This window comes from Frigidibacter oleivorans (assembly GCF_003993775.1).
GTDB lineage: Bacteria > Pseudomonadota > Alphaproteobacteria > Rhodobacterales > Rhodobacteraceae > Frigidibacter > Frigidibacter oleivorans.
The window spans coordinates 1-42,137 of the sequence record NZ_RJRZ01000025.1; the positions used below are offsets into that span (position 1 = coordinate 1).

The window sequence follows — 42,137 nt, forward strand, 5'->3', positions numbered from 1 at the left end:
CCAGAAGGCTAGTGAGCCGATATGCAAGAGCTTCGTCCGTCGAAACAGACCAAACCGCCCGCATATCTCTTCAGTATACCAAATTGTCAAAGAGCCAGACAAAATCAAAACAGGTGCGCCGTAACTTCCTGGCGCAACCGCTCGGACTTGCCTCGATTTCCGTACCGTCGCCGTCCGTTTCCGTCCGTCTTCGGACCGTCGCGCCGGCGTTTCGTTGTCGCCGCCGCTTCGGTGAGGGGGTTTCTACGGAGAGTGAGGGGGCAGCGCAAGCGCTTTTTTCGGCCCGCGTCACAAATTCTTCGCAGAGCCTTGTTTTGTTGGGGCTGTGCCGTTTCGGCAGGCACCTTGCGGTACCCCGGCAGGGGCAAGGCGGGGATGAATCGGCCTGCCCTGCCGCTGGGTCACCCGCCGCGCCCGACTCGCAGCGCGTCCGACGGCGAGTCGCCTCCCCCGCAACCGCCCCCGGAACACCCCTCGACGCAGCCCTGACCCGGAATCGATCGGGCCGCCCCGAAGGACGGCCCGACATCGGTCTGACGCCAAGGTCTGACGCCCAAAGTCTGACGCCAGCGCGGGATCGTCAGTGCCGCGCGGCGAGATCCCAGGGTCCCGCGAACTCGCCGAGGCAGGCGCGCAGTTTTGTCATGTCGACATCGCCGTCGCAGGCGATCCGGGCCACGAGGCCCCGGCTGCGATCCTCGACCACCTCCTCGACATGGGCGGCAAGCCCCGCGCCCGCCAGCGCGGCGTCATAGACGCGGCGGATTGCCATCCTCCGCAGGTCGGGCTTGAAGATCTTGCCCACCGCCGTCTTCGGCAGCTGCGGCAGGATCTCGACATGCTTGGGCACCGCCGCGCGTTCGTTGATGCGGGCGCGGGCATGGTCCAGCAGCTCGCTCTCGCTGGCCCGGGCGCCCTCCACCAGCTCGACATAGACGCAGGGCAGTTCGCCGGCAAAGGCATCGGGCTGGCCGATGGCGCCGGCGAAGGCGACGGCGGGATGGCTGAGCATCGCCGCCTCGATCTCGGCCGGGTCGATGTTGTGGCCGCCGCGGATGATCAGGTCCTTGGCCCGCCCGGTGATCCACAGATAGCCGTCGGCGTCGATCTTCCCCAGATCGCCCGTCCGCAGATAGCGCCCTTCGGCGAAGAGGCCGCGGTTCTTGTCGACCTCGGTATAGGTAGAGCCCTCGAACACGCCGGGATTGGCCACGCAAATCTCGCCGACCTCGTCGGTCGCGCATTCGCGGATGACGTCGCCCTCGGGCGTGTTCATCAGGATGCGGACATGGGTATAGGGCAGGACCAGCCCGACCGAGCCCACCTTCTTCGCGCCATCGGGCGGGTTGCAGGAGACGAGGCAGGTCGCCTCGGTCAGGCCATAGCCCTCGGCGATCTCGACCCCGGTCGCGGCCCGGAACCGGTTGTACAGCTCGACCGGCAGCGGGGCGGAGCCGGAAATGGCGGTCTTCAGGCTCGACACATCCGCATCCACCTTGCGCTGCATCAGCGCAGAGATGGCCGTGGGCACGGTGATCAGGAAGGTCACGCCCCAGCGCTCGATCAGCTTCCAGAAGTTGTCGAAGACGCCGTCGCCGCGATAGCCGGCGGGCGTCGGCAGCACCATATGCGCGCCGCTGTCGATGCAGCTCATGAACACCGGATAGGCCGCGAAGACGTGGAACAGCGGCAGCGGGCAGAACAGCACATCCCTGCTGTCGAACAGCAGCCGTCCCCCCAGCCAGCCGTTGTAGATCATGCCCGAATATTTGTGCTGGGCGATCTTCGGCATGCCGGTGGTGCCGCCGGTGTGGAAATAGGCGGCGACGCGGTCGCCCGTGCTGTCGGCGAAGGTCAGGCGGTCGCCGGGTTCGGCCGCCGCGGCGCGGTTCATGTCCATCACCCGCGCCTTGTGCCGCACCTCGACCTTCGGGCGGATCATCGGCACGATCCAGCGCTTGGGCGGAGTCAGATAGCGGTTGAGGTCGACCTCCAGCACCGTGGTGACCCCGGGCGCGCCCGCCACCGCCTGCGCCACCTTCTGCGCAATGTCGGTCTTCGGAAAGACCTTGAGCGTGATCACGACCTTCGCCTTCGTCTCGCGCAGGATGCCGGCGATATGTTCGGGCTCCAGCAGCGGGTTGATCGGGTTCACGATCCCCGCCGTCGCCCCGGCCAGCAGCGCGACCGCCGTCTCGATGCAGTTGGGCATCACATAGGCGACGGTATCGTCCTCGCCCACACCCAGCCGGCGCAGCAGGTTGGCCAGCTGCGTGACCTGCCGGTGCAACTCGCGCCATGTCAGCGTTTCGGACGGGTCCTTCGGGCCGGCGAGCAGCTGGAACGATACCGCCGGGCGGTCGCCATGCGCATCGCGGGTGCGCGTCAGGAACTGGTAGATCGTGGGCGCCACCTCGCGGCTGGCCCAAGGCATCTCGCGTTCGACCGCATCGCGGTCCGCAACCGAGGCGAATGTCGGCATCTTGTCCTCCCTCGGCCCCTTGCGGGGGCTTCTCCATTGTCGAGGATGGGATTTCGGTCCGCGCCCCGCAAGAGTGACGCTGCGGCCCCGGGGCGCGTGGCTGCCGCTACTCGGCCGCAGCCCCCGCGAATTGCAGCCGCGCCAGCCGGGCATAAAGCCCGCCCTCGGCCACCAGCGCGTCATGCGTGCCCTGCGCCACGATCCGCCCCCGGTCGAAGACGACGATGCGGTCGGCCTTCTTCACCGTGGCCAGCCGGTGCGCCACCACCACGGTCGTCCGCCCCTCGGCCAGCCGGTCGACCGCCTGCTGCACCGCGCGCTCGCTCTCGGCGTCGAGCGCGCTCGTCGCCTCGTCCAGCAGCAGAACCGGCGCGTCGCGCAGGATGGCGCGGGCGATGGCGATGCGCTGCTTCTGCCCGCCGGACAGCATCACCCCGCGCTCGCCCACCCAGCTGTCATAGCCCTGCGGCAGCGCCGTCAGGAAATCATGCGCATCGGCGGCGCGGGCGGCGGCCTCCACCTCGGCATCCGTGGCGCCCGGCCGGCCGAAGCGGATGTTGTCCCGCGCGCTGGCGGCGAAGATCGCCGGGTCCTGCGGCACCAGCGCCATCGCCTGCCGGAAATCGGCGCGGGCCATGTCGCGCAGGTCGATGCCGTCCAGCGTCACCCGCCCCGCCTGCGGATCGTAGAAGCGCTGGATCAGCTGGATCACCGTGGTCTTGCCCGCGCCCGAGGGCCCGACCAGCGCCACCGTCTCGCCCGCGCGGATCTGCAGGTCCACGCCGTCCAGGGCCGAAACATCGGCCCGCGTCGGATAGCGGAAGACCACATTCTCGAACCGGACCTCGCCGCGCGCGGGCCGGGGCAGCGGCCGCGGCGCGGGCGGGTCCTGCACCGGATCCTCGGCCGCCAGCAGTTCCGACAGCCGCTCTGTCGCCCCCGCCGCCCGCTGCAACTCGCCCCAGATCTCGGACAGCGCGCCGACCGATCCCGCCACCATCACCGCATAGATGACGAACTGCACCAGCTCGCCCACGCTCATCGCGCCGGAGCGGACATCGCGCGCGCCCACCCACAGCACGCCCACCACACCGGCGAAGACGAGGAAGATCACGATCACCGTCATCATCGCGCGGGTGCCGATCCGGCGGCGCGCCGAGTCGAAGGCGGTCTCGGTGATGCGGGCAAAGTCGGCGCGGCTGCGGTCCTCATGCGTGAAGGCCTGCACCGTCTGCGCAGACAGCAGCACCTCGGATGCCGCACCCGAGGATTGCGCGATCCAGTCCTGGTTCTCGCGTCCCAGGGTCCGCAGCCGCCGCCCCAGCACCACGATCGGCACGATCACCGCCGGCACGATCAGCAGAACCAGCCCCGTCAGCTTGGCCGAGGTCAGCAGCAACAGCACCATCCCGCCCGCAAGGATCAGCAGGTTGCGCAGCGCGATAGAAACGGAGGAGCCGATCACCGACAGGATCAGCGTGGTGTCGGTGGTGATGCGGCTGATGATCTCGCCGGTCATCACCCGTTCGAAGAAGCCGGGGCTCATGCCCACCACCCGGGCGAAGACGGCGGTGCGGATATCGGCCACCACCCGTTCGCCCAGCCGGGTCACGAGGTAGTAGCGCAGCCCCGTCCCCACCGCCAGCAGCGCGGCGATGCCGAGCGCGGCGAGGAAATACTGGTCCAGCAACCGCCCGCCCGCATTGAAGCTGTCCACCACACGCCGCACCGCGATGGGCAGGATCAGGCTGACCGAGGCCGTCAGCGTCAACGCGGCCAGCGCGCCCGCCACCAGCCGCCGATAGGGCCGCACGAAGGGCGCCAGCGCCCGCAGCGCGCCGACGCGCCTCGACGCTGCCCTGTCTCCGGTGGCTGTGCTGGGTCGTCTGGCCAATGCAACCTCCCTCGCGGCTGTGCGCCGTTTAGGGGCTGGCGGGTCGTGGGGCAAGGCAAAGCAGGATCGGGCGGGGTGGCGATGCGACGCAGCGAGGCCACCTGCGACGCGGGGAACGCAGTGCCGAGCGGCGATCCGGCCATGGCAAAGTCGGGCGGGATGGAGCGGGCGGCGGGAATCGAACCCGCGTCTCCTGCTTGGAAGGCAGGGGTCTTACCATTACACAACGCCCGCGTGGCGCTCTCATTATCGCTACCGGCGGGCAAGCGCAAGCCGGCGCCGACCGCCCCCGGGACGACGCCCGCCCCCGCCGGATCCCGACTCGCTTTGCCGGCCGCACAACCTGTGGTAGGCTCCGACCATTCAACGCAGCGACTTTTCAGACACGGGGTGATCCATGAGCACTCTTTCCGGCGTCTCTTATCTTGCACTTGTCACGGCGCTTCTCATCTCGCTCGGCGGGGTCTGGGCCCTGCTGCGACAGCAGGTCGTGGTCGACGCGAATGGCCAGCCCACGGAAATCGAACTGCCCTTCTTCGGCAAGATGAAGACGAACTACCCGTCGCTGGTCGCGGTGCTGATCGGCGCGGCCCTCACCTCCTGGGTCGTGAACCGCATCCCGGTGGAATTCGACAAGATCCCGCTGAACGTCGATCTGGCGGTCAGCGATGCCTTCCGCAACAACGGTCTGGTGGTGGGGGCGATCCCGCTGCGCTACATGCGTGCCGGCACGCAGCTGGCCTCCGAAGGCGGCAGCCTGACGCTGAACGTCGACCGCCCGGATACCTATAATGTGGTGGCTTTCGTCGTGTCGGGCGTGTCGCCGGACGGACGGCTGACGTACGAACTGACGCATGGCCCCACCGAGGTCGTCGCGGAACCCGCCAGCTTTCACTTCAAGGGGAGACTTGGGCAATGACACGCAGGGCCGCGATCCTCGCCACCCTTCTTGCCGCGGGCCCGTCCGGTCCGTCGGCCGCCGAAACGATGCTGGGCGGCGTGGCGGGGCAGGTCCTGACCCCGAACGGCAGCGCCGTCGCAGGCTACCCCGTCATCATCGCCGGACAAAGCCAGGAGCTGGTGGCGATCACCGATACGGAAGGCCGGTTCAAGCTGATGGGGCTGGAACCCGGCGACTACAGCGCGATGCTGACGACCGAACTCGACAAGGCCGCGCCCTTCACCGTGACCGTGCCCGAACAGGAGGCGGGCTGGAACCTGTTCCGCTGGACCGCGCCCCCGATGGAAGAGGCGGCCAGCCTGACGGAAATCGCCCCGCTCACCGTGACGCCGTTCCAGAACCCGCCGATGAACTGAGACCCGGCCCCTTCGGCGCTCCCGTCCTCAGCTGTCCATCTTCAGGGCGTTGATGAAGGCTTCCTGCGGAATCTCGACCTTGCCGAACTGGCGCATCTTCTTCTTGCCGGCCTTCTGCTTGTCCAGCAGCTTGCGTTTTCGCGTGGCGTCGCCGCCATAGCATTTGGCGGTCACGTCCTTGCGCATCGCCGACAGCGTCTCGCGCGCGATCACCCGGCCGCCGATGGCGGCCTGGATCGGGATCTTGAACATGTGGCGGGGGATCAGCTCCTTCAGCTTTTCCACCATCGCCCGGCCGCGGCTTTCGGCGCGGTCGCGATGCACCATCATCGACAGCGCGTCCACCGGTTCGTCATTCACCAGGATCGACATCTTCACCAGATAATCCTCGCGATATTCCGAGATCTGGTAGTCGAAGCTCGCATAGCCCTTGGTCACCGATTTCAGCCGGTCGTAGAAGTCGAACACCACCTCGGCCAGCGGCAGGTCATAGACCGCCATCGCCCGGTTGCCGGCATAGGTCAGGTCCATCTGGATCCCGCGCCGGTCCTGGCACAGCTTCAGCACGTCGCCGAGAAATTCGTCGGGCACCATGATCGTGGCGCGGATCCGCGGTTCCTCGATATGGTCGACATAGGTCAGGTCGGGCATGTCCGCCGGGTTGTGCAGCTCGCGCACCTCGCCGTCGCGCATGTGCAGCTTGAACACGACCGAAGGCGCGGTGGTGATCAGGTCGAGGTCGTATTCCCGTTCCAGCCGGTCGCGGATCACCTCCAGATGCAGCAGCCCGAGAAAGCCGCAGCGGAACCCGAACCCGAGCGCCGCCGATGTCTCCATCTCGGAACTGAAGGAGGCATCGTTCAGCGCCAGCTTCTCGATCGCGTCGCGCAGCGCCTCGAAATCATTGGCGTCGACCGGGAACAGGCCGCAGAACACCACCGGCTGCGCGGGCTTGAACCCCGGCAGCGGCGCCTCGCAGCCCTTCTTCTCATGCGTGATGGTGTCGCCGACGCGGGTGTCGCGCACCTGCTTGATGCTGGCGGTCAGCACCCCGATCTCGCCGGGGCCAAGCTCGGGGATGTCCACCATCTGCGGTTTCAGCACCGCCAGCTTGTCGATGCCGTAGAGCGCGCCGGTCTGCATCATGCGGATGCGGTCGCCCTTGCGGATGACGCCGTCCATCACCCGGATCATGACCACGACGCCCAGGTAAGGGTCGTACCAGCTGTCCACCAGCATCGCCTTCAGGGCCGCGTCGCGGTCGCCCTTCGGCGCCGGCAGCCGCTGCACGATCGCCTCCAGCACATCGGGAATGCCGAGGCCCGACTTGGCCGAGATCGGGATCGCGTCCTGCGCGTCAATGCCGATCACATCCTCGATCTGCTCCTTCACGCGCTCCGGTTCCGCGGCAGGCAGGTCGATCTTGTTCAGCACCGGCACGATTTCATGCCCAGCGTCGATGGCCTGATAGACATTGGCCAGCGTCTGCGCCTCGACACCCTGAGAGGCATCGACGACCAGCAGCGAGCCTTCGACGGCGCGCATCGACCGGCTGACCTCATAGGCGAAGTCGACATGGCCGGGCGTGTCGATCAGGTTCAGCACATAGGTCTTGCCGTCTTTGGCCGGATACTCGATCCGCACGGTGTTGGCCTTGATGGTGATGCCCCGCTCGCGCTCGATATCCATCGAGTCGAGCAGCTGCGCCTTCATGTCCCGTTCCGCCACGGTGCCGGTCATCTGGATCAGGCGATCCGCCAGCGTGGATTTGCCGTGGTCGATATGCGCCACGATGGAAAAGTTGCGGATCTGGGAAAGCTCGGTCATGGCGGGCGATATAGCCTGCCTTGCAAGGGCCGGGAAGGGGGATCGCGCGCACCCCGCGCGGGTGGCCCGGGACCGGTCCCCCCCTGCTCGCTTGGCTTGATCGGGCCGGCCTGAACGGGCATGGTCGCGCCTGTCCCGCTCCGGCATTCCCCGCGCAAGGCCCCGATGACGCTCCCGCCCCGTTCCATGCCCCGCCCGCTGCTGCTGATCGCCACCGCCGCGCTGGCGGCCGGCATCGCGGCGCCGGCCCCGGCGGGTCCGGTTGAAAGCGCGTGCAAGCGGTCGGACCGTCCGGCGGCGACCCCCGCGACATGCGCCTGCATCGGCACGCTCGCCGAACGGATGCTGACGCGGGGCGACCAGCGGCTGGCGGCCCGGCTGTTCCGCGACCCCGACCAAGCACAGAAGATCCGCCAGTCCGACCGGCGCGACCACGAGGAATTCTGGCAACGCTACGCGGCCTTCGGGCGGCAGGCCGAGGCAAGCTGCGGATGACCCGGCCGTTGAACATCGTGGTGCTGACCGGCGCGGGCATTTCCGCCGAAAGCGGCATCGCCACCTTCCGCGCCGCCGACGGCCTGTGGGAAGCGCACCGGATCGAGGAAGTGGCGACGCCCGAAGGCTTTGCCCGCGACCCCGTGCTGGTCCACCGCTTCTACAACGCCCGGCGGGCGGCGGCGATGGCGGCCCAGCCCAATGCCGCCCATGTCGCGCTGGCCCGGCTCGAGGCGGGCGGCCCGCACCGGCTGCTGATCGTGACGCAAAACGTGGACGACCTGCACGAACGCGCCGGCTCGCGGAACGTCATCCATATGCACGGGGCGCTGAACGGCGCGCTCTGCCATGCCTGTGGCGAACGCTGGCCCGCGCCACCCGTGATGCGCCACGACGCCCCCTGCCCCGCCTGCGGCCGGCCGGCGACCCGGCCCGATATCGTCTGGTTCGGCGAAATCCCCTATCGCATGGACGAGATCTGGGATGCGCTGGCCGAGGCCGACCTGTTCGTGTCGATCGGCACCTCGGGTCAGGTCTACCCGGCGGCGGCCTTCGCGCAGACGGCCGCCCGGGCCGGGGCGCGGACGCTGGAGCTGAACCTCGACCCCTCGGCGCTCAGCCACGAATTCGACGAGGCCCGCCACGGCCCGGCGACGCAACTGGTGCCGGACTGGGTGGCGGGCCTGATGGGCTGATCCGGCTCAGTTCGACGGGGCGGCGTGGCCCTCGTGGCCACCATGACCCGCACCGTGATCCATGGCGCCCATCGCGGGGGCATCGGCACGGTTCAGATCGACGGGAAGTTCGACCGTGACCTCCCCCGCGCGCTCGAAGCTCAGCGTGACCTCGACCATGTCGCCCTGCGCCAGCGGCCGCGTCAGGCCGAGGAACATCACATGGTCCCCGCCCCGCGCCAGCGCATGTTCGCCATGCGGCGCGATGGCGATGCCATCCTCGATCTTCAGCATCTGCATGACGCCATCGGCGCTGGCCTTGTGCGTGTGCAGTTCCACCCGCTCCGCCACGTCCGACGTGGCAGAGATCAGCCGGTCGGGCTGGTCGGAATGGTTCTCGATCACCATGAAGGCGGCGGCGGTCTTGGCCATGGCACCGCTGCTGCGGGCATAGGCGTCGCGGACCGCGACCCCGTCATGGGCGGCAGCGGGCAGGGCGGCGGCGACCGCGGCGGCGGTCAGAAGGGCGAAAAGTTTCATGTCTGGTTCCTTGTCCGGTCAATGCTGGGATGCGGATCAAGCGAACAGCGGCGGCCCCCGCGCCTGTGCGGCGACCGCACGGCCGGCGGCGGCGCGGGCGATGTCGCGCGGCTCTACCCGCCGGATGCCACCTTCGGGGCGCAACAGGACCGGCGGCGCGACCTCGGGCGCGGCCAGCAGCGACAGCGCCATGTCCGGGCAGATATGCGGTGCGCCGACGGGGTTGCCCTCGGCATCGACCTGGATCGAGACGATCCCGTAGCCGGAACAGATCACCACCGTATCGGCGATGCGCGTCTGTCCCCGGGCGATGGCCATCGACTGGCTGGTGACCCCGACGATCAGGATCAGCAGCGTCGTGGCAAGGGATCGCAGGGTCGCGCGCATGGGCGGGTCATAGCCCGGCCGGGCCCGGCAGGGAAAGCGTCAAAACGCAGCAGCCCCGCCGGTCGGGGCGGGGCTCGGTCGGTGCACCGGCGCGGCAGGCCCAGGCCTGCCTGCGGAAGTTCAGGCTGCGCTGGCCTGCGCCTTGGCGATGTCTTTCTTGATCTTCAGCGCCTTGTCCGACAGTTCGTCGTCCTTCGCCTTGGCGAGGAAGGCGTCGAGCCCGCCGCGATGGTCGACCGAGCGCAGCCCGGCGGCCGAGACGCGCAGCTTGAACGACTGGCCCAGCACGTCCGAGATCAGCGTGACGTCGTTCAGGTTCGGCAGGAAGCGGCGACGCGTCTTGTTGTTCGCGTGGCTGATGTTGTTGCCCGACATCGGGCCCTTGCCGGTCAGTTCGCAGACGCGCGACATCGTTTCGTTCCTTCGTTTTCCCGGGCCGATTACCCGCAGGCGGCAGAGCGGCCATTCATGACAGAAGGGGCGTCGTTCCGGACGCCCCGAATTCGGTCCGCGCCTGATAGGGTCAAAGAGCGGGGACGTCAAGCGATTCATCGGGGGCGGCGCGGGCCGGATCGCTGGCCGGATCGCGGGCGGGCGCAGGAAATGCCGCGGCGAAGGCGCGGGCGCCGGGCGGGGTGAAGCGGATCGCGCGGCTGCCCTCGACCCGCCGCAGCCAGCCCTGCGCCTCCATCCGCGACAGGAAAGCCCGGCCGAGCCGCCCGCCCAGATGGCTGCGCCGCGCGCTCCAGTCAAGACAGTCGCGGCACAAAGGCGGCCGCCCCGCCATCAGCCCCGGCAGGTCCAGCCCGAAGCCCGCCACGAATGCCCGCCCCGCGTCGGTCAGGTCAGGCCCCTCTGCCGACAGCGTCAGAAAGCCGCGCGACAGCAGGCTGTCGTACAGCTGCACGCCCGCCGTACCGGCCAGGTGGTTGTAGCAGACCCGCGCCTGCCGCAGCGCCGGATCGCGCGGCCCGGGCAGGCGGGTGGGGCGCGCGGGGCCGGCGACAGCGCCCGCCCCCGCAAAGCGCATCAGCGCCTCGATCAGTGCCGCCACCTCCTCCGAGGCCAGGCTGAAATAGCGGTGACGCCCCTGCCGGCGCGGCTGAACCATGCCGCCCGCCTCCAGCCGGGCCAGATGCGCCGAGGCGGTGGAGGCCGTCACCCCCGCCTCTGCCGCCAGTTCGCTGGCGGTCAGCGCCGGCCCGCGCATCAGCGCGGCCAGCATCGCGGCCCGGGCCGGATCGCCCAGCAGTGCGGCAGCGCGGGAAATGTCGGGGCCTTCGGTCATGCTTCGACGCTAGACGAAGCATCCGCGCCGCGCAATCGGGCAGGGTGGCGGGGCACGACGCCCGGCATGACACGCAAACCGCCGGGCAAAACACGGAGACACCATGCTGACCTGCATCATCCGCTATGACATCGACCCCACCGCGCACGAGGCCTTCGCCACCTATGCCCGCACCTGGGGGCAGGCGATCCCGCGCTGCGGCGCCGACCTGATCGGCTATTTCGGCCCGGCCGAAGGCTCGGCCACGCTGGCCTATGGCATCTACCGCGTGCCCAGCCTCGCCGCCTACGAGGCCTATCGCGCCCGCCTCGCCGCCGACCCGCTGGGGCGCGAAAACTATGCCTTCGCGCAGCGGGAACGCTTCATCCGGCGCGAGGACCGCACCTTCCTGCGGCTGGTGTCCGGCCCCCACGCGCCGCTGACGGATCACCCCCTGTGATCGCGGTGATCTTCGAGGTGGAGCCCGCGCCGGGGCGCGGCGAGGACTATCTCGCCGAGGCCGCCGCGCTGAAACCCCTGCTGGAACGCCTGCCCGGCTTCATCTCGGTCGAACGCTTCGAGAGCCTTGCAACCCCGGGCAAGCTGCTGTCGCTGTCCTTCTTCCGGGACGAGGCGGCGGTGGCCGCATGGCGCGACCTGCCCGAACACCGCGCGGCGCAGGCCGCCGGGCGCGCGGGCCTCTTCGCCGGCTACCGGCTGCGGGTGGCAGCGGTGCTGCGCGACTATGGCCTGACCGACCGCGACGGCGCGCCGGCGGATTCGCGCGGCCGTCACGGCTGATGCGGGTGGCGCGCCATTCCCCCCGGCGCGATCCCCCGCTAAGGTCCGGGCTTCGTGACAGTCCCGTGACAGACCGGAAGCCCATGATGGAAGACCCCGCCCGCCGAATCCCCCTGACCATCGCCGCCGAGATCGGGGCCCGCCCGGATCAGGTGGGCGCCGCGATCGCGCTGCTCGACGGGGGGGCCACCGTGCCCTTCGTCGCGCGCTACCGGAAAGAGGCGACGGGCGGGCTCGACGACACGCAGTTGCGGACGCTGGCCGAGCGCCTGACCTATCTGCGCGAGATGGAGGCGCGGCGGGCGGCGATCCTCGGCTCGATCCGCGACCAAGGCAAGCTGACGGCAGAGCTGGAGACCGATATCGGCCGGGCCGCGACCAAGGCAGAGCTGGAAGACCTCTACCTGCCCTACAAGCCCAAGCGCCGGACCCGGGCGATGATCGCGCGGGAAAACGGGCTCGGGCCGCTGGCCGAGGCGATCCTTGCCGACCGCAGCCGTGACCCGGCGGTGCTGGCGACGGGCTACCTGAGCGAGGCAGTCCCCGATGCCAAGGCCGCGCTGGAGGGCGCGCGCGACATCGTGGCGGAGGGGCTTGCAGAGGATGCCGACCTTCTGGGCCGGCTCAGGACGCATATGAAGGACGTGGCCGTCCTCTCGGCCCGGGTCGTGCCGGGGAAAGAGGCCGAGGGCGCGAAGTTCTCCGATTATTTCGCCCATGCCGAACCGTGGTCCCGGGCGCCCAGCCACCGGGTGCTGGCGATGCTGCGCGGCCGGAACGAGGGCGTTCTGTCCCTGGATCTGGAGATCGACGCCGATGCCGCGCCCGGCCAGTCGCCGGCGGAAGGCATGGTGCGCGCCACCCTGAAGGCCGTCACGAAACAGCCCGGCGACCTGTGGCTGGCGCAGGCGGCGGGGTGGGCCTGGCGCGTGAAGCTGCGCACCGCGCTGACCATCGACCTGATGGCCGACCTGCGCGACCGGGCAGAGGAGGAGGCGATCCGCGTCTTCGCCCGCAACCTCAAGGACCTGCTGCTGGCCGCCCCGGCCGGGGGCCGGGTGACGATGGGCGTGGATCCGGGCATCCGCACCGGCTGCAAGGTGGCGGTGGTGGATGCGACGGGCAAGCTGCTGGAGACGGCGACCGTCTATCCCTTCCAGCCGAAGAACGACCTGCGCGGTGCGCAGGCGACGCTCGCGGCACTGATCCGCCGCCACGGCGTCGGGCTGATCGCGCTCGGCAACGGCACCGCCAGCCGCGAGACCGAGCGGCTGGTGGCGGATCTGCTGGCCGCGCTGCCGCCGGACCCGAAGGGCGCGCCGAAGCCGGTGAAGGTGATCGTCAGCGAGGCCGGCGCCTCGGTCTATTCCGCCTCGCCGCTGGCTGCCGCTGAATTTCCCGATCTGGATGTCAGCCTGCGCGGCGCCGTCTCGATCGCCCGCCGCCTGCAGGACCCGCTGGCCGAACTGGTGAAGATCGAGCCGAAATCCATCGGCGTCGGCCAGTATCAGCATGACGTGGACCAGCACCGTCTCGGCCGGTCGCTGGAAGGCGTGGTCGAGGATGCGGTGAACGCGGTCGGCGTCGACCTGAACACCGCCTCGGCCCCGCTGCTGTCGCGGGTGTCGGGGCTCGGCCCGTCGCTGGCCGAGGCCATCGTGCTGCACCGCGACCAGAACGGCGCCTTCGCCACCCGCAAGGATCTGTTGAAGGTGGCGCGGCTTGGTCCCAAGGCCTTCGAGCAGGCGGCGGGCTTCCTGCGCATTCCCGACGGGCGCGAACCGCTGGACGCATCGGCCGTCCACCCCGAGGCCTATGACCTCGCCCGCCGCATCGTGAAGGCCTGCGGGCGCGACCTGCGGGCGGTCATGGCCGATCCGGCGGTGCTGAAACGGCTGGAGCCAACAGAATTCGCCGACGACCGCTTCGGCCTGCCCACCGTGAAGGACATCCTCGCGGAACTGGAAAAGCCCGGCCGCGACCCGCGCCCGAGCTTCCGCACCGCGAGCTTCGCCGAGGGGGTGGACGACATCAAGGACCTGCGCCCGGGGATGCTGCTGGAAGGCACCGTCACCAATGTCGCGGCGTTCGGCGCCTTCGTCGATATCGGCGTGCATCAGGACGGGCTGGTTCATGTCAGCCAGTTGGCCGACCGCTTCGTGAAGGACCCGCATGAGGTGGTGAAGGCGGGCGATGTGGTGAAGGTCCGCGTGACCGAGGTGGACGTGGCGCGCAAGCGGATCGGCCTGACCATGCGGAAGGATGGCGGCGGCGAGCGCGACGACAGGCGCGGCCCGGCGGCGGCCGCCGGCCCGGGCGGCAAACCCGCGGGCAAGGGTCCGGCCCCGCGCGGCCCGCGCGGCAGCGCCCCCTCTGCCACCGGCGGCAGCGACATGGGCGGGCTCGGCGCCGCGCTGCTCGACGCGATGCGGCGCAAGTGATTTTGCCCGGCGGCCGGCGCTAGCCGCTTGCATTCCGTCGCATGCAAAGGCATGGCCCGGATGTAGGAGAGCCCATGCCTTTCAGCTTTCGTCTTGGTCGCAACGAGGTGCACCTGCCCGGCGTGGCGCTGACCCTCGGCCTGGCCGCCGCGGGCGGTTTCGCAGCGCAGGCCCTGGGCCTGCCCCTGCCCTTCATGCTCGGGTCTCTGCTGGCCGTGGCCGGCGCCGCACTGGCGGGGCTGCGGCTGGCCGGGCGCCCGCCGCATGTGCCCCTACAACTGCGCGCCATCGCCATCCCGGTGATCGGCGTCTCGATCGGCGGCGCCTTCCGGCCCGAGATCTTTGCCGAGGCGCGGCACTGGTGGCCCTCGCTGGTCTGCCTCGTGATCTTCATCCCGGTCGCCCACCAGATCGGCTATCGCGCGCTGAAGGCCAGCGGCCGGGTCGATGCCCCCACCGCCTATTTCGGCAGCGCCCCCGGCGGCCTGCTGGAGACCATCCAGATGGGCGAGGAGATGGGCGCCGATATCCCGATGCTGACCATGCTGCAATTCCTGCGGCTGATCCTGACCGTGGTGCTGGTGCCGATCGGCTTCGCCATCCTGACCGGGCATGCCGTCGGGTCCGCGGGCGGCGCCACGCTGGGCGGCGGCACCCTGCCGCTGGGGCTGCAGGACGTGGCGATCCTCTTCGCGGCGGGGGCGATCGGGTGCTGGGCCGGGATGCGGATCGGCATGCCGGCGGGGCTGGTTACCGGGCCTTTGGTCCTGTCGGCGGCGGCGCATCTGGCGGGACTGACCCAGACCGTCCCGCCGCAATGGATGATCGCGGCCACCCAGACGGTGATCGGCACCACGCTGGGCATGCGCTTTGCCGGGGTGCGGATGCAGTCGCTGCTGCTGGCGCTGCGGCTGGCGCTGGTCAATTTCGGGGTGATGATGGCCATGGCGCTGGTCATCGGCATCACCTTCGCGCCGCTGGTGCAGGAACCGGCGACGGCGGTGATGCTGGCCTTCGCCCCCGGCGGTCTGGCGGAAATGTCGCTGGTGGCGGTGTCGCTGCAGATCAGCGTGATCTACGTCACCCTGCACCATGTGCTGCGGATCGTGCTGGCAGTGCTGTTCGCCAAGCTCTTCGCCCGGCACCTGCGCGGCTGATCAGATCTCCTCGACCATCACCACCCCGCCGATGGCCTTCAGCGCGCCCTTGATCTGCGGGCTGACCGGCATGGGCGCGGGCAGCGCGATCTCGATCTCGGCGCCAGTCTCGGGGTCGGTGACGCAGAGGCTGACCGGGCCGCGCCCGGCCCGCGCCTTCGCCTCGGCCTGCACTCGCTGGAACAGCGCCGCGACCGAGGCGACGGCCGTCTCGGCCGCCACATGGATGCGCAGGCCGCTGCTGCCCGCCTCGGCCGCGACCGCGTCGATGGGCTGGGCCTTGCGGCACAACAGCTTCAGCGTCTCGCCTTCCAGATTGGCCTCGACCGTCAGCACCACGGCACTGCCCGGTTCCAAATACTGGCGGTTCGCCTCCAGCGTCTCGGAAAACACCGTCACCTCGTAGAGCCCGGTCGGATCGGACAGCTGCACGAAGGCGAAGCGGTTGCCCTTGGCCGACTTCCGTTCCTGCCGCGAGGACACGGTGCCCGCCAGCTTGGCCACGCGGGGTCCGGCCTGCGCCGCCTCGGTCAGTTCGGCCAGCGTCTGCACCTTCTGCCGCTTCAGCACCGGCATGTAGTCGTCCAGCGGATGCCCGGTCAGGTAGAAGCCCACCGCGCCGTGTTCCTGCGCCAGCCGTTCGGCGGGCAGCCAGTCGTCGCCCGCCGCCAGCCGCGGTTCGGGCAGGTCGTCGCCCCCCGCGCCGAACAGCGACACCTGCGCCGAAGAGGCGGCATCGTGCACCGCTGCCGACCAGGCGACCAGCGCGTCGAGACTGTCGAAGACCCGGCGGCGGTTCGGGTCCAGCCGGTCGAAGGCGCCAGCGCGGGCCAGCATCTCCAGCGGGCGCTTGCCCACCCGTTTCAGGTCCACCCGCCGGGCGAAGTCGAACAGGCTGGCGAAGGGCCGGTCGCCCCGCGCCTGGACGATCAGGTTCATCGCCTCGACCCCGACGTTCTTCAGCGCGCCGAGCGCGTAGAGCACCCGTCCCCCCGAGACGCTGAAACTCGCCAGCGAGCGGTTGACGCAGGGCGGCTCGGTCACGATCCCCATGCGGTCGACCTCGCGCTTGTAGACGGCGAGCTTGTCGGTCAGGTGGATATCGCAGTTCATCACCCCGGCCATGAACTCGACCGGGTGGTTCGCCTTCAGCCATGCGGTCTGGTAGCTGACCACCGCATAGGCCGCGGCATGCGACTTGTTGAAGCCGTAATTGGCGAACTTCTCCAGCAGGTCGAAGACCTCGCCCGCCTTCTTCGCGTCGATGCCATGGGTGGCCTTGCAGCCCTCGATGAACTTCGGACGCTCCTTCGCCATCTCCTCGGCGATCTTCTTGCCCATCGCCCGGCGCAAGAGGTCGGCGCCCCCCAGCGAATAGCCCCCCATCACCTGCGCGATCTGCATCACCTGTTCCTGATAGACGATGATGCCCTGGGTTTCCTTCAGGATGTGGTCGATGGTGGGATGGATCGATTCCAGCGGCCGCAGCCCGTGCTTGACCTCGCAGTAGACGGGGATGTTTTCCATCGGGCCAGGACGATACAGCGCCACCAGCGCGACGATATCCTCGATGCAGGTGGGCTTCATCCGCCGCAGCGCATCCATCATGCCCGAGCTTTCCACCTGGAACACTGCGACAGTGCGGGCATTGGCGTAGAGTTCGTAGCTGGCGGCATCGTCCAGCGGGATATGGCCGATGTCGTTCTCGGTGCCGGGCGCGGGGTCATAAAGCCGCCGGCCGTCCGCCGCCTCGTGCAGCTGCCGGCCCGAAGCGCGGATCAGGTCGATGGCGTTCTGGATCACGGTCAGCGTCTTCAGGCCGAGGAAGTCGAACTTCACGAGCCCCGCCTGTTCCACCCATTTCATGTTGAACTGGGTGGCCGGCATGTCCGACCGCGGATCCTGATAAAGCGGCACCAGCGCGTCGAGCGGACGGTCGCCGATCACCACCCCCGCCGCATGGGTCGAGGCATTGCGCAGCAGCCCCTCGATCTGTTCGGCATAGGCGAGAAGCCGTCCCACCACCTCTTCCCGCGCCGCCTCGCGCAGGCGCGGCTCGTCGGCCAGCGCCTTGGTGATCGAGACCGGCTTCACCCCCTCGACCGGGATCATCTTCGACAGCCGGTCCACCTGCCCGTAGGACAGTTGCAGCACCCGGCCCACGTCGCGCACGGCGGCCTTGGACAGCAGCGCGCCGAAGGTGATGATCTGGCCCACCTTCTCGCGCCCGTATTTCTCCTGCACGTAGCGGATCACCTCTTCGCGGCGGTCCATGCAGAAGTCGATGTCGAAGTCGGGCATCGACACCCGTTCCGGGTTCAGGAAGCGTTCGAAGAGCAGCGCATAGCGCAGCGGATCGAGGTCGGTGATCGTCAGCGCATAGGCCACGAGGCTGCCCGCGCCCGACCCCCGCCCCGGCCCGACCGGAATGCCTTTCGTCTTGGCCCATTTGATGAAGTCGGCCACGATCAGGAAATAGCCGGGAAAACCCATCTTCTCGATGATGTCGATCTCGAAGCGCAGCCGCTCTTCGTACACCTCGACCGGCGCGGCATGGGGGATCACCGCCAGCCTTGCGCGCAGCCCCTCCCAGGCCTGGCGGCGCAGTTCCTCGACCTCGTCATCGGCGAATCGCGGCAGGATCGGCTTGTGCTTGGCCGCGGCAAAGGCGCAGCGGCGGGCGATCTCGACGCTGTTCTCCAGCGCCTCGGGCAGATCCGCGAACAGCGCGCACATCTCCGCCTCAGTCTTCAGATAGTGCTGCGGCGTCAGGCGGCGGCGCGGCTCCTGCTGGTCGACATAGGCGCCCTCGGCGATGCAGATCAGCGCGTCATGCGCCTCGTACATCTCGGCCTTCGGGAAATAGACGTCATTAGTGGCGACCAGCGGCAGGTCCATCGCATAGGCCATGTCGACGAAGGGCCGCTCCGTCGCCCGCTCCGCCTCGGGCGGCTGGCCGCCCTCGCCCGGATGGCGCTGCAGTTCCACATAGAGCCGCCCCGGATAGATCGCCGCCAGACGGGTCATCAGCGCCTGCGCCTTGGCCGGCTGCCCCGCCTGCAGCAGACGGCCCACCGCGCCCTCCGGCCCGCCGGTCAGGCAGATCAGCCCCTCGGCATGGGCGGCGAGTTCCTCCACCGTCACCTGCGGTAGCTCGCCCCCGGCGTCGAGGTAGAGGCAGGAATTCAGCTTCATCAGGTTGGCATAGCCCGCCGCATCCTGCGCCAGCAGGACCACCGGCGCAGGCAGCCGCGGGCGTTCGCCCGGCTGGGCCGGATCGTGGGTCACATCGACCTGGCAGCCGACGATCGGCTGCACCCCCGCCCCCTTGGCCGTCACCGAAAATTCCAGCGCCGCGAACAGGTTGTTGGTATCGGTCACCGCGACGGCGGGCATGCCCATCTCTGCCACGGTCTTAACCAGCTTCTTCACCGGCACGGCGCCTTCCAGCAGCGAATATTCGGTATGGACGCGCAGATGGATGAATCGGGGATCTGACATGGCGCGAAGATAGGCCCCCCGACCGGGCGGCGGAAGGGCGCAACGGTTAGCCGCGATGCTAACCGTCCTTGCCCGACGCGCCGGATCGTGATACCTAGCTGCATGGCTAACCATCTCGACCGCTTCTTCGCCGCCATCGCCGACCCCACGCGCCGGGCGGTGATCGAGCGGCTGGCGCAGGGCCCCGCCTCGGTGGGGGAACTGCATGCGCCGCATGACATCGCCCTGCCCACCTTCCTGCGCCATCTGAAGGTGCTGGAAGGCTCGGGGCTCGTCCGGTCGCACAAGGCCGGGCGGGTGCGGGTGGTGCAGGTCGAGGCGGCGCCGCTGGCTGCGGCCGAGGACTGGCTGGCCCGCCAGCGCCACCTGTGGGAGGCGCGGACCGACCGCCTGCAGGCGCTGGCCGAAGCGCTCGAACGACAGGACCCTACAGGAGACGACGATGGACATGACGCAAAGCCCCGCCCCGACCCATGATCCCGGCCCGAACGACCTGCTGCTGGTGCGCCGCATGGCCGCGAGCCCGATGAATATCTGGCGCTGCTGGACGGAACCGGAACTGCTGAAGCAGTTCTTCGCGCCCGCCCCCGGCAAGACGACCGAGGCGGTGATCGAGCCGGTGCCGGGCGGACGCTTCTACACCAAGATGGTCTTCGAGGAATTCGGCGAGATCGGCGGCGAGGGCTGCGTCCTGCTGGCCGAACCGGGGCGGCGGCTGGTGTTCACCGATGCGCTGTCGCAGGGGTTCCGGCCCAAGGACGAGGCCTTCTTCACCGCCGACATCCTGCTGACCCCGGTCGAGGGCGGCTGCGAATACCGGGTGATCGCCCGCCATGCCAATGCCGAGGCGGCACAGAAGCACCGCGAGATGGGCTTCGACTCCGGCTGGGGCCAGGTGGCGGGCCAGCTCGAGGCGGTGGCGGCGAGCCTCGGCTGAGGCCGCTGCCCGCTTTCCGGTCAATTGCATGATGCGCGGGCGCCGCTCCGGTGGCGCCCCCGCGGCGCCCCTTGCCAAGACCGGCGCGCTCGGCTTTGCTGAAAACAGCGACACGGGCGCGCCGCCGCTTTCCGCCGCATCGGGCGGCTGCGCATCGCCCAAGCCAGGAGACAGCGGCAGGCTACCCCATGAACGAGATCGCGTTTCTGCTGAACGGAACGCCGGTCCGCGCCCCGGCGACGGACCCAACCCGCACCCTGCTGGACTGGCTGCGCGAGGAGCGCGGGCTGAAGGGCACCAAGGAGGGCTGCAACGAGGGCGATTGCGGCGCCTGCACGGTGATGGTCACCGATGGGCAGGGCATCCGCGCGCTGAACGCCTGCATCCTGCTCCTGCCGCAACTGCATGGCCGCGCGGTGCGGACCGTCGAGGGCATCGCCGGGCCGGACGGTGCGCTGCACCCCGTCCAGCAGGCGATGATCGACCGGCATGGCAGCCAGTGCGGCTTCTGCACGCCCGGCTTCATTGCGGCGATGGCCGTCGGCCACGCCACCGGACGCCGCGACCATGACGACATGCTGGCCGGCAACCTGTGCCGCTGCACCGGCTACGGCCCCATCGTGCGCGCGGCCGAGGATGCCGCAGAGGCGCCGGTGCCCGAATGGATGGCAACCGACGGCGCCGCGCTGGCGGCGCAGACGGGCGACCCCGCCCCCTTCGCGCCGGCCGGCGGCGACGCGTTGGCGGGCTGGTGCCTCGAACATCCGAAAGGCGTGCTGGTCGCCGGCGCCACCGATGTCGGCCTATGGGTGACGAAGGACCTGCGCAACCTCGGGCCCGTCGCCTTCCTGCACGGCTGCGCCGACCTGCAAAAGGTCGAGCCGGTGGCGGGCGGCATCCGCATCGGCGCGGGGGTGACGATCGCTAGCCTGCGCGCGGCAATGGAGGAACCGCATCCGGCGCTGGCGGAATTGCTGCGTCGCTTTGCCAGCGAACAGATCCGCGCCGCCGCCACCATCGGCGGCAACATCGCCAACGGTTCGCCCATCGGCGACGGGCCGCCCGCGCTGATCGCCCTGGGCGCGGTGCTGCATCTGCGCCGCGGCGAGGAGCGGCGGTCGATACCGCTGGAGGCGTTCTTCCTCGACTACCGCCGCCAGGACCGGCGCCCCGGCGAGTTCGTCGAGGCAGTGACGATCCCCGCCACGGCCCCGGCGCTGCGCTGCTACAAGATCTCGAAAAGGTTCGATCAAGATATCTCGGCGGTCTGCGGCTGCTTCAACGTGACTGTGGAAGATAGAAAAGTGACAGACGCCCGCATCGCCTTCGGCGGCATGGCCGGGGTGCCGAAGCGCGCGGCGGCGGTCGAGGCGGCATTGCTGGGCCGGGACTGGACGGAGGCCAGGGTCGAGGCGGCGCTGCCCGCCTTTGCCGAGGACTTCGCGCCGCTCAGCGACATGCGCGCCAGCGCCGGCTATCGGTTGCAGGTCGCGCAGAACCTGCTGCGCCGCTATCGTCACGACCTCTCCGGCGCGCCGGTCTCGGTCCTGCCGCTGTCGGCGCTGGAGCCGGTGACATGAGCGTGGCCCAACCCCTGCCCCATGATTCCGCCGCGCTGCATGTCACCGGACAGGCGCGCTATGTCGATGACATTCCGGTGCCGGCGGATTGCCTGCATCTGGCCTTCGGCCTGTCGCCCGTCGCGCATGGGCGGATCACGGCGATGGACCTTGCTCCCGTGCGCGCCGCACCGGGGGTGGTCGCGGTGCTGACGGCGGCGGATTTCGACCATGTGCCGGACTGTTCGCCCTCGCTGCATGACGAACCGCTGCTGGCGACGGGCGAGGTCCATTTCCTCGGCCAGCCGGTCTTCCTCGTCATCGCCGACAGCCATCTGGCGGCGCGGCGGGCGGCCCGGCTGGGGCGGGTGGAGTGCGAGGAACTGCCCGCGATCCGGACCGTCGATCAGGCGCTGGCCGCCGACAGCCGGTTCGAGGGCGGGCCGGTCATCTGGGCGCGGGGCGATGCCGCCGCCGCCATCGCCGCCGCGCCGCAGGTGATCGCGGGGCAGATCGAGATCGGCGGGCAGGAGCATTTCTACCTCGAAGGTCAGGCGGCGCTGGCCCTGCCGCAGGAAGACGGGATGCTGGTCCATTCCTCGACCCAGCACCCGACCGAGGTGCAGCACAAGGTGGCCGAGGCGCTGCACCTGCCGATGCACGCGGTCCGGGTCGAGATGCGGCGGATGGGCGGCGGTTTCGGCGGCAAGGAAAGCCAGGGCAACTGGCTGGCGGTGGCCTGCGCGGTGGCGGCCGCGCGCACCGGGCGGCCCTGCAAGATGCGCTATGACCGCGATGACGACATGGTCATCACCGGCAAGCGCCATGATTTCCGCATCGACTATCGGGCAGGGGTAACCGAAGACGGGCGCCTGCTGGGCCTGGAATTCCGCCATCTGGTCCGCTGCGGCTGGTCGATGGACCTGTCGCTGCCGGTGGCGGACCGGGCGATGCTGCATGCCGACAATGCCTATCGCCTGCCCGCGGTACGGATCGAAAGCCACCGCTTGCGCACCCATACCCAAAGCGCCACGGCCTATCGGGGCTTCGGCGGGCCGCAGGGGATGCTCGGGGTGGAACGGGTGATGGATCACATCGCCCATGCGCTGTCGCTCGACCCGCTGGCGGTGCGGCGGGCGAATTTCTACGCCGAGGCGCAACCGGGCCTCGCGCCCGAAGGGCCGGTGGAGCCGGAACCCACGCTCATCGCCGGCGATCCGGTGGACCTGACCTCGCGTGGGGCCGAGGCCGTGGCGGCGGGTGCGCAGCCGCATCCTGCCATGCCCGGCAACGGCGGCAGCACCACGCCCTACGGGATGGAGGTGGAGGATTTTATCCTCGGCCAGCTGACCGGCGACTTGTCGAAACGCTGCCAGCTGGATGTACGGCGCGCCGCTGTCGCCGCCTGGAATAGCGAAAACCCGATCATCAAGCGCGGCATCGCCCTGTCGCCGGTGAAGTTCGGCATCAGCTTCACCCTGACCCACCTCAATCAGGCGGGCGCGCTGGTGCATATTTATCAGGACGGCTCCGTCGCCCTGAACCATGGCGGCACCGAGATGGGCCAGGGCCTGCACCGCAAGGTAACGCAGGTCGCGGCCCAAGCCTTCGGCCTGCCCATCGACCGCATCCGCATCACCGCCACCGACACGGGCAAGGTGCCCAACACCTCGGCCACTGCCGCCTCCTCCGGCGCGGACCTGAACGGCATGGCGGTGAAGGCCGCCTGCGACACACTGCGCGGCCGGATCGCGGCGCTGGTGGCGGCGCGGGCGGGCATGGCGCCGGACGACGTGCGCTTCGAGGCCGGCGCGGTCGGCGCCGGCGACCTGAGCCTGCCCTGGGACGAGGCCGTTTCCGCCGCCTATCAGGCGCGGATCAGCCTGTCCGCCACCGGCTTCTATGCCACACCGAAAATCCGCTGGGACCGGGTGAAGGGCGAGGGCCGCCCCTTCCTCTACTTCGCCTATGGCGCGGCGGTATCGGAAGTGGCGGTGGACACGCTGACCGGCGAATACCGCATCCTGCGCGCCGACATCCTGCACGATTGCGGCGCCAGCCTGAACCCGGCGCTGGACATCGGCCAGATCGAGGGCGGCTATGTGCAGGGCGCGGGCTGGCTGACGACCGAGGAGCTGGTCTGGGACGACAAGGGCCGGCTGCGCACCCATGCGCCCTCGACCTACAAGATCCCCGCCTGTTCCGACCGGCCGCGCCTGTTCAACGTCGCGCTGTGGGAGGGGCCGAACCGCGAGGCGACGATCCACCGGTCGAAGGCGGTGGGCGAGCCGCCGTTCATGCTGGGTATCTCGGCCTTCCTGGCGCTGTCGGATGCCTGCGCCGCCTGCGGTCCGGGCTATCCCGCGCTCGATGCGCCGGCGACGCCGGAACGGGTGCTGGCGGCGATCGCCCGGGCCCGCGAGGGCCGGACATGAGCTTTGACCGCAGCGCGCTGGCGGCCGGGCTGGATCGTCTGGGTCCGGCGGTGCGGGTGCTGGTGGCCGGCATTCGCGGGTCGACCCCGCGCGAGGCCGGCGCGGCGATGCTGGTCGGCGCCACGGCCTGCGAGGGCACAATCGGCGGCGGCGCGCTGGAATGGCAGGCCATCGCCACCGCCCGGCAGGTGCTGGCGCGCGGCGAGGGGCTGGCGCAGGCACTGCCGCTCGGTCCCGCGCTCGGGCAATGCTGCGGCGGCGCGGTGACGCTGGCCTTCGAGGTGCTGCGGCCCGGGGCGCTTCCCGCCGCCCGGTCCGGCTTGGTCGCGCGCCCGCTGGCGGCGGCTGCGGGCGACCCGCCGCTGGCTGTCGCGCGGATGCTGTCGCGGGCGCGGGCGCAGGGCTGGCGGCCCGAGGCGCCGGTGCTGGCCGACGGCTGGCTGGTCGAGGCCGAACTGCCGCCGCCCCGCCCGGTCTGGATCTGGGGCGCGGGCCATGTCGGGCGTGCGCTTGTGGCGGTGCTGGCCCCGCTGCCGGGTCTGGCGATCACCTGGGTCGATACCGCGCCCGACCGCTTTCCGCAGGCGGTGCCCCCGGGCGTGACGCCGCTGGTCGCCGCCGATCCGGGGCGGGTGGCGATGCTCGCGCCCGCCGATGCCGCGCATCTGATCCTGACCTATTCCCACGCCCTCGACCTGGACCTCTGCCACCGGCTGCTCGGTCACGGCTTCGCAAGCTGCGGGCTGATCGGCTCGGCCAGCAAATGGGCGCGGTTCCGGGGGCGGCTCCGCGCGCTTGGCCATGCGGATGCCCAAATCTTGCGCATTGCCTGCCCCATAGGCGAACCCGAACTTGGCAAACATCCTCAAGCCATTGCGGTGGGCGTCGCCGCCGCGCTACTCAGGGGACCGAGCGCCAATCGAGCCACGAGGGACTGCGCCGGGTGACAGGGGTGGAACAATTGGGGGATCGTCCCGAACTGCTGGCGGTGGAGGGGCTGACCAAGGCCTATCCGGGCGTGGTGGCCAACAGCGACGTGTCCTTCACCGTGGCCGAGGGCGAGATCCACGCGCTGCTGGGGGAAAACGGCGCGGGAAAATCCACGCTGGTCAAGACGATCTACGGGCTGGTGCGCCCCGACAGCGGCCAGATGCGGATGTCGGGCGCCCCCTTCGCCCCGGCCGAGCCGCGTGCCGCCCGGGCGGCGGGCGTGGCGATGGTCTTCCAGCATTTCAGCCTGTTCGAGGCGCTGACCGTGGCCGAAAACGTGGCGCTCGGGATGGAACGGCCGCCGCCGCAGCGCGCCCTGTCGGCCCGCATCCGCGACGTGTCCGAGGCCTATGGCCTGCCGCTCGACCCCGCCCGGCTGGTGGGCGACCTGTCGGCGGGCGAACGCCAGAGGGTGGAAATCATCCGCTGCCTGCTGCAGGAGCCGCGGCTGTTGATCATGGACGAGCCGACCTCGGTCCTGACCCCGCAGGAAGTGGGCATCCTCTTCGCGACGCTGCGCAAGCTGTCGGCGGAGGGCACGGCCATCCTCTATATCAGCCACAAGCTGGAAGAGATCCGCGCGCTGTGCGACAGCGCCACGATCCTGCGCCGCGGCAAGGTGGTGGCGACCTGCACCCCGCGCGAGAAGACGGCGCGCGACCTGGCGGAACTGATGGTGGGCGAGACGCTGACCCCGCCCGCCCGTCCGGCCCCGGCCGAATGGGAAGGCCCGCCCGCGCTGGAGGTGTCGGGGCTGACCGTCGCCTCGCCGATGCCCTTCGGCACTTCGCTGAAGGGAATCGGCTTCACCGTGAAGCGCGGCGAGGTGCTGGGCATCGCGGGGGTCGCGGGCAACGGCCAGGATGAACTGCTGCTGGCGCTGTCCGGGGAATTGCGCAGCGCGCCCGAGATGGTCCGCGCCGCCGGCCATCCGGTCGGGCAGGAAGGGCCGAACGAACGACGCCGCCGCGGCTTCGTCTCGGCCCCCGAGGAACGGCTGGGCCATGCCGCGGCCCCGGCGATGAGCCTTGTCGAAAACGCGCTTCTGTCCGGGGCGATCCGGCGGGGGCTGGTGCGGCGCGGCTTCGTCGACTGGCGGCGCACCCGCGCCTTCGCCGCCGAGGTGGTGCAGGACTATGACGTGCGCACCCCCGGCACCCATGTCGCGGCCCGCGCGCTGTCGGGCGGCAACCTGCAGAAATTCGTCATCGGTCGCGAGCTGAGCCAGCAGCCGGCGGTGATCGTGGTGAACCAGCCGACCTGGGGCGTCGACGCGGCGGCGGCGGCGGCGATCCGGCAGGTCCTGCTCGACCGCGCGGCAGAGGGGGCGGCCGTCGTGGTCATCAGCCAGGACCTCGACGAGTTGCTGGAAATCGCCGACCGCTTCGCCGCGCTGAACGAAGGGCGGCTGTCGGCCCCCCGCCCGGTGCAGGGGCTGACGGTGGAGGAGATCGGGCTGATGATGGGCGGCGCGCATGGCATGCACGCCGCGGCCGGCGACGCGGGGGAGCATCTGCATGCTCAGGCTTGAACGCCGGCCCACCCCGTCGCGGCTGTGGACGGCGGCGACCCCGGTTCTGGCGGTGATCGCCACGATGATCGCGGGCGGGCTGCTTTTCGCCCTGCTCGGCAAGCCGCCGGTCGAGGCGATCCGCACCATCTTCTGGGATCCGCTCTTCGGCCAGTATGCCAGCTATTCCCGCCCGCAGCTGCTGGTGAAGGCGGGGCCGCTGATCCTGATCGCGATCGGGCTCAGCCTCGGCTTCCGGGCGCAGGTCTGGAATATCGGCGCCGAGGGGCAATACATCATGGGCGCACTGTTCGGCGCGGCGGTGGGGCTGGCGGCCTACCCTGCCGACAGCGTGCTGCTGCTGCCCGCGATGGCGGTGGCGGGGGCCTGCGGCGGGTTCCTCTGGGCGATGATCCCGGCAATCCTGAAGACCCGGTTCAACACCAACGAGATCCTCGTGTCGCTGATGCTGGTCTATGTGGCGCAGCACATGATGTCGGCGGCCTCGTTCGGGCTGCTGCGCAACCCCGAGGGCATGGGCTTTCCCGGCAGCCGCAACTTCCAGCAATACCCCGCCGCCTTCAACGGCGAGCTGATCCCCGGCACCGGCATGCATTGGGGCGTGGTCGCGGCCTTCTGCGCGGTGATCGGGGCCTATGTGCTGCTCAGCCGCCATATCCTCGGCTTCCAGATCCGGGTCGCGGGCGAGGCGCCGCGCGCCGCGCGCTTCGCGGGCGTCAGTCCGGCGCTGCTGACCTCGGTCTGCCTCGGCATTTCGGGCGCGCTGGCGGGGCTGGCGGGCCTGTTCGAGGTGACGGGCCCGGCCGGGCAGATCACCACCGATTTCGCCAGCGGTTACGGCTTCACCGCGATCATCGTGGCCTTCCTCGGGCGGCTCAATCCCTTCGGCATCCTGCTGGCGGGGCTGCTGATGGCGCTGACCTATATCGGCGGCGAACTGGCGCAGCTGATGCTGAACCTGCCCGCCGCGGCGATCCAGGCCTTCCAGGGGATGCTGCTGTTCTTCCTGCTGGCCTTCGACGTGCTGGCGAATTTCCGGCTGCGGCTGGCGAAGGGGGCACGGGCATGATCGGCTCCATCGATCCCATCCTGCTGATCGCCTCGCTGATGGTGGCTTCGACCCCGATCCTGCTGGCCGCCCTGGGCGAGCTGGTGGTGGAAAAGGCCGGCGTGCTGAACCTCGGCGTCGAGGGGATGATGATCACCGGCGCCATCGCGGGCTTCATCGCGGCGGTCGAGACCGGATCGCCCTTCGCGGGCTTCGTCGCGGCGGCGGCGGCGGGCGCGGCTCTGAGCCTGATCTTCGCGCTGCTGACGCAGTTCCTGCTGTCGAACCAGGTGGCGACGGGGCTGGCGCTGACGCTGTTCGGCATCGGCTTTTCCGCGCTGATCGGACAGGGCTATACCGGCATCCGCCCGCCCGCGACGCCGCGGCTGGACCTCGGTCCGCTGTCGGACCTGCCGGTGATCGGGCCGATCCTCTTCCGCCACGATCCGATGGTCTATGTGTCGCTGGCGCTGGTGGTGGCGGTGGGGCTGTTCCTGCGCCGCAGCCGGGCGGGGCTGATCCTGCGTGCCGTGGGCGAAAGCCACGATGCCGCCCATGCGCTCGGCTACAAGGTGGTGCGGATCCGCATCCTCGCCATCCTGTTCGGCGGCGCCTGCGCGGGGCTCGGCGGCGCCTATCTGAGCCTGGTGCGCGTGCCGCAATGGACCGAGGGCATGACCGCGGGCGCCGGCTGGATCGCGCTGGCCATCGTCGTCTTCGCCAGCTGGAGGCCGGGACGGGTGCTGGCGGGGGCGTATCTGTTCGGCGGCGTCACCGTGCTGCAGCTGAACCTGCAGGCCGCCGGCGTGGCGATCCCGGTGCAATACCTGTCGATGGCGCCCTACCTGATCACCATCCTCGTCCTCGTCGTCATTTCCGCCGACCGGTCGCGTGCCGCGCTGAACGCGCCTGCCGCGCTCGGCAAGTCCTTCCACGCCTCGAGCTGACCCATCCCGGCCGCCCGGCAAGGCGGCCCCCATTCCGCAGCAGGAGTTGCTTTGATGAACCGCAGAACCCTACTGAAAGGCTCCGCCGCCGCGCTGGCCGCCGTCGGGCTCGCCCGCCCGGCCCTCGCGCAGGAACCGCTGAAGATCGGCTTCATCTATGTCGGCCCGATCGGCGATCTCGGCTGGTCGTTCCAGCACGATCAGGGCCGTCTGGCCGTCGAGGAGGAGTTCGGCGACCGGGTCGAGACGGTCTATCTGGAAAGCGTGCCCGAGGGCGCGGATGCCGAACGCGCGATGACGCAGATGGCGCTGCAGGGCTGCAAGCTGATCTTCGCCACCTCCTTCGGCTACATGGACCCGGTGATCAACGTCGCCGCCAAGTTCCCCGACGTGATGTTCGAACATGCCACCGGCTACAAGCGCGCCGACAACGTGGCCACCTATGACGCCCGCTTCTACGAAGGCCGCGCGGTGATGGGCACGATCGCCGGCCGGATGACGAAGTCGAACAAGATCGGCTATATCGGATCGTTCCCGATCCCCGAGGTGATCCAGGGCATCAACTCGACCTTCATCCACGCCCGCAAGGTCAACCCCGAGGTCGAGATCAGCGTGGTCTGGGCCTATACCTGGTTCGACCCGGCGAAAGAGGCCGATGCCGCCAAGGCGCTGATCGAACAGGGCGTGGACGTGATCCTGGCCCATACCGATTCCACCGCGCCGCTGGCCGAGGCGGCCAAGACCGAAGGCGTGATCGGCTTCGGCCAGGCGTCGGACATGCTGGACTTCGCGCCCTCGCCGCGCGTGTCGGCCATCGTCGACAACTGGGCCCCCTATTACATCGACCGGGTGCAGAAGATGCTGGACGGCGCCTGGACCTCGACCGCCACCTGGGGCGGCATCGGCGAGGGCGAGGTGCAGATCGGCGAGATCACCTCGGCCGTGCCCGAAGAGGTGAAGGCCGAGGCGCTGGCGCTGGCCGACGCCATCGCCAAGAAGGAATACCACCCCTTCACCGGCCCGCTGAACAAGCAGGACGGCTCCGCCTGGCTGGCCGAGGGCGAGACGGCGGATGACGCCACGCTGGCGGGGATGAACTTCTTCGTCGAAGGCATCTCCGGCGACATCCCCAGCTGATCCGCGCCGGGCTGCGGCGCCTGCCGCAGCGCTTCACGACCGATCGCAGGGGGGGGGGCGCCGCCCCCCTCTGCCCATTCGCAGGGACAGGGGCAGGGACACCGGGGATGCATGACTTCCTGATCGTCGGCGGCGGCATCGCCGGGCTCTCGGCCGCCGCGCGGCTGTCGGAACTGGGCCGCGTCCTGCTGCTCGAGGCGGAACCGGCGTTCGGTTATCACGCCTCGGGCCGGTCCGCCGCGCTTTACGAACCGCGCTATGGCCTGCCGCCGGTGGTGGAGCTGAGCCTCGCGGGCGAGGCGCATTTCCGCGACACCGGTGTGCTCAGCCCCCGCGGGATGATGATCGTCGCGGGCGCGGACGAGGCCGACCTGTTCCGGCGCGAGGCGGCGCTGATGCGTCTGGACGACATCGGTGCCGAGGCGGCCCGGCAAATGGTGCCGGTGCTGAACGATCGCGTCGCCTTCGCCGCCCACGCGACCCATGCCTGGGACATCGACACCGACCGGCTGATGCAGGATTTCCGCCGCGCGGCCCAGTCCCGCGGCGCCGAGTTCCACACCGGTGCCCCGGTCACCGCCATCGCCCGCGACGCGCAGGGCTGGCAGGTGACGACGGCGACCGGCCGTTTCGCCGCGCGGATGCTGGTCAATGCCGCCGGGGCCTGGGCGGACCGGGTGGCGGCGCTGGCCGGGGTGCGGCCCGTCGGGCTGCAGCCGCTGCGCCGGTCGATGGCGCGGATCGCGGCGCCAGGCGGGCATGACGTGTCGCGCTGGCCCATGCTCTTCGGCGCGGGCGAGACCTGGTATGCCAAGCCCGATGCCGGGGCGCTGATCGTCTCGCCGGCCGAGGAACACCCGCTCGACCCGCAGGATGCCTGGGCCGATGACATGGTGCTGGCCGAGGGACTCGCCCGGTACGAGGCGATGGTGACCGAACCCGTCACCCGACCGCTCGCCACCTGGGCGGGGCTGCGCACCTTCGCGCCCGACCGGGTGCTGGTGATCGGACCCGACCCGCAAGAGCCGTCCTTCGTCTGGCTGGCGGGACAGGGCGGCTATGGCTTCCAGACCAGCGACGGGGCCAGCCGCCTGCTGGCCGACCTGATCGCCGGCCGGAGCCCGCAATTCGACCCCGCGGTGGTGGCGGCGCTGGCCCCTGCCCGTTTCGGCTGATCGCCCCCCGGCGTTGGCGGAAAGTTGAACGCGAACCCGCTCACGCCGGCGTGACAGCCGCGCGCCGCTTTGGCACAACTGCCCCCAATGAACGGCGCCGGGGCAACGGGGCCGGGTGCGAGGTGGGACGGGCAGATGCGGCGAACGATCCGGGCAGCAGGCTGCCTTCTTCTTCTGGCGGTGCTCGCGGCCTGCGGTGGCGGCGGGCCGAAGGGCATTCCCCCGCAATTCGGCGACAGCGCCCCCCATCCCTGGACCGGGCGCGCACCCGACGACTATGACGTGCACGGCATCGACGTGTCGCGCTGGCAGGGCCGCATCGACTGGAATGCGGTGCGGCGCGGCGGCGTCGACTTCGCCTTCATCAAGGCAACCGAGGGCGGCGACATCGCCGACCCGATGTTCCAGGAAAACTGGGCGCGGGCGCGCGAGGCCGGCCTGCCGCGCGGCGCCTATCATTTCTACTATTTCTGCCGGACCGCGCAGGAACAGGCGGCGTGGTTCATCAGCCATGCCCCCCGCGAACGCGGCGCCCTGCCGCCGGTGCTCGACATCGAATGGACGCGGTCGCGCAATTGCCCGCGCCGCCCCTCGCCGGAATGGATCCGGCAGGAATCGGCAATCTTCCTGTCGATCCTCACCAGCTATTACGGGCAGCGGCCGGTGATCTACACCACGGTGGATTTCTTCCGCGACAACGAGATGTGGCGCATCCAGGGCCATGACTTCTGGCTGCGGTCGGTCGCGGGCCACCCGAGCCAGGTCTATCCGGGCCATGACTGGACCTTCTGGCAGTACAGCGGCACCGGCCAGGCGCAGGGCGTGGCGGGGGACGTGGACCTGAACGCCTTCGGCGGCTCGCGCGGGCAGTGGCAAAGCTGGCTCGCGCGGCGCAGCCAGTAGCGTCAGCACTTCCTCAACGCTTTCGCGCCAGTCTGGCCGCAGCCCGCGCGACGGGCGATGTGGCGGAGGCGGCATGGCGATCTGGCATGGTATCCTTGGCGTGGCGGCGCTGCTCTTGCCGCCCGGCGTATCGGCAGCGACGCTCGATCCGGCGCCGGTCGACCTGACCGGCTGGCAGGTGGACGATGCCGTGCCCAATTCCGGGCGCTGGCTGCTGCAACCCGGCACGGGCAACGTGATCCAGACCCGCAACGGCGCGCCCAGCATCCTCTGGGGCGACGACACCGGGCAGGACATGGTGCTGGACGGCAGCGTCAGCGTCACCACCGCGGCGGATGACGATTTCTGGGGCTTCGTGCTGGGCTATGACAGCGGCGAGATCACCAGCGCCGAGGCCGACTACTGGCTGATCGACTGGAAGCAGGCCGATGGCGGCGGGGCCGAGGCCGGGCTCGCGCTCAGCCATGTCAGCGGCCCCCTGGTCTCGGGCGGCGATGCCTGGGACCATGGCGGAACCGAGGTGACGGAGGTCGCGCGGGCCACCGGGCTGGGGGACAGCGGCTGGCAGGACGGGGCGAGCTATGACTTCCGGCTGTCCTGGTCGGCCGAACTGATCGAGTTGCAGGTGAACGGCCAGACGGAACTGCACTACAGCAGCGCCGACTGGGGACAGGAATTCGGGGATGGCGGGATCGGCCTTTATGTCCATTCGCAGCAGAACGTCCCCTACAGCGCGCTGACGCTGACGCCGCGGTCCCCCGTGCCCGTCCCCCTGCCCGCCGCCATCGGCCCGATGGCGATGGCGCTGCTGCTGCTCGCCGCCGCGGGGCTCCGCCGGCACGGCCGCCGGCGGGCTCATGCGGACCGGCCGGATCAGCCGTCGATCCGGATGCGGGCGTTCGCCGGGTCGTAGGGGCTGTCCTCGACGACCTCGGCCGGCCACTCCTGCCGCAGCATCCGCACCGTCAGCTTCGTGCCGACCTGCGCCAGATCGGGGCGGACATAACCCATGCCGATCTGCTTGCCGAAGGCCACCGACCAGCCCCCCGAGGTCAGGCGGCCCACCTTCTGCCCGCCCGACAGCAGCGCCTCCTTGCCCCAGGGGTCGGTATCGGCGGGACCGTCGATCAGCAGCGTCACGCATTTCGCCCGGATGCCCGTATCCAGCATCGCCTGCTTGCCGGTGAAGTCCTTCGACAGGTCGACGAAGCGGTCGAGCCCGGCTTCCAGCGGCGTCGCGTCCCGGCCCAGTTCGGTGCCGAAGGCGCGATAGCTCTTCTCCTGCCGCAGCCAGTTCTGCGCCCGCGCCCCCACCAGCTTCAGCCCGTGCCTGCCGCCCGCCGCGACCAGCTGATCCCAGAGGTAGCGCCCCATCTCCACCGGATGGTGCAGTTCCCAGCCCAGCTCGCCCGTATAGGCCACGCGGATCGCCCGCACCGGACACATGCCCAGCTCGATGTTGCGCATCGTCAGCCAAGGGAAACGCTTGTTGCCCAGCACCGTCGCCGGATCGGCATCGCGCACCAGTTCCTTCAGGATGTCGCGCGATGCCGGCCCGGCCAGGGCGAAGACGCCCCATTGCGTGGTCACGTCGTGCATCTCGACCCGGTCGCCGCCCGCCGCGATGAAATCCTCGATGGATTTCTTCAGGAAGTCCGCGTCATAGGCCGTCCAGGCCCCGGCGGAGACGAGGTAGTATTCGGTCTCGGCCAGACGGACGATGGTATATTCCGTCCGCGTGGTCCCCGCCCCGGTCAGCGCATAGGTCAGGTTGATCCGCCCCACCGCCGGCAGCTTGTTGCAGGTGAATCGGTCGAGGAAGGCCGTCGCCCCCGGCCCGCGGACCAGATGCTTGGTGAAGGCCGAGGCGTCGATCAGCCCCGCCGTCTGGCGCAGCGCCCGCGCCTCGGCCTCGGCATAGCGCCACCAGGCGCCGCGGCGGAAACTGCGGCTGTCATGATCGAACCCTTCGGGCGCATCGACCGGGCCGTAATAGTTGGGCCGTTCCCAGCCGTTCACCTGCCCGAACTGCGCCCCCGCCGCCTTCTGCCGGTCATAGGCGGGCGCGGTGCGCAGCGGGCGGCAGGCTTCGCGCTCTTCGTCCGGATGGTGCAGGATGAAGACATGCTCGTAGCATTCCTCGTTCTTGCGCGCGGCGTATTCGGTGGTCATCCAGCCGCCATAGCGCCTGGGATCGAGCGAGGCCATGTCGATCTCGGCCTCGCCTTCCGTCATCATCTGCGCCAGGTAGTGCCCGGTGCCGCCCGCGGCGGTGATGCCGAAGCTGAAGCCCTCGGCCAGCCACATGTTGCGCAGGCCGGGCGCCGGGCCGACCAGCGGGTTGCCATCGGGGGTGTAGCAGATCGGGCCGTTGAAATCGTCCTTCAGGCCCACCGTTTCGGAGGTCGGGATCCGGTGGATCATCGACATGTATTCCGCCTCGATCCGCTCCAGATCCAGCGGGAACAGGTCCGCGCGGAAGCTGTCGGGCACCTCGTAGAGGAAACGCGCCGGTGCGCCCCGCTCATAGGGGCCGAGGATCCAGCCGCCGCGCTCCTCGCGCACATACCATTTCGCATCGGCATCGCGCAGCACGGGATGTTCCGGATTGCCGGCGCGGCGCCACGCCACCAGCGCCGGGTCCGGCTCGGTGACGATATACTGGTGTTCGACCGGGATGGCGGGGATCTTGATCCCCAGCAGGCGCGCGGTGCGCTGCGCGTGGTTGCCGGTCGCGGTGACGACATGTTCGGCCCGGATCTCGAACGCCTCGTCGGTGGGCAGCAGCATCCCGCCGCGTTCGCCCATGATCCGGCCGCGGACGATCCATTCCGACCCGGTCCACTGATAGCCGTCCACCTGCGCCTTGCGCACCACCTCGACCCCGCGCTGGCGGGCGCCCTTGGCCATGGCCTGCGTCACATCGGCGGGGTTGATGTAGCCGTCCTGCGGGTGGAACAGCGCACCCTTCAGATCCTCGGTCCGCAAGAGCGGCCAGCGCTCTTTCATCTGCGCGGGCGTCAGGAATTCGTGATGGACTTCCGCCGTTTCCGCGACCGAGGAATACAGCATGTATTCGTCCATCCGGTCCTGCGTCTGCGCCATGCGCAGGTTGCCCACCACCGCGAAGCCGGCATTCAGCCCGGTCTCGGCCTCCAGCGTCTTGTAGAAATCCACCGAGTACTTGTGGATATGGGTGGTGGCATAGCTCATGTTGAACAGCGGCAGCAGACCGGCTGCATGCCAGGTCGAACCGCTGGTCAGTTCGTCGCGTTCCAGCAGCATGGTGTCCCACCCCGCCTTGGCGAGGTGATAGGCGATGCCGGTCCCGACGGCGCCACCGCCGACGACAAGCGCGCGAACATGGGTCTTCATCAGCGGCGACTCCCGAAGCTGGTCCTTTCCGTTGAATGCCGCGAGGGCGGGGGCTGCGGCGGCGGCGGCCCCGACCTTTCGCGGCGGAAAACGACATCGGCGGCCGGGGGCGTTGGCGGGCGCGACTGCGGCGGAATGTCACCGGGTCCCCCGGTCGCGTCGGGCCCATTGACGCGCGCCCCCGCGCACAGGCATGTGGCCGCATGAGCCACGCCCCGCGCCGCAGCCAGATCACCCGCCTGACCGGCCTGCTGCTCGCGGTGCCGTTCCTGCTGCTGTCGCTGGTGGCGCCCGGGGTGATGCCCGCGCGCGGCGCCGATGGCGGGCTGGTGATGGTCATCTGCTCGGGCCATGGCCCGGTGGAGATCGCCGTCGATGCCGCCACGGGCCAGCCGCTGCCGGACGGGGGCGACACACCGGACGAGGGGCCGGCCAAGGCGCCGCAGGACGGCCGCTGTGCCTGGGCGCAATCGGTCGCCGCCGCGCTGCCGATGCCCGCCCCGGTGCTGGCGCCGCCCGCGCGGCTGGTCCTGTCCGACCCGCCCGCGCGGACCGGCCCCGTCTGGCACCCGGCCCATGACCCGCAGCGCCCCTGGCCGAGGGGGCCGCCCGGCTTCGCCTGATCCGTTCCTTCCAGACGCATCAGACGGAGACATCATGTCCGACCTCACGTCCGGCCCGGTGGCCGAAGGCGGCGCACGCCGCAACCTGCTGTATTTCGCGGTATGGCGGTGGCATTTCTATGCCGGGCTCTATGTCGCGCCCTTCCTGATCATGCTCGCGGCGACGGGCCTTCTCATGCTGTGGATCAGCGTTTTGTCCGGCGTTACCGGCGAGATTACCCGGGTCGCCCCGGCGGGCGCGCCGCTGGCACCGGGCGCGCTGCAGGCCGCTGCCGAGGCCGCCGTCCCCGGCGGCACCGCCACGCAATATGTCGCGCCGCTCGGCCCCGACCGTGCCGCCGTCTTCGCGGTCGCGGCGGGGGATGCGCCGACTGGCGTGACGGTCGACCCCTACACGGCCGAGGTTCTGGGCACCTTCCCCTGGCGGGCCGGGTGGTACGACCTCGCCACCGATATCCACGGCACGCTGCTGATCGGCGATGTGGGCGACCGGCTGATCGAGGCCGCGGCAAGCCTCGGCCTGCTGCTGGTGGCGACCGGCCTCTATCTGCACTGGCCGCGCAATGGCGGCACCTGGCGCCGGGCGCTGGCCCCGCGGCTGGCCCGGGGTGGCCGGTCGCTGTGGAAGGCGCTGCATGGCGCCGTCGGCCTCTGGATGTCGGTCCTGCTGGTCCTGTTCCTGATCTCGGGCCTCAGCTGGGCCGGGATCTGGGGCGGCAAGTTCGTCCAGGCGTGGAGCAGCTTTCCGGCCGAGAAATGGGACGCGGTGCCCCTTTCCGACGCCACCCATGCCAGCATGAACCACGGTGCGGCCAAGGAAGTGCCGTGGGCGCTGGAACAGACGCCGCTGCCCCTGTCCGGCTCGCTGGTCGGAACGAGGGCGATCTCCGGGCCGGTGACGCTCGACAGCGTCGCGGCCTTCGCGGACAGCCTCGGCTTCGACCGGCGCTTTCAGGTGAACCTGCCGGGCGGCGATACCGGCGTCTGGACGATCAGCCATGACAGCATGTCGAATGACGGGCCGGACCCGGCGGCCGACCGGACGATCCATATCGACCGGTTCACCGGCAATGTGCTGGCCGATGTGCGCTATGCCGACTATTCGGCCTATGCCAAGGCGATGGCCTGGGGCATCGCCTTCCACGAAGGCGACCTCGGCTGGTGGAACGTGGCGCTGAACACGCTGTTCTGCCTGTCGATCCTGTTCCTGTGCCTGTCGGGTCTGGTCATGTGGTGGCTGCGTCGCCCGGCCGGCGCCAGCCGGCTGGCCGCCCCGCCCCGCCCGGATCAGGTGCCGTTGACCCGGGGCGTGGTGCTGATCGGGCTGGTGCTGTCGATGGCCTTCCCGATGCTGGGCCTGTCGCTGCTGGCCGTGCTGGCCTTCGACCTGCTGGTCCTGGGCCTGGTGCCGCCGCTGCGCCGCGCGCTGTCCTGATCCCGTCGCCCCGGTCCCGCCCCCTCAGGGGGGCGAGACCAGCCGGGCGGTGATCCGCAGCCGGTCATCCGCCGAATAGCGGAAGGGGATCTCGGCGGTCAGCACCTGCGTCTCTGCCCAGCCCTCGGCCGTCCAGCCGCTGTCGGCCAGATCGCCCGTCCATCCCTGCCCGCGTCCCCGCGCCAGCAGCAGCACCGGCGCCTCCGGCTGCGGCGACAGCGGCAGCGCCGGCTGGACCTGCCAGTCGGGGTGCCGCAGCTTCAGGTTGCCGCCGAGGTAGAAGTCGGTGACGATCACCCGATCCTGCGGCGCGAGCGGCGCGATGGCCGCCTCCAGCGCGTCGAGGTCCAGCGCGCCCCGCGCCGGGCCCAGCATCCGCGCCCCCGCCATGCCGACCACGGTCAGCGCGAACAGCCCCGCCACGATCCCCGCCAGCACCGGCACAGCCACCGGCCGCGCCCGCGCCACCGCGCCGGCCAGCAGCGGCGGCGCCGCCAGCAGGAAGACCGGCAGCAGCCAGCGCGAGGTGACGTGATCGGTGCCCGACACCACCACCCCCAGCAGGAACAGCGCATAGGCGATGGCCGCCGACCGCGCCAGCAGCGACAGGACCGTGGCGCCCGGCTCCGACGGCGGCTCCGGCGGCGGCGGTCCCTCCGGCCCGCGCCCGCGCAGCCCGAAGCGCAGCCCCGCCGCCACCAGCGCGGCCAGCCCCAGCCCCGCGGCAAGGCCCGTGCCCGCCTCGGCCAGCCCTTGCAGCCAGGGCAGGCCCTGCTGCGGGCCGCGCCCGAGGTCGAGCTTGCCGCCCGAGGCGAGCGCGAGTTCAGGGTTCTGCAGCATCCAGATCGCGGGCGCCGCCATGATCGCCGCCGCGATCCCCAGCGAGATCAGCATCCGCCGGTCGGCCAGCCGCGCCCGCGCCAGCGGCAGGCCGAGCGCGGCCAGCGCCATCGCCGGCGGGACCAGCCAGAAGTTGTATTTCGACAGGCCCCCCAGCCCGAGCGCGAGGCCCAGCCACAGGTAATCCGCCATCCGCCCGCGCCGCAGCAGCGACGACACCGCGGCCAAAAGGGCGGCGATCATCAGCATCAGCGCGACGGAATGGGTGGTGGCGCGCTGGCCTTCCCAGAACAGGTCCGGCAGCAGCGCCAGCCCCAACAGCCCCGCCACCGCCATCCGCGCCGGCAGGACCGGCCGCAGCGCCGCGAAGGTCAGCGCATAGATGCCGAACAGCATCACGTTCTTGACCAGCGCCAGCGCGAAGGTGTTGACCCCGAAGACCGCGAAGCTCGCCGCCTGCAACCAGCCATACAGCGGCAGTTGCGGCCCATAGCCCAGCCGGAAGCCGGGCGTCAGCAGCACCATCTCTGCCTCGTCCGTCTCCAGCGCGCCGCCGAGCGCCAGCCGCAACGCGAATTGCAGCGCGAAGTAGCCCGCCAGCAGCGGCAGGATCCACCGCGCCATCCGCTCGGCCCCGGTCATGGCAACAGCTCCAGCCGGATCAGGCCGACGGCGCGGGTCTCGTCCGCCTCGAACCGGTAGGGCAGCGTCGCCTCGGTCGCCGACAGGACGCGGAAGCCGCCGGTATGCCCATGTTCGGCGATGGCGCGGGCCAGCGCCTCGGGCCGGTTCGGGATGCCGACCAGCAGCACCTCGCCCGCGCCGGCCAGCGCCTGCGTCTGGTAGGGCGGCAGGTAGGTCCAGTCCGGCCGGACCAGGGCGAGATTGCCGGTATAATAGTGCGGCCCGGCGATGGGCGGCACCGGGTCCTGTCCCGCGGCGATGACCTCGGCCAGAACGTCGATGCGCAGCGAATCGCTGCCCGCCCCGCGCAGCCGCAGGTCGGCGATCCCGGCCAGCAGCAGGATCGCCAGCACCCCCGTCGTCACCGCCAGCCCGCGCGCCAGCCGGGGCGCGGCGGCCAGCACGCAGAGCGTCGCCCCCGGCACCGCCAGCAGCAGCACCGGCATCAGCCAGCGCGCGCGGACGAAGGCGACATTGCCGAGGATCACTGCCACCGCCGCCAGCCCCGCCGCCACCGCCGCCGCCAGCAGCAGGATGCGGGCGCCGGGGGCGAGGCGCGGGCGCCGCCGCGCGATGGCGAGCGCCACGCCCAGGATCAGCGCCGGCAGCGCGGCGGCCGCCGCAAGCTCTGCCACCAGCCGGAGAAGCCCGGTCAGGAAGGCCGGGCCGGGCAGCAGCCGGCCGCCCTTGGCGAATTCCCATGTGTCCGAGAAGGTCACCTGCGGATGCGCCAGCATCACGCCATAGGACGGCGCGCAGACGGCCACCGCCACCGCGACGGCCAACGCCAGCCGGCGGTCGGCCAGCCGCGCGCGCCAGTCGGGCAGGATCAGCCCGGCCAGGATCAGCGCCGCGGGCGCCGCCCAGTAATTCGCCTTGGACAGGCCCCCCAGCCCCATCACCAGCCCGAAGATCAGCCAGTCCGCAAGCCGCCCGCGATCCAGCCGCAGGAACGCCCAGGCCGTGGCCATCACCATCGTGGCCATCGCGGCGGTGTGGGAGTTGCTGCGCTGCGCCTCCCAGGCAAGGTTCGGCAGGAACAGCAGCGACAGCGCCGCGACCGCCGCCTGCCCCGGCGGCGCGACCCGGCGCAGCCCGGCATAGGCAAAGGCATAGGCGCCGAACAGCCACAGGTTCTTGTGTGCGATCAGCGCGAAGGTATTGGTGCCGAACAGCCGGAAGAAGATCGTCTGCCCCCATTCATACAGCGGCGGCTGCGACCCGATCGCCAGATGGAAGCCCTGCGACAGCAGCACCAGTTCGGCCTCGTCCGGCTCGAAAGTGCCGCCGAGAAGGGTCCGCAGCAGCGTCTGCGCCAGGAAGTAGAGCGCGAGCCCCGGCAGGACCATCCGCGCCAGCGACGTCGCCGCGGGGTCCGCCCCGTTCGCCGCCATTCCGCCCGATCCGCCGCCCGGTTCCGTCGTCGCGCCCATGCCCAGCCCCGCCGTTTTCCCTTTCCTGACAGGTGGCGTCGGAAAAGGCCAGCATCGCGCGGGGCGGGCGTCGGGCTCCGGGGGCGTCGCAGCAGGGCCACACCTGCGGCCGGATCGCACGGCGCCCGGCGCGGCGGCACTGGCATTCGGCGGGCGGGCGTGGTTGTCTGCACCAGAGGGGCGGCGTCAGACCGCCCGAGAGGCAGTGATCAGGCGGACCGAAGCATGACCTTCAAGGTCGGGCAATTCCTGTTTCTTGCGGCCAGCATCCCGGCGGTGGCGCTGTGGTTCGGCCCGGACCATGTGCCGGCGGGCGATCAGGCCGAATCCCGCATCGCGGCGTTCGTCCCGGCGGCCAGCGCCGGCACCGTGGCCGAACTGCGCCCGCAACCCCGGCCGGACCGGCCCGAGGCCGCGGAAACGGCCGATGCGGCAGAGGTGCTGGTTCCGGCGGCGATGCGGCAGACGGCCGTCACCCCCGCACCGGCCCCCGGCCCCGTGGCCGCCGCCGTCCAGCGCGGCCCCGTCACCAACCTGCCCCTGCCCCGCTATGTCTCGCTGAAGGCGTCCGAAGGCAATGTCCGGCGCGGGCCGTCGCTGTCGCACCGGATCGACTGGGTGTTCCGGCACCGGGACATGCCGCTGCGCGTGACCGCCGAATATGGCAACTGGCGCCGGATCGAGGATCGCGACGGCGTCGGGGGCTGGGTGCATTACGCGCTGATTTCGGGCGTGCGCACCGTCAGCGTCACCGCCGAGCGCGCCGAGCTGCGGGCGCGGCCCGAGGAGGACGCCCCCGTCATCGCCATCGCCCAGTCCGGCGCGATCGGCCGGCTGGACCAGTGCGGCCGCGACTGGTGCCGGATCGTCGCCGGCGGCGAGCGCGGCTGGCTGCGGAAATCGGCGCTGTGGGGCGTCGACCCCGACGAAACGCTGGAATAGCCGAAAAAGCCCTTGCCCTGCGGCGGGCTTCCTGCGACCCCGGGGTCAGTCCTCCTGTCCCCGCCGCCGCCCATGTCCCCGATCCGAAGCCAGCTGTCGCTCAACCTGTCCGCGGGCGCCGCCTCCGTCTCGGTGGCGCTGGTGCTGGTCGTGGTGAAGCTGTGGGCGCTGTCGGCGACGGACGCCTTGTCGATCGCCGCCTCGCTGGCCGACAGCGCGATGGACCTGATCGTGTCGCTGGGCGGGCTGTGGGCGATGATCTATGCCGCCCGCCCCCCGGACGAGGACCACGCCTTCGGCCATTCCTCGGCCGAGGATCTGGCGGCGCTCGGGCAGGCAGTGTTCATCTCGGTCTCGGGGCTGGTGATCGCCGCCGCCGCCGCGCGCCGGCTGATGTCGGACGCGCCGCCGCCGCTCGCGGCGCAGGGCGAGGGCATCGCGGTGATGCTGCTGTCGGTGGTGCTGACCGTGGCGCTGGTCCTGTGGCAGCGCCGGGTATCCGCCCGCACCGGCAACCGCGTCGTGGCCGCCGACTCCCTGCACTACCTCGGCGATCTGGTTCCGAATATCGGCGCGATCCTCGCGCTGTGGGCCTCGGCCCAGTTCGGGCTGTCGCAGGTGGACAGCGTGGTGGCGCTGGCCGCGGGGGTCGGCATGGTGGTGGGCGCGCTGCGCATCGGGGGCGGCGCATGGGATGCGCTGATGGACCGCGCCGCCGATCCGGCGCTGGTGGCGGGCATCGCCGAGCTGACCCGGACCTGGCCGGGGGTCGCGGGCTTTCACGACCTGAAGACCCGCACCGCCGGCAGCCGCGTCTTCGTCCACCTGCATATCGAGCTGGACGGCGACCTGACCCTGCGCCGCGCGCATGAGATCGGGGCGGGGCTGAAGCAGACGATCCTGCTGGCCTATCCGCAATGCGACGTGATCATCCACAAGGACGTGGCGCGGGACTGATCTGCGCCCCCGGCCCGGCGCCGCTCAGGCCGCCGGACGGGCATCTCCCGGACTGGCTTGAGCGGCGAGCGGATCACGTCCTGGACAGGTTGCAACCGTCCCAAGCCGGACTTGCCCATGAAGGCGCTGGGCATGACCGCGACCGCCCGCCGGATCTTGCAGCCCGGATGCGCGAGGTTTGAGCGTTGCAGGGCTCAGCGCGACCGGAGGCCGGGGCACGATTTATCAATCCATCAGATCAGGATGAAGCGGGACCTCCCGGCTTATCCGCTTCACCAGTGCTGTGACCCCCGATGCTCATCCAGCTGAGACCAGAGTCGGCGGTTGAATTTGGCGCGGTTGCGCCGACGGAGCAATGGGCGATCTGCGCAGCGGTTCATTTGCGCGAAGCTGTTCGCCCATT

The 42,137-nt window shown here is 70.5% G+C and carries 35 protein-coding genes and 1 tRNA gene; 24 read left to right on the top strand and 12 right to left on the bottom strand.

Annotated elements, in window-relative coordinates:
- Positions 1-580: 580 nt before the first annotated feature.
- The 3 genes from EEY80_RS19045 to EEY80_RS19055 form a co-directional block, all read right to left on the bottom strand.
- Positions 581-2,482 carry an acyl-CoA synthetase gene (locus EEY80_RS19045; RefSeq protein ID WP_126979368.1) on the bottom strand — a complete coding sequence of 634 codons (1,902 nt, stop codon included), beginning with the start codon at positions 2,480-2,482 and terminating at the stop codon, positions 581-583.
- 106 nt (positions 2,483-2,588) lie between these two features.
- On the bottom strand, positions 2,589-4,376 hold the full coding sequence (locus EEY80_RS19050) for an ABC transporter transmembrane domain-containing protein (RefSeq protein ID WP_126979370.1): 1,788 nt from the start codon (positions 4,374-4,376) through the stop codon (positions 2,589-2,591).
- A gap of 160 nt (positions 4,377-4,536) precedes the next feature.
- Positions 4,537-4,610 (bottom strand) — tRNA-Gly (locus EEY80_RS19055).
- 163 nt (positions 4,611-4,773) lie between these two features.
- On the opposite strand from EEY80_RS19055, the gene EEY80_RS19060 reads away from it, so the two are divergent.
- Positions 4,774-5,295: a hypothetical protein gene (locus EEY80_RS19060; RefSeq protein ID WP_126979372.1), complete on the top strand. Its 522-nt coding sequence runs from the start codon at positions 4,774-4,776 to the stop codon at positions 5,293-5,295.
- On the top strand, positions 5,292-5,693 hold the full coding sequence (locus EEY80_RS19065; RefSeq protein ID WP_126979374.1) for a carboxypeptidase-like regulatory domain-containing protein: 402 nt from the start codon (positions 5,292-5,294) through the stop codon (positions 5,691-5,693). Before EEY80_RS19060 ends, EEY80_RS19065 begins: the two co-directional genes overlap by 4 nt.
- 27 nt (positions 5,694-5,720) lie before the next feature.
- Here the strand turns inward: EEY80_RS19065 and lepA are convergent, their stop codons facing one another.
- Positions 5,721-7,520: a translation elongation factor 4 gene (lepA, locus tag EEY80_RS19070; RefSeq protein ID WP_126979376.1), complete on the bottom strand. Its 1,800-nt coding sequence runs from the start codon at positions 7,518-7,520 to the stop codon at positions 5,721-5,723.
- Positions 7,521-7,685: 165 nt separating this feature from the next.
- Here lepA and EEY80_RS19075 point away from each other — a divergent pair, with 165 nt between their 5' ends.
- Both EEY80_RS19075 and EEY80_RS19080 read left to right on the top strand, forming a co-directional pair.
- On the top strand, positions 7,686-8,015 hold the full coding sequence (locus EEY80_RS19075) for a hypothetical protein (protein ID WP_235829916.1): 330 nt from the start codon (positions 7,686-7,688) through the stop codon (positions 8,013-8,015).
- Positions 8,012-8,710, top strand: a complete 699-nt coding sequence (locus EEY80_RS19080; protein WP_126979378.1) for an NAD-dependent deacylase — start codon at positions 8,012-8,014, stop codon at positions 8,708-8,710. The genes EEY80_RS19075 and EEY80_RS19080 overlap by 4 nt, the downstream gene beginning before the upstream one ends.
- Positions 8,711-8,716: 6 nt before the next feature.
- Here the strand turns inward: EEY80_RS19080 and EEY80_RS19085 are convergent, their stop codons facing one another.
- From EEY80_RS19085 to EEY80_RS19100, 4 genes are all read right to left on the bottom strand, one after another.
- Positions 8,717-9,229 (bottom strand): copper chaperone PCu(A)C, encoded by a 513-nt coding sequence (locus tag EEY80_RS19085; RefSeq protein WP_126979380.1) that lies wholly within the window; start codon positions 9,227-9,229, stop codon positions 8,717-8,719.
- 36 nt (positions 9,230-9,265) lie between these two features.
- Entirely contained in the window at positions 9,266-9,616 is a 351-nt protein-coding gene (locus EEY80_RS19090; RefSeq protein WP_126979382.1) for a hypothetical protein, read from the bottom strand.
- A 120-nt stretch (positions 9,617-9,736) separates the two neighbouring features.
- Positions 9,737-10,027 (bottom strand): 50S ribosomal protein L28, encoded by a 291-nt coding sequence (rpmB, locus tag EEY80_RS19095; protein WP_126979384.1) that lies wholly within the window; start codon positions 10,025-10,027, stop codon positions 9,737-9,739.
- Between the two features lie 112 nt (positions 10,028-10,139).
- Positions 10,140-10,904 carry an ArsR/SmtB family transcription factor gene (locus EEY80_RS19100; RefSeq protein ID WP_126979386.1) on the bottom strand — a complete coding sequence of 255 codons (765 nt, stop codon included), beginning with the start codon at positions 10,902-10,904 and terminating at the stop codon, positions 10,140-10,142.
- Between the two features lie 103 nt (positions 10,905-11,007).
- Between EEY80_RS19100 and EEY80_RS19105 the strand changes: the two genes are divergently transcribed.
- The 4 genes from EEY80_RS19105 to EEY80_RS19120 all read left to right on the top strand — a co-directional run bounded on the left by EEY80_RS19105 (position 11,008) and on the right by EEY80_RS19120 (position 15,282).
- Positions 11,008-11,343, top strand: coding sequence for an NIPSNAP family protein (locus EEY80_RS19105; protein ID WP_126979388.1), 336 nt, complete (start codon positions 11,008-11,010; stop codon positions 11,341-11,343).
- Complete coding sequence (locus EEY80_RS19110; protein ID WP_126979390.1) at positions 11,340-11,684, top strand: antibiotic biosynthesis monooxygenase family protein; 345 nt, start codon at positions 11,340-11,342, stop codon at positions 11,682-11,684. The genes EEY80_RS19105 and EEY80_RS19110 overlap by 4 nt, the downstream gene beginning before the upstream one ends.
- Before the next feature lie 83 nt (positions 11,685-11,767).
- The gene (locus EEY80_RS19115; RefSeq protein WP_164738327.1) at positions 11,768-14,125 is read left to right on the top strand and encodes a Tex family protein; all 2,358 of its coding nucleotides are present in this window, start codon (positions 11,768-11,770) and stop codon (positions 14,123-14,125) included.
- Positions 14,126-14,199: 74 nt separating this feature from the next.
- Positions 14,200-15,282: an AbrB family transcriptional regulator gene (locus EEY80_RS19120; RefSeq protein WP_164738328.1), complete on the top strand. Its 1,083-nt coding sequence runs from the start codon at positions 14,200-14,202 to the stop codon at positions 15,280-15,282.
- Here EEY80_RS19120 and dnaE read toward each other — a convergent pair whose 3' ends face one another.
- Entirely contained in the window at positions 15,283-18,783 is a 3,501-nt protein-coding gene (gene dnaE, locus EEY80_RS19125) for a DNA polymerase III subunit alpha (protein ID WP_126979396.1), read from the bottom strand.
- A 102-nt stretch (positions 18,784-18,885) separates the two neighbouring features.
- Here dnaE and EEY80_RS19130 point away from each other — a divergent pair, with 102 nt between their 5' ends.
- From EEY80_RS19130 to EEY80_RS19185, 12 genes are all read left to right on the top strand, one after another.
- Complete coding sequence (locus EEY80_RS19130) at positions 18,886-19,260, top strand: ArsR/SmtB family transcription factor (RefSeq protein ID WP_126979398.1); 375 nt, start codon at positions 18,886-18,888, stop codon at positions 19,258-19,260.
- Positions 19,226-19,720: an SRPBCC domain-containing protein gene (locus EEY80_RS19135; RefSeq protein WP_235829917.1), complete on the top strand. Its 495-nt coding sequence runs from the start codon at positions 19,226-19,228 to the stop codon at positions 19,718-19,720. Before EEY80_RS19130 ends, EEY80_RS19135 begins: the two co-directional genes overlap by 35 nt.
- 188 nt (positions 19,721-19,908) lie before the next feature.
- Positions 19,909-21,300: a xanthine dehydrogenase small subunit gene (gene xdhA, locus EEY80_RS19140; RefSeq protein ID WP_126979400.1), complete on the top strand. Its 1,392-nt coding sequence runs from the start codon at positions 19,909-19,911 to the stop codon at positions 21,298-21,300.
- Positions 21,297-23,714, top strand: a complete 2,418-nt coding sequence (gene xdhB, locus EEY80_RS19145; protein WP_126979402.1) for a xanthine dehydrogenase molybdopterin binding subunit — start codon at positions 21,297-21,299, stop codon at positions 23,712-23,714. Before xdhA ends, xdhB begins: the two co-directional genes overlap by 4 nt.
- Positions 23,711-24,661: a xanthine dehydrogenase accessory protein XdhC gene (gene xdhC, locus EEY80_RS19150; RefSeq protein ID WP_126979404.1), complete on the top strand. Its 951-nt coding sequence runs from the start codon at positions 23,711-23,713 to the stop codon at positions 24,659-24,661. The genes xdhB and xdhC overlap by 4 nt, the downstream gene beginning before the upstream one ends.
- 5 nt (positions 24,662-24,666) lie before the next feature.
- Positions 24,667-26,235 carry an ABC transporter ATP-binding protein gene (locus EEY80_RS19155; RefSeq protein ID WP_235829918.1) on the top strand — a complete coding sequence of 523 codons (1,569 nt, stop codon included), beginning with the start codon at positions 24,667-24,669 and terminating at the stop codon, positions 26,233-26,235.
- The gene (locus EEY80_RS19160; RefSeq protein WP_126979406.1) at positions 26,222-27,304 is read left to right on the top strand and encodes an ABC transporter permease; all 1,083 of its coding nucleotides are present in this window, start codon (positions 26,222-26,224) and stop codon (positions 27,302-27,304) included. The genes EEY80_RS19155 and EEY80_RS19160 overlap by 14 nt, the downstream gene beginning before the upstream one ends.
- Positions 27,301-28,230 carry an ABC transporter permease gene (locus EEY80_RS19165; RefSeq protein WP_126979408.1) on the top strand — a complete coding sequence of 310 codons (930 nt, stop codon included), beginning with the start codon at positions 27,301-27,303 and terminating at the stop codon, positions 28,228-28,230. Before EEY80_RS19160 ends, EEY80_RS19165 begins: the two co-directional genes overlap by 4 nt.
- A 54-nt stretch (positions 28,231-28,284) precedes the next feature.
- Positions 28,285-29,367, top strand: a complete 1,083-nt coding sequence (locus tag EEY80_RS19170; RefSeq protein ID WP_126979410.1) for a BMP family ABC transporter substrate-binding protein — start codon at positions 28,285-28,287, stop codon at positions 29,365-29,367.
- A 107-nt stretch (positions 29,368-29,474) separates the two neighbouring features.
- The gene (locus EEY80_RS19175; protein ID WP_126979412.1) at positions 29,475-30,542 is read left to right on the top strand and encodes an NAD(P)/FAD-dependent oxidoreductase; all 1,068 of its coding nucleotides are present in this window, start codon (positions 29,475-29,477) and stop codon (positions 30,540-30,542) included.
- A gap of 135 nt (positions 30,543-30,677) precedes the next feature.
- A complete protein-coding gene (locus tag EEY80_RS19180; protein WP_126979415.1) occupies positions 30,678-31,445 on the top strand; it encodes a glycoside hydrolase family 25 protein in 768 nt (255 codons plus the stop codon).
- 73 nt (positions 31,446-31,518) lie between these two features.
- Positions 31,519-32,358, top strand: coding sequence for a PEP-CTERM sorting domain-containing protein (locus tag EEY80_RS19185; protein WP_126979417.1), 840 nt, complete (start codon positions 31,519-31,521; stop codon positions 32,356-32,358).
- Here EEY80_RS19185 and EEY80_RS19190 read toward each other — a convergent pair.
- On the bottom strand, positions 32,319-34,820 hold the full coding sequence (locus EEY80_RS19190) for a GcvT family protein (protein WP_126979419.1): 2,502 nt from the start codon (positions 34,818-34,820) through the stop codon (positions 32,319-32,321). The genes EEY80_RS19185 and EEY80_RS19190 overlap by 40 nt on opposite strands.
- 203 nt (positions 34,821-35,023) lie before the next feature.
- Between EEY80_RS19190 and EEY80_RS19195 the strand changes: the two genes are divergently transcribed.
- On the top strand, positions 35,024-35,443 hold the full coding sequence (locus EEY80_RS19195) for a DUF2946 family protein (RefSeq protein ID WP_126979421.1): 420 nt from the start codon (positions 35,024-35,026) through the stop codon (positions 35,441-35,443).
- A 34-nt stretch (positions 35,444-35,477) separates the two neighbouring features.
- Positions 35,478-36,878, top strand: coding sequence for a PepSY-associated TM helix domain-containing protein (locus EEY80_RS19200; protein ID WP_126979423.1), 1,401 nt, complete (start codon positions 35,478-35,480; stop codon positions 36,876-36,878).
- Between the two features lie 24 nt (positions 36,879-36,902).
- Here EEY80_RS19200 and EEY80_RS19205 read toward each other — a convergent pair whose 3' ends face one another.
- Both EEY80_RS19205 and EEY80_RS19210 read right to left on the bottom strand, forming a co-directional pair.
- Positions 36,903-38,360: a glycosyltransferase family 39 protein gene (locus EEY80_RS19205; RefSeq protein WP_164738329.1), complete on the bottom strand. Its 1,458-nt coding sequence runs from the start codon at positions 38,358-38,360 to the stop codon at positions 36,903-36,905.
- Complete coding sequence (locus EEY80_RS19210) at positions 38,357-39,835, bottom strand: ArnT family glycosyltransferase (protein WP_126979427.1); 1,479 nt, start codon at positions 39,833-39,835, stop codon at positions 38,357-38,359. The genes EEY80_RS19205 and EEY80_RS19210 overlap by 4 nt, the downstream gene beginning before the upstream one ends.
- 456 nt (positions 39,836-40,291) lie before the next feature.
- Here EEY80_RS19210 and EEY80_RS19215 point away from each other — a divergent pair, with 456 nt between their 5' ends.
- Positions 40,292-40,777, top strand: coding sequence for an SH3 domain-containing protein (locus EEY80_RS19215; RefSeq protein WP_126979437.1), 486 nt, complete (start codon positions 40,292-40,294; stop codon positions 40,775-40,777).
- 72 nt (positions 40,778-40,849) lie between these two features.
- Positions 40,850-41,734, top strand: coding sequence for a cation diffusion facilitator family transporter (locus EEY80_RS19220; protein WP_126979429.1), 885 nt, complete (start codon positions 40,850-40,852; stop codon positions 41,732-41,734).
- Positions 41,735-42,137 lie beyond the last annotated feature (403 nt).

Excerpts from the sequence above, each read along its gene's own strand:
- EEY80_RS19045 (WP_126979368.1), bottom strand. The coding sequence starts at position 2,482 with ATGCCGACATTCGCCTCGGTTGCGGACCGCGATGCGGTCGAACGCGAG.
- EEY80_RS19060 (WP_126979372.1), top strand. The coding sequence starts at position 4,774 with ATGAGCACTCTTTCCGGCGTCTCTTATCTTGCACTTGTCACGGCGCTT.
- EEY80_RS19065 (WP_126979374.1), top strand. The coding sequence starts at position 5,292 with ATGACACGCAGGGCCGCGATCCTCGCCACCCTTCTTGCCGCGGGCCCG.
- lepA (WP_126979376.1), bottom strand. The coding sequence starts at position 7,520 with ATGACCGAGCTTTCCCAGATCCGCAACTTTTCCATCGTGGCGCATATC.
- EEY80_RS19075 (WP_235829916.1), top strand. The coding sequence starts at position 7,686 with ATGACGCTCCCGCCCCGTTCCATGCCCCGCCCGCTGCTGCTGATCGCC.
- EEY80_RS19080 (WP_126979378.1), top strand. The coding sequence starts at position 8,012 with ATGACCCGGCCGTTGAACATCGTGGTGCTGACCGGCGCGGGCATTTCC.
- EEY80_RS19085 (WP_126979380.1), bottom strand. The coding sequence starts at position 9,229 with ATGAAACTTTTCGCCCTTCTGACCGCCGCCGCGGTCGCCGCCGCCCTG.
- EEY80_RS19090 (WP_126979382.1), bottom strand. The coding sequence starts at position 9,616 with ATGCGCGCGACCCTGCGATCCCTTGCCACGACGCTGCTGATCCTGATC.
- rpmB (WP_126979384.1), bottom strand. The coding sequence starts at position 10,027 with ATGTCGCGCGTCTGCGAACTGACCGGCAAGGGCCCGATGTCGGGCAAC.
- EEY80_RS19100 (WP_126979386.1), bottom strand. The coding sequence starts at position 10,904 with ATGACCGAAGGCCCCGACATTTCCCGCGCTGCCGCACTGCTGGGCGAT.
- EEY80_RS19105 (WP_126979388.1), top strand. The coding sequence starts at position 11,008 with ATGCTGACCTGCATCATCCGCTATGACATCGACCCCACCGCGCACGAG.
- EEY80_RS19115 (WP_164738327.1), top strand. The coding sequence starts at position 11,768 with ATGATGGAAGACCCCGCCCGCCGAATCCCCCTGACCATCGCCGCCGAG.
- EEY80_RS19120 (WP_164738328.1), top strand. The coding sequence starts at position 14,200 with ATGCCTTTCAGCTTTCGTCTTGGTCGCAACGAGGTGCACCTGCCCGGC.
- dnaE (WP_126979396.1), bottom strand. The coding sequence starts at position 18,783 with ATGTCAGATCCCCGATTCATCCATCTGCGCGTCCATACCGAATATTCG.
- EEY80_RS19130 (WP_126979398.1), top strand. The coding sequence starts at position 18,886 with ATGGCTAACCATCTCGACCGCTTCTTCGCCGCCATCGCCGACCCCACG.
- EEY80_RS19135 (WP_235829917.1), top strand. The coding sequence starts at position 19,226 with ATGGACATGACGCAAAGCCCCGCCCCGACCCATGATCCCGGCCCGAAC.
- xdhA (WP_126979400.1), top strand. The coding sequence starts at position 19,909 with ATGAACGAGATCGCGTTTCTGCTGAACGGAACGCCGGTCCGCGCCCCG.
- xdhB (WP_126979402.1), top strand. The coding sequence starts at position 21,297 with ATGAGCGTGGCCCAACCCCTGCCCCATGATTCCGCCGCGCTGCATGTC.
- xdhC (WP_126979404.1), top strand. The coding sequence starts at position 23,711 with ATGAGCTTTGACCGCAGCGCGCTGGCGGCCGGGCTGGATCGTCTGGGT.
- EEY80_RS19160 (WP_126979406.1), top strand. The coding sequence starts at position 26,222 with ATGCTCAGGCTTGAACGCCGGCCCACCCCGTCGCGGCTGTGGACGGCG.
- EEY80_RS19165 (WP_126979408.1), top strand. The coding sequence starts at position 27,301 with ATGATCGGCTCCATCGATCCCATCCTGCTGATCGCCTCGCTGATGGTG.
- EEY80_RS19170 (WP_126979410.1), top strand. The coding sequence starts at position 28,285 with ATGAACCGCAGAACCCTACTGAAAGGCTCCGCCGCCGCGCTGGCCGCC.
- EEY80_RS19175 (WP_126979412.1), top strand. The coding sequence starts at position 29,475 with ATGCATGACTTCCTGATCGTCGGCGGCGGCATCGCCGGGCTCTCGGCC.
- EEY80_RS19180 (WP_126979415.1), top strand. The coding sequence starts at position 30,678 with ATGCGGCGAACGATCCGGGCAGCAGGCTGCCTTCTTCTTCTGGCGGTG.
- EEY80_RS19185 (WP_126979417.1), top strand. The coding sequence starts at position 31,519 with ATGGCGATCTGGCATGGTATCCTTGGCGTGGCGGCGCTGCTCTTGCCG.
- EEY80_RS19190 (WP_126979419.1), bottom strand. The coding sequence starts at position 34,820 with ATGAAGACCCATGTTCGCGCGCTTGTCGTCGGCGGTGGCGCCGTCGGG.
- EEY80_RS19195 (WP_126979421.1), top strand. The coding sequence starts at position 35,024 with ATGAGCCACGCCCCGCGCCGCAGCCAGATCACCCGCCTGACCGGCCTG.
- EEY80_RS19200 (WP_126979423.1), top strand. The coding sequence starts at position 35,478 with ATGTCCGACCTCACGTCCGGCCCGGTGGCCGAAGGCGGCGCACGCCGC.
- EEY80_RS19205 (WP_164738329.1), bottom strand. The coding sequence starts at position 38,360 with ATGACCGGGGCCGAGCGGATGGCGCGGTGGATCCTGCCGCTGCTGGCG.
- EEY80_RS19210 (WP_126979427.1), bottom strand. The coding sequence starts at position 39,835 with ATGGGCGCGACGACGGAACCGGGCGGCGGATCGGGCGGAATGGCGGCG.
- EEY80_RS19215 (WP_126979437.1), top strand. The coding sequence starts at position 40,292 with ATGCGGCAGACGGCCGTCACCCCCGCACCGGCCCCCGGCCCCGTGGCC.
- EEY80_RS19220 (WP_126979429.1), top strand. The coding sequence starts at position 40,850 with ATGTCCCCGATCCGAAGCCAGCTGTCGCTCAACCTGTCCGCGGGCGCC.